Consider the following 55,896-nt stretch of genomic DNA (forward strand, 5'->3'; position numbering starts at 1 on the left):
AGGAGAGCAGCCCGGCCCCGTAGCAGCGGACCTCGCCGCGCTCCCGGAGCACCCCGAACTCCAGCGAGAACCAGAAGACGTCGGCGAGGAACTTCAGCGCGGCATCGGTGCGCAGCCGCCGCGCCGCCGCGCCGACCGCGACGTAGAGCGCGGCCAGCCTGGCGCTGGCCAGCTGGGTGCCGTGCCCGACGATCTCGTGCACCGCGTCCGGCTCCGGGGTGTAGAGCGGCGCGCTGTGGTGCCGCAGGTACTGGGTGGCGTGGAAGACCCGGTCAGCGAACGAGCCGAAGAACTGGCGCAGCGGCACCAGCCCGGCCGCGGGCGCGTAGCGGAACCCGCTCAGCGGCGCCAGCGCGGCGGAGACCTGGTCCAGCTGCGGCACGTGGTCCGCCGGCAGCCCGAATTCCCGGGCCGCGAGCCGGATCTCCGCGCAGGCGTAGCTGCGGTGCTTGCGCGCGAGTTCGGCGGAGACGGTGCGCCAGACGGCGTGCTCGCGCTCGGTGTAGGCCACCCGGGGGGCGGGCTCGCCCGGGGTGTGCGCCAGCGCCAGCGCCGCGATGGCGTCGCGGCGGGCCCGGTACTCCCGGTCCTGCGCGCCCGGGTGCTCCGCGCTCAGCCGGACCCGGACCGCGCCGTCGCCGCCGCGGGTCACCGGCGAGTAGAGCTGCGCTTCGGTGAACATGTCCCGATGCAAGCACCGCGGGCCCGGCGCGGCAACGCGCCCCGCCGCAGCTGTACACACTGCTCAGCTGGGTGAGCTGCGCTGCGTGATTCGGAGCGAAGCCCTCGCGTCGGCGGCGTTCTTGACGCAAGATGGCGAATGTAAGAAGGAGGACGCATGCGTACAGTGCGGATCGATCTGGACCAGCAGCTGCTGGCCGCTGCCGCCGCCATCATGGGCACGTCGAACAGCAATGCCACGGTCAACGAGGCGCTGCGCCGGATCGTCGTGCACGAGCGCCAGCTGCGGCACCTGGAGCGGCTGGCCGCGGATTCGCTCGCCGCGCTGCCCCCGCGCGAACCGGTCGTGCTCGACGGCTGACCGGTCTGTCGGTACCCCCTGGCACCATGGCAACCCTGCACCGTGCACGGAGGGGGTTCGATGTCGGTACCGTTGGCCGGTCTACCCGGTGACCAGCGTCCGAGGGAGCGGCTGCTCGCGCTCGGGGCGCACGCGCTCACCGACGGTGAGCTGCTTGCCCTGCTGTTGCGCGAGGGCAATCGCGGCATCGGCGTCATCGATCTCGCGCACGCCCTGCTCGCCGAGTACGGCGGGCCCGCCGGGCTGGCGGCCGCGCGGCCGGAGGAGCTGGCCGGGCGCACCGGGATGGGCGTCGCCAAGGCATCGACGGTGGTCGCCGCCTTCCACCTGGCCGCGCGGGCCCGCGGCGCCGCACCCGGGCGGCTGGTCGCCGGCGCCGCCGATGTCGCCGCGGTGGCGTCCCCGCTGTTCACCGGCGCGCGGGTGGAGTTGCTGCTGGTCCTGGTCTGCGATGCCAGGCATCGGCTGCGGCACCGGGTCTTCGTCGCGCAGGGCGCGCTGGACCAGGTGGCGGTCCCGGTGCGGGAGATCCTGAACACCGTGCTCAGGCACGACGGCCGCGCCTTCGCCGTCGTGCACAACCACCCCTCCGGCGACCCGTCGCCCAGCTACGACGATCGACGCGCCAGCACGGTGCTCGCTGCCGCGGCGGGTACCGTCGGGCTTCGCTTCCTCGGCCACGTCGTGCTCGCCGGTGAGCGCTGGTCCCGCGCGGATCCGCTGCCGGACGGCTGGTGAGACGGCCACGGCCGCCCTCGCACGGGGCGAGGGCGGCCGTGGCCGCGGAACCGGGGAACTCAGCGGGCGAAGAGTAGGGCCCGCTTGACCTCCTGGATCGCCTTGGTCACCTCGATGCCGCGGGGGCACGCGTCGGTGCAGTTGAAGGTGGTGCGACAGCGCCAGACACCCTCGACGTCGTTCAGGATGTCGAGCCGCTCGCGCGCGCCCTCATCCCTGCTGTCGAAGATGAAGCGGTGCGCGTTCACGATCGCGGCCGGGCCGAAGTAGCTGCCGTCGTGCCAGTACACCGGGCACGAGGTGGTGCAGCACGCGCAGAGGATGCACTTGGTGGTGTCGTCGAACCTGGCACGGTCGGCCTGGCTCTGGATCCGCTCGCGGGTCGGCTCGTTGCCCGAGGTCATCAGGTAGGGCTTCACCGCGCGGAACGCGTCGAAGAACGGCTCCATGTCGACGATGAGGTCCTTCTCCACCGGCAGGCCGCGGATCGGCTCGACGGAGACGGTGATGCTCTTGCCGTCCTTGGGCAGCATGTCCTTCATCAGGACCTTGCAGGCCAGCCGGTTCACCCCGTTGATCCGCATGGCGTCGGAGCCGCAGACCCCGTGCGCGCAGGAGCGGCGGAAGGTGAGTGTGCCGTCCAGGTAGGACTTGATGTAGGTCAGCACGTTCAGGAACCGGTCGGTGGTGAGCACCGGCACCTGGAACGACTCCCAGTGCGCGCCGAGATCGTCCTCCGGGTTGAACCGCGCCACCTTGACGGTGATCATGGTCGAACCCTCCGGCACCGGCGCCGCGGCGGCCGGGGTCGACTTGTCCAGTACGGCAGTCATCAGTACTTACGCTCCATCGGCTCGTAGCGGGTCTGCACGACCGGCTTGAAGTCGAGGCGGATGTCGGAGAGCAGCTCCGCGCCCTCCTTGTACGCCATCGTGTGCCGCATGAAGTTGACGTCGTCCCGATCCGGGTAGTCCTCGCGGGCGTGGCCGCCGCGCGACTCCTTGCGGTTCAGCGCGCCGGCGACGGTGACCTCGGCCAGCTCCAGCAGGAAGCCGAGCTCGACCGCCTCCAGCAGGTCGCTGTTGTACCGCTTGCCCTTGTCCTGCACGGTGATCCGCGCGTAGCGCTCCTTGAGCGCGTGGATGTCGGTGAGCGCCTGCTTCAGCGTGTCCTCGGTGCGGAACACCGACGCGTTGTTGTCCATCGACCGCTGCAGCTCGGTGCGGATGTCGGCCACCCGCTCGTTGCCGTGGTCGGAGAGGATCAGCGCGAGCCAGTCCTGCACCATGGCCGCCGGGTTCTCCGGCAGCTCGACGAACTCGGAGCGCTCCGCGTACTCGGCGGCGGCGATGCCCGCGCGCCTGCCGAAGACGTTGATGTCGAGCAGCGAGTTGGTGCCGAGCCGGTTGGCGCCGTGCACCGAGACGCAGGCGCACTCGCCCGCGGCGTACAGCCCGGGCACCACGTTCTCGTTGTCGCGCAGCACCTCGCCGCGGATCCGGGTCGGGATGCCGCCCATCACGTAGTGACAGGTCGGGAAGACCGGGACCAGCTCCTTCACCGGGTCGACCCCGAGGTAGGTGCGGGAGAACTCGGTGATGTCGGGCAGCTTCTCCTCGAGCACGTCCGCGCCGAGGTGGGTCACGTCGATGTAGACGTAGTCCTTGTTCGGGCCCGCGCCGCGGCCCTCGAGCACCTCGAGCACCATCGAGCGGGCGACGATGTCGCGCGGCGCGAGGTCCTTGATGGTGGGGGCGTAGCGCTCCATGAACCGCTCGCCCTCGGCGTTGCGCAGGATGCCGCCCTCGCCGCGGACCGCCTCGGAGATCAGGATGCCGAGCCCGGCCAGCCCCGTCGGATGGAACTGGTGGAACTCCATGTCCTCCAGCGGCAGCCCCTTGCGGAACACGATGGCCATGCCGTCGCCGGTCAGCGTGTGCGCGTTCGAGGTGGTCTTGTACATCCGGCCGGAGCCGCCGGTGGCGAAGATGATCGACTTCGCGTGGAAGACGTGCAGCTCACCGGTGGCCAGCTCGTAGGCGACGATGCCGGTGGCGACCGGGCCGTGGTCGGTCTCGGTGAGCACCAGGTCGAGCGCGTAGAACTCGTTGAAGAACTCCACGTCGTGCTTGACGCAGTTCTGGTACAGCGTCTGCAGGATCATGTGGCCGGTGCGGTCCGCGGCGTAGCAGGCGCGGCGCACCGGCGCCTTGCCGTGGTCGCGGGTGTGCCCGCCGAAGCGGCGCTGGTCGATCCGGCCCTCGGGCGTCCGGTTGAACGGCAGCCCCATCTTCTCCAGGTCGAGCACCGCGTCGATGGCCTCCTTGGCCATGATCTCGGCGGCGTCCTGGTCGACGATGTAGTCGCCACCCTTGACGGTGTCGAAGGTGTGCCACTCCCAGTTGTCTTCTTCGACGTTGGCCAGCGCCGCGCACATGCCACCCTGGGCCGCGCCGGTGTGGCTGCGGGTCGGGTACAGCTTGGTCAGGACGGCGGTCCTGGCCCGCGGCCCCGCCTCGATCGCCGCGCGCATGCCCGCGCCGCCCGCGCCGACGATCAGGACGTCGTAGCGGTGCTCTTGAACAGGACGAATGTCTGTCATCGAGGGTGCCTGTTCCTAACTGATGTTGGGGTCGAAGGTGAAGATGACGTACGTGCCGACGCTGACGATCAGGATGATCGAGATCGCGAGCAGCGAGTTCAGCCAGAACCGGGTCGAGTCCTTGCGGGAGTAGTCCGCGATCACGGTGCGCAGCCCGTTGCCGCCGTGCAGCTGGGCCAGCCAGAGCATCGACAGGTCCCAGACCTGCCAGAACGGGCTCGACCAGCGGCCGGCCACGAAGGCGAAGTTGAGCCGCTTCACGCCGCCGTCGAGCAGCAGCATGATCGACATGTGGCCGATCACGAGCACGATCAGCAGCAGCCCGGAGAAGCGCATGAACAGCCAGGCGTACTTCTCGAAGTTGCTGCTCGCCCGGCCGCGCGGCGAACGCGGCAGGTCGAGGCTGGCCGGGCGGTCGTAGGACTTTCCGAGGACGGGTGCAGACATCTCAGTGCTCCGTGAAGAGGTAGAAGAACATCCGGCCGATGGCACCGCCGGCCAGCACCGCGGTGATGCCGAGGATGATCCAGAGCATCAGCTTCTGGTGGCGCGGCCCCTCCGACCAGAAGTCGACCAGGATGACCCGCACGCCGTTGAGCGCGTGGAAGAGCACGCAGACGACGAGCCCCATCTCCATGAGCGCGACGAGGGGATTCTTGTACGTCTCGATCGTGTCGTTGTAGGCCTCGGGGCTCACCCGAACCAGGGCCGTGTCCAGCACGTGGACGAAAAGGAAGAAGAACAGCGTGACGCCGGTGATCCGATGCAGCGCCCAGGACCACATTCCGGGGTCGCCTCGGTACAGCGTCTTCCGCTTCGGCTGAGCCGGAGCTTCGATCGTGGTCATAGCGTGCGGTGCCTCCAACGTCGTTGATGGACCCGGTCACAGATCCGACGCCGGCTGCGTGGAGGGGGCGAATGCCCAGGTGGCTGCGCTCCGGCCCGCCGCCGGGAAACTGAACCGTTCTGCGATCGACTCTAATCCTCCGGGTTTGCCGGAACTAATTCGGCGTGCCGTGCGTTGCGCGACACCCGTTCGAGTTAGGCTTACCTTTGTCGCAGCGGAAAGGGTTGTCGTACGGCCTCCGCGTGCCCGTTTCCGGCCCGCCGGAGTGGGTGCTCCCACCCCTGTTTCGGGGGCCAAATCCCCTGTACGGCAGGGGAAAAGCAGAGTAAACCGGGATCGTCCCCCGGGTTCTCCGCATTCCGCTCCGGAAGCGGGGCGGTGATGCGCTGCTCGGTATTGCGGAGCGGCGCAATGTGGAAAATGTCTCACCGCGTTGCCGCCTTCTTCCGAAAGCTACTCGGCGGTAATGAAGAAAACGAAAGTGGATGCCGATGACGATCGACTGGACGGCCCTGCGCGGAAGCGCGCGCGACGCCATGGAGCGAGCCTACGCGCCCTATTCGCGCTTTCCGGTCGGCGCGGCGGCGCTGATCGGCGATCGGGTGGTCACCGGCTGCAATGTGGAGAACGTGTCCTACGGCCTCGGGCTGTGCGCGGAGTGCGTGCTGGTCGGCACTGCCGTTGCCACCGGCGGCGGGCGGCTGCGCGCGGTGTCGGTCTGCGACTCCAGGGGCGCGATCCTGATGCCGTGCGGTCGCTGCAGGCAGGTGCTCTTCGAGCACGGCGGCGCGGAGCTGCTGATCGACCATCCGTCCGGGCCGAAGCCGCTCGGAGAGCTGCTGCCCGACGCGTTCGGGCCGGACGATCTCGCGGCGGTCGAGCGGCAGCGCTGAGTCTCCGCCCCCGCGGCGGCAGCCCGACGCCCGAACGGCGGCTTCACGGCCCGGCACGGGCGGCGCCCCTGTGCCACACTCGGCCGCGTGAGGGCACTCGACGCGGTTTCGATCATCACGGCCAAGCGCGACGGCGGCGAGCTCGCCGACGAGCAGATCGACTGGGTCATCGACGCCTACACCCGCGGCGCGGTGGCCGACGAGCAGATGGCCGCGCTGGCCATGGCGATCGTCTGGCGGGGGCTCGACCGCAGGGAGACGGCGCGCTGGACCGCCGCGATGATCGCCTCCGGGCAGCGGATGGACTTCACCGACCTGCCCCGGCCGACCGTGGACAAGCACTCCACCGGCGGGGTCGGGGACAAGATCACGCTCCCGCTCACGCCGCTGGTCGCGGCCTGCGGCGCGGCGGTGCCCCAGCTCTCCGGGCGCGGGCTCGGGCACACCGGCGGCACGCTGGACAAGCTGGAGGCGATCCCGGGCTGGCAGGCCGACATCTCGGTCGCCCGGATGCGCGAGCTGCTGGCCGACCCGGCGATCGGCGCGGTGATCTGCGCGGCGGGCGCCGGCCTCGTCCCGGCGGACCGCAAGCTGTACGCGCTGCGCGACGTCACCGGGACGGTGGAGTCGGTGCCGCTGCTCGCCAGCTCGATCATGAGCAAGAAGATCGCCGAGGGCACCGCGGCGCTGGTACTCGACGTCAAGGTCGGGGCAGGCGCCTTCCTGCCCGACCTGGCCGACGCGCGGGTACTCGCCCGCACCATGGTCGAGCTCGGCACCGATGCGGGGGTGCGCACCACCGCCCTGCTCACCGACATGGACGCCCCGCTCGGCCACACCGCGGGCAATGCGCTCGAGGTCGCCGAATCGGTCGAGGTGCTCGCCGGCGGCGGGCCGGCGGACGTGGTCGCGCTGACCCTCGCGCTCGCCCGCGAGATGGTCGCCGCCGCCGGGCTGGACGCCGACCCGGCCGAGGTTCTGGCCTCCGGGCGCGCCATGGATCACTGGCGGGCCATGATCGCCGCCCAGGGGGGCGATCCGGACGCCCCGCTGCCGCGCGCGGCGCACACCGAGACCGTCACCGCCGCCGCGGACGGTGTGCTCACCCGGCTCGACGCCCGCGCGGTCGGCGACGCCGCCTGGCGGCTGGGCGCGGGCCGGGCCCGCCAGGGTGACCCGGTGCAGGCGGGCGCGGGCGTGGTCATGCACGCGAAGCCCGGGGAGTGGGTCCGCGCGGGCGCCCCGCTCTTCACCCTGCACACCGACACCCCCGAAGCCTTCGAACGCGCCCGCGCCGCACTGGACGGCGCCACCACCATCGACGCCGACGCGGGCGACACCCCCGCGGGCCCTCTGATCCTCGATCGGATCGGCTGAGGACCGCCGCCGCCTCCCGGGGCCACACACCGATCGGGCGCCGCCTGTCGCGCTCGCGTGGGCGCGGGCGCACCCGTGGGCCGCGAGCGTGGCCGGAGCGCGTCTCTGCGCGGTGACGCCGCGGCGAACCGGAACCGGCCCGGGGGCGAGCGCCCGGTGAACCAGCACTGCCACAGCCGGTAACCAGGGGTACGCGGGCGCCGATGGCGGCTAACGTTGGAGCATGACAGGACCGATGCCGCTCACCCTCGCCTCGATCCGCCGCGCGCCGAAGGCGCTGCTGCACGACCACCTGGACGGTGGCCTGCGCCCCGCCACGGTGCTCGAACTGGCAGGCGAGTGCGGCTACGACGAGCTACCGGCCGCCGACGCGGCGAGCCTCGCCACCTGGTTCCGCGATGCCGCCGACAGCGGTTCGCTGGAGCGCTACCTGGAGACCTTCGCACACACCGTCGCCGTCATGCAGACCCCGGACGGGCTGCGCCGGGTCGCCCGCGAGTGCGTCGAGGATCTCGCCGCGGACGGCGTCGTCTACGCGGAGGTGCGCTTCGCGCCGGAGCAGCACCTGGCCCGCGGCCTCACCCTGGACGAGGTGGTCGAGCACACGCTCGCCGGCTTCCGCGAGGGCGAGGCGCTGGTCGCGGCCGCGGGCGGCCGGATCACCGTGGTCTGCCTGCTCACCGCCATGCGGCACGCGGCCCGCTCACTCGAGATCGCCGAGCTCACCGTGCGCTTCCGGGACCGCGGCGTCGGCGGCTTCGACATCGCGGGCGCCGAGGCGGGATACCCGCCCACCCGGCACCTGGACGCCTTCGAGTACATGCGGGCCAACAGCGCGCACTTCACGATCCACGCAGGCGAGGCCTTCGGGCTGCCATCGATCCACGAGGCGCTGGCCTACTGCGGCTGCGACCGGCTCGGCCACGGGGTGCGGATCACCGACGACATCACCGTGCCGGGCTCGGTCGCCGACGCCGAGCTGGGACTGGTGGCGAAGTACGTGCGGGACACCAGGATCCCGCTGGAGCTCTGTCCCTCGTCCAACGTGCAGACCGGCGCCGTTCCCTCGCTGGACAAGCACCCGTTCGACCTGCTCGCCCGGCTGCGCTTCCGGGTCACGGTGAACACCGACAACCGGCTGATGAGCGACACCACCATGAGCAAGGAGATGCTCAAGCTGGTGCAGACCTTCGGCTACGGCTGGAGCGATCTGGAGCGCTTCACCATCAACGCGATGAAGTCGGCGTTCATCCCGTTCCCGGACCGGCTGAAGATCATCGACGACGTGATCAAGCCGGGCTACGCGGTGATGCTCGGCTAGCGGTTCACTTCCGCTGGTCGAGCTTGGCCTCGAACCAGGTCTCCAGCTCGCGCCACGCGGTGGCCTCGGCCTGGAACGGCGGGCTCGGAGCCAACCGGGTCGGGTCCGGGTTGAGCAGGTAGGAGACGTACCAGCCGAGCGGGGTGGAGGGGGCGAGCGCCTTCTCCACCGCGTCGTCCTCGGCGTAGTCGGCGGCGTCGGTGAAGAGCTCGACGGCGAGGTCGAGCTGGTCGACGTCGACGGTGAGCGGGCCCTCGCCGAGGTCGTCGCCGAGACCGGGAAGCACGTAGACGTTCTCGTCGGTGACCTCGACCTCCAGCGAGCCGTCGATGGCCGCGGTCTGCACCTCGTCGTAGGTGCTCACCCTGGCCAGATCGTGCTCGTGGTCGTCGGCGAGGTGCCTGGCCAGCGCCCGCTCCGAGTCGAAGACCGCGATGGAGCCGCCGCGGCCGAGGAAGATCGGCTCGTCGTCGAGGTAGCAGCGCAGGGTGAACCAGGTCCCGTCGGCGGTGATGATCTTGACCGGGTCGATGCCGACCTCGGCCCAGAACGACTCGTCCTCGTCCTCGTCCTCGGCGTCCTCGTCGTCGGCCTTGGTGAGATCGACGGCTTCGAACTCCTCGCTGTCCGCGGCGTCGTCGGCGTCGACCACGTTCTCCTCGGCGGCGAGCAGTTCGGCCTCGGCCACCGCGACCGCATCGGCATCCACCTCGGGCGACTTCACCACCCCGTCGATGGCATCGAGCACGCTGTCCCAGCCCTTGGCGATGGCGGCGCCGATCTGGTCCCAGAGCTCCTCGCCGTCGCGGCCGGTGAAGGCGTTGGGCCCGCCGGGCAGCGCACCGAGCACCGGGTTCCCGCCGAAGAACTTGGTGACGGTGTCCAGCTCGCAGACCTCGCCGATATTGCGCACCATCTCGAGCGTGTCTTCCAGCTCGGCGACGGTGTCGGAATCCGGGTCGGCCGCGGCCAGCTCGGGAACCCCGACCAGATCGAAGCTGTGCTCCTCCTCCGGCTCCAGCTCCGCGGCGGAGAGCCCGGCCACGACCTTCCAGGCCGGATGGTCGACGAGATCGTTGTCGGAGTCGGTGCGGATGAACGCGGCGAGCTCCGCGACGGACTCGAATCCGTACAGGCTGTCCTCGTGCCCGAGGAACGCCTCCCACTCGTCGTCACCGTCCCGCCAGCGCGGTGCCCAGAGGGTGACGAGATCGCCATCGGTCAGACCGAGCTCGATCGGGACGATGTCTCCAGAAGCCATGGGCGGAAGCCTATCGACCTTCCGGCTCAGGCACTATCCCGCCTGCCCCGGCCCGGCCGCGGCACCGGGAGCCGGCGCCGGGGCGAACGACTCGTTCAGTGTCGCAACGACCTTCGAGCGCTGCCCGCCCGCCTCCTCGGCGGCCTGCCTGCAGGCCCAGACGATGAGCCTGCCCACCTCGGTGGGGGGAAGCGTGGTGACGGCCTCGGAGAGCCGCAGCGCGGTGAGCGCGCCGTCGCTGTCCACCTCGACCTCGACCGCGCCGTCCTCGGTGGCGAACCGGCCGCGCACCTGCTTCAGCCCGTGCAGCGCCGCCTCCAGCGCCTCCAGCTTGCTGGTCGCCCCGGCGACCAGCGCGTCCATCTCCGCGCTCATACCGGCCTCATCCAGCTCGTCGGGCCGGTGTCCGCGTCGTCCATCCGGTCGAGTTCGTCGACCGCCTGGTTGCGGGTGGGCAGGCCGAGCCGGTCCAGGATGTCGGCGGGCATGCCCGCCTCGCTCAGCGTCTCGCGCCGCTTGGCCTTCGCCGCGATGGTGGAGCGCTTGGTGAGCCGCAGGATCTCGTCGGCGAGCGCCTGCGCGCCGTACCGGTACTCGCTGCGCTCGAAGCCGATCTCCACCGGCATGCCCTGGTCGGTGGCGCGCACCGTGATGGTGCCCGCGCGATTGCTGCTGGCCGCCACGGTGACCGGCGGGACGCCGGGCTCCTGCTGCTCGCTCATGTGGTCGGCCTGTAGAAGCCGTAGAAGTCCATCCCCGAATTCTCCGTTCGCACCGAACTGATCTGGACCGGGTCACCGGCCTCGACGAACTGGCCGTTGCCGATCACCATCGCGACGTGCCCGTCCCAGATCGCCAGGTCGCCCGGCATGAGGTCGCCCGCGGAGATCTGGGTGGCGCCGCTGCCCTGCTCGGCCGCGAGCCGGGGCAGCTCGACCCCGGCCTCGCCGTAGGCGTACTTGGTGAGCCCGCTGCAGTCGAGCCCGGCGCCGGGGGAGTTGCCGCCCCAGACGTACGGGGTGCCGACCGTGCCGAGCGCGGCCTGCACCGCGGTGGCGGCCTGCTCGTTCGGCGCCTCCACCTTGCTGCCGTCCGGCAGCGTGATCTCCACGCCGTCGCGGGTCGGCGCCGCGGAGCCGGTGTCCGGCTGCTGAGTGCTCGGCGACGGCGTGGTCGCCGACGGCGTCGCTGCCTTCGAGGCCTCGGTGACCAGCGGATTGTTCATCACGGTGCTCAGCAGTGAACCGGCGCTGCTCGCCACTCCGCTCGCCCCGGAGAGCAGCTGCTGCGGAATCCCGGACGAGGCGAGGGTGGAGGCGAGCGAGGTGGACGGCGGCGGCGTCAGCCCGTTCATGCTCGCGGTGTGCGTGTCCAGCTCGCCCTGCACCCGCCCGACCACGCCGACCGCCTGGTTGATGTGGTCGATGGCGGAGCCGATCACGGCGGTGATCCCGGGCGGGGTGGCGATGGCCGGGCCCAGCGCGGTCGCGGTGGAGACGAAGGACTGCAGGATGCCGTTGAGATCCTTCTGCCCGCCCTCCACCTCGGCGGCGGCCTGGTTCACCACGGTCGCCATCTCGGTGTTGGTGTCGGAGATCGTCGCGGCCGAGGTCTGCACCCGGAGCGCCTTCGCGGTGGTGGCGTCGGCGGCGGTGCCGTCCCACGCGGTGTTCACCTGATTGATGCTGGTGCGGCCGAACTCGTGGATCCGGTCGACCGCGGCGGAGGTGGCGCGCAGCGCGTCGGCCGGGCCGCCGGCGGGCAGCACGCCGGAGCCGAACGAATTCAGCAGGTCGACCAGCGGTTTCGCCAGTGCGTCGATGTCGATCACGCGCTCACCCGTTCGGATCGACGGGCGCGATGGCGGCCGCGCTGCCGAGCTCGGTGTCCGCGATGGCGCCGGCCGCGGCCGTCACCGATCCGCCCATGCTGGTCAGTACCGCGGAGAGCTGACCGATGGCGGCGACCTGGCCCGCGTGCGCCGTGGCGTACGCGGCCATGAAATCACCGCCGATCAACCCCATGATCGGGCCGAGCAGCGCGGGCCCCGCCCCCGCCGCCGACGTGCCCGCCGCGGCCATCTCCCCGGCCATGATTTGCGCGGACGCACCGTAGGCGACGATGCCGTCGGTATCCGCCGATGTCTTGTCCATGACAGCCCCCCATCCGTTTCCCACGCAGAGTACGTCATTCACTCTCTTCGACGCGCCCGCTCGGCCGCCGGTTCCCCGGCTCGGCGCCGAATTTCCCCGGCGCGACCTTATCGTTCCATCATGCGCACCCACACCGTGGACCATCCGCTGGCCGCCGCCCTGCTCACCACGTTGCGCGACGCGCGCACCGGGAACGCCGAGTTCCGCTCCGCGCTGCGTGATCTCACCGGGATCCTCGTCTACGAGGCGCTGCGCGACGCCCCGGTCACCCGGTTCGACGTCACCACCCCGGTCTCGGTCGCCGACGGCACCCGGCTCGCCGCGCCGCCGCTGCTGGTCCCGGTGCTGCGGGCCGGGCTCGGCATGGTGCACGCCGCCGCGGCGTTCGTGCCGGACGCCAGGATCGGCTTCGTGGGCGTGGCGCGCGACGAGGCGACGCACGAGCCGGTGCCCTACATGGAGTCGCTGCCGGCGGACCTCTCCGACGTGCCGGTCTTCGTGCTCGACCCGATGCTCGCGACCGGCGGCTCCATGCGGCACACGCTGGAGTTGCTGGTGGCGCGGAAGGCCAGGGACATCACCGCGCTCTGCGTGGTCGCCGCGCCGGAGGGCATCGCCACGCTCGGTGACTCGGGATTGCCGGTGCGCCTCGTGACCGCCGCCATCGACACCGGCCTGAACGCCGACGCCTTCATCGTCCCCGGCCTCGGTGACGCGGGCGACCGCCAGTTCGGGCCGCGTTGAATTGTCGCGCCTTCGGCGCGACGGGGTTCGCGCCCTTCGGGCCGGGCGCGAACCCGGTGCGGGGTGCGTTCAAGTGGGTTGCAGGGTGGTGCAGAAGTCGCGGAGGGCGGCCAGGCGCTCGGCGGCGGCTTTCCTGACGTCGGGGAGGGCGGTGGCGTCGGGGACCGGGCGGACGACCTCGAGGTAGCACTTGAGCTTGGGCTCGGTGCCGGAGGGGCGCACCACGATCCGGTCGCCGTCGCCCTCGAGGACGAGGGCGTCGGTGCGCAGCGGGCCGCGGGTGGCGGCCAGGTCGGTGTAGCGCACCGGCGCCCCCGCGATCCGTTCCGGCGGGGCGGCGCGGAGCGCGGCGACGACGGCCGCCGCGGCGTCCCGGTCGGTGAGCCGGAGCGAGACCTGGTCGCCCGCGTGCACGCCGAACTCGACGGCGTAGCGGTCCAGGTCGGCGAGCAGGGTGGTGCCCGCGGCGCGGCGCCTGGCCACCAGGTCGGCGGCGAGCACGGCGGCGGAGATGCCGTCCTTGTCCCGGACGGCCGCCGGGTCGACGCAGTGCCCGATGGCCTCCTCGTAGGCGTAGACCAGCCCGTCCCCGGCTCTGGCCAGCCACTTGAAGCCGGTGAGCGTCTCGGCGTAGCGGGCGCCGCGCGCGGCGGCCACCCGGCCGAGCAGCCGGGAGGAGACGAGGGTGGTCGCCACCAGGGCCCCGGCCGGTGCGGTGCGCAGCACGTCGCCGCCGAGCAGCACGCCGGTCTCGTCGCCGCGCAGCATGCGCCAGCCGTCCGGGCCGGGCACGCCGACGGCGCAGCGGTCGGCGTCCGGGTCCAGCGCGATCGCCAGGTCCGCCCCGACCCGCTCGGCCAGCGCCAGCAGCAGGTCGGCCGCGCCCGGCTCCTCCGGGTTGGGGAAGGCGACGGTGGGGAAATCCGGGTCCGGCTCGAACTGCTCGGGCACCACGTGCACGTCGTCGAAGCCCGCCGCGGCCAGCGCGCGCAGCGCCACCGCGCCGCCGACGCCGTGCAGCGGGGTCAGCGCGATCCGCACCGGTGCACGCTCGCCGGGCCCGCCGATCCGCCGCGGAATCCCGATCACTCGATCCAGGTACGCGGCGAGCGCACCGCCGTCGGCGGGGGCCACCGCGGTCCGCGGGATCGGCTCGGTGACGGCCCGGATGGCGCGCTCGATCTCGGTGTCCGCCGGGGCGACCAGCTGCGCGCCGCCCTCCAGGTAGACCTTGTAGCCGTTGTCCGCAGGCGGGTTGTGCGAGGCGGTGATCTGCACCCCGGCCACCGCGCCGGTCGCGCGCACCGCGTGCGCGAGCACGGGGGTCGGCAGCGGCTCCGGCAGCAGCGTCACCCCGAATCCGGCCGCGGCGAGGATCTCCGCGGTCACGGTGGCGAACTCTGCCGACCCGTGCCGCGCGTCCCGGCCGACGACGACGCGCCCGCCGCCGAGACAGCGCGCACGCAGCCAGGCGGCGAGCCCGGCGGTGGCGCGCGCGACGGTGACCGCGTTCATACCGTCCGGCCCGTCCCGCAGCGGGCCGCGCAGCCCGGCGGTGCCGAAGCGCAGCATCTAGAGCCGCTCCAGGATGCCGCGCAGCAGCTTGCCGAGCCGCGGCGCAGCGGCATTGCCCTCGGCCAGCACCTCGGCGTGCGAGAGGTTGGCCCCGGTCACCCCGGCGGCCAGGTTGGTGACCAGCGAGATCCCGAGCAGCCGGACGCCGAGCGCGCGCGCCGCGATGGCCTCCAGCACGGTCGACATGCCGACCAGGTCGGCGCCGATGGTGCGCAGCATCCTGATCTCGGCGGGCGTCTCGTACTGCGGGCCGATCAGCCCGGCGTACACCCCGTCGGCGAGGCTCGGGTCGATCTCGCGGGCCAGCGCGCGCAGCTCCGGATCCCAGGCGTCCACCAGGTCGACGAAGGTGGGGCCGGTGAGCGGGGTGCGGGCGGTGAGGTTGAGGTGGTCGGCGATGAGCACCGGCTCGCCGACGGCCATGCCGTCCCTGATCCCGCCCGCGGCATTGGTGAGCAGCACGGTCTCCGCGCCTGCCGCGACGGCGGCGGTCAGCGGGACGACCACCTCGGCGGGGGAGTACCCCTCGTAGAGGTGCTGGCGGCCCATGAGCAGCAGCACGTCGGTGCCGCCGACCCGCACCGAGTGCACGGTGCCGACGTGGCCCTGCGCGGTCGGCATGCCGAAGCCGGGTAGCTCCGGCATCGGCACCGACGCGGTCGGCGTTCCGATCTCCGCGGCCGCGTCCTGCCAGCCCGACCCGAGCACCACCGCGACGCGGTGGCGCGCTACCCCTGTCCGCTCGGCGATCGCCGCGGCGGCCTCTTCGGCAAGCATGGGGTCACGATAGTCGGGGGCGGTGCGCGCTTCGGCGCTGGTGTGGCCCCGGTCACCGCCCGGCCTCGGCTACCCGCCGGTAGGGTGGCCCGGTTACGCTGCCCGCATGCCGTATCTGGAGCGCCGGGGTGACGTGTTCGTGCTGTACCTGGGATCGGAGGAGCAGCACGGGGCGGACGAGGAGAACCGCTTCCACCCCGACGTGCTCGCCCGGTTGAACGCGCTGCTCGACGAGGTCGAGGGCGCCGAGGGGCCCGCGGCGCTGGTCACCACCGCCACCGGCAAGTTCTTCAGCAACGGTCTGCACACCGACTGGCTCTTCGCCAACCCCGGGGAGATGCACGGCTACCTGGACAGCGTGCACGCGCTCTACGCGCGGCTGCTCACCTTCCCGCTGCCCACCGTCGCCGCCGTGAACGGCCACGCCTTCGGTGCCGGCGCCATGCTCGCCACGTCGCACGACTTCCGGGTCATGCGCGCCGACCGCGGTTACTGGTCGCTGCCAGAGATCCACCTCGGCATGCCCTTCACCGTCGCGATGAACGCCCTGCTCACGCACCGGCTCACCAACCAGGTCGCGGTCAAGGCGATGACCACCGGGCACCGTTTCGGCGCCGACGAGGCGATCTCGGCGGGGATCGTGGACACCAAGGCGGGGGCGGACAGCGTGCTCGACATCGCGGTCGAGCAGGCCGCGGGGCTCGCGGCCAACCGCAAGCCGAACCTGGCCGTCATCAAACGCGCCCTGCACGGCGCCGTCCTGGCGGACCTCGCCACTCCGACCACGCCGGAGAATCTCGCGTTCGGTGTCTGATCGTCGCGCCTGCGGCGCGACGGGTTGCGTGCCCTTCGGGACGCGAGCCGGGCGCGCAACCGTTCTGCTCACACCGGGTTGAACGGGCGGTAACCACCGGGGTAGTGCCAGACTGGTCGGCATGCCCGGGATCGACGCACCGACCGACGGTGCCGTCGCGCGGGTGCACGCGTCGGTCGAGGCCGCGAAGGATCGGCTGATCGGGCTTTCGCATGCTCTGCACGCCGATCCGGAGCTCGCCTTCGACGAGGTGCGCAGCACCGCGCGGACGATCGAACCGCTGCGCGAGCGCGGCTTCGCGGTGCGCACCGGGGTCGCCGGGCTGCCCACCGCCTTCCGCGCGGTCTACGGCAGCGGCGAGCTGACCGTCGGGCTGTGCGCGGAGTACGACGCGCTGCCGGAGATCGGCCACGCCTGCGGGCACAACATCATCGCCGCCGCCTCGGTCGGCGCCGGGCTCGCGCTCGCCGACGCCGCCGACGAACTCGGGCTCACCGTCGTCGTGCTCGGCACCCCGGCCGAGGAGAGCGGCGGCGGCAAGGTGATCATGCTCGACCACGGCATCTTCGACGACCTGGCACTGGCCATGATGGTGCACCCCGGCCCGTTCGACGTGGTGGGCGCGCGCTCACTGGCGCTCAGCGACCTCTCGGTGCTCTTCCACGGCCGCACGGCGCACGCCAGCGCGGCGCCGGAGCGCGGCCGCAATGCCGGCGACGCCGCCACCATCGCCCAGGTGGCGCTCGGCCTGCTGCGCCAGCACCTCGGCCCCGGCCAGCAACTGCACGGTATAGTCAACGACGGTGGCGTGGCCCCCAACATCGTGCCCGGACGTGCGGAATTGCTGTATTACCTACGCGCAGCCGATTCCGCATCCCTCGATGATCTGACGCGCCGAGCGTCGGATTGCTTCGCGGCGGGCGCCCTAGCGACCGGCTGCACCCACGAGATCCGGACGCTCGCGCCGACCTACACCGAGCTCACGCCCGATCCGGCCCTGCTCGCCGTGTACCGCGAGCAGATCACCGGCCTCGGCCGTACGCCGCTTCCGCCGGAATTCGAGGCGCAGCGGCCGCTCGGCAGCACCGACATGGGCAACGTCACCAACATCGTCCCCGGCATCCACCCGGTGATCGGCATCGAGGCGGATGGCGCCGTGACGCACCAGCCGGAGTTCGCCGCGGCGAGCGTCACCGCCTCCGCCGACCGCGCCGTGCTGGACGGCGCGGTCGCGCTGGCGTGTACCGCGGTGTCCGTTGCCCGCGATGAGCAACACAGGAGCAGTCTGTTGCAACGACTCGTTCGACGACAGGAGGATATTCGGTGAGCACGAGCGGTCATCTGGTGCGATCGGGCCGGAACGTGGTTGACACGTGGCTGGCCGAGCACCAGGTGGACCTGGTCCAGTGGCGCAGGCACATCCACGCGAACCCGGAGCTGTCCAGGACCGAGTTCGCGACGACGGAGTTCGTCGCCACCTGGCTGACCAAGGCGGGGCTGGCGCCGCGCGTCCTACCCGGCGGCACCGGCCTGCTCTGCGACATCGGCCCGGACGGCCCGCGGATCGGGCTGCGCGCCGACATGGACGCGCTGCCGCTGCAGGAGTTCACCGGGCTGCCGTTCTCCTCCACCGTGCCCGGCGTCTCGCACGCCTGCGGGCACGATGCGCACACCAGCATCCTGCTCGGCACCGCGCTGGCGCTGGCCGATGCCGACCTGCCGGTCGGCGTGCGGTTCGTCTTCCAGCCTGCCGAGGAGGTCATGCCCGGCGGCGCGATCGACGTGGTCGCCACCGGGGCCATGCGGGGCGTCGAGCGGATCTTCGCGCTGCACTGCGACCCGCGGCTGGAGGCGGGCCGGGTCGGGGTCAGGGTCGGGGCGATCACCTCGGCGGCCGACACCATCGAGCTGGTGCTCGACTCGCCCGGCGGGCACACCTCGCGCCCGCATCTCACCAGCGACCTGGTCTACGCCATCGGCACCGTCATCACCGGGCTGCCCGGCCTGCTCAGCCGCCGGATCGACCCGCGCACCAGCACCGTCATGGTCTGGGGCGCGGTGAGCGCGGGCAAGGCGCCGAACGCCATCCCGCAGACCGGCATGCTCACCGGCACCGTGCGCACCGGCGACCACGCCACCTGGGAGCTGCTGGAGCCGCTGGTCCGCGAGATCGTCGACGCGCTGCTCGCCCCCACCGGGGTGCGCTACCAGCTGAACTACCGGCGCGGCGTACCGCCGGTGGTGAACGACGAGCGCTCGACCCGGATGTTCGAGGCCGCGATCAACGACCTCGGCCCCGGCGCGCTCGCCGACACCCCGCAGTCCGGCGGCGGCGAGGACTTCTCCTGGTACCTGGAGGAGGTACCGGGCGCGATGGCGCGGCTCGGCGTCTGGTCCGGCCGGGGCGACCCGCTCGACCTGCACCAGCCCACCTTCGACATCGACGAGCGCGCGCTCGCCGTCGGCGTGCGCGTGCTCAGCAACATCGTGCTGCAGGCCGGGAGCTAGACCGAGAAGTTGCCCGGCCCGACGTTGCGGCTGTTCCTGGTCCGCAGCGCGTGCACGTAGTCGGCGGGGGCGCCTGCCTTCTCCGCCGCGTCGGCCATCACGCCGATGTAGCGCGCGGATGGCAGGCCGCCCTCGTACGCGTCCAGTACGTAGAGCCAGGCCAGCACCGGCTCGGAGCCGCTGCCCGTGCTCGGGGTGACGCGCAGCCGGATCTTCCGGTGGATGCCGAAGTCCGAGCCCTCCCAGCGGTCCAGCCGCTCCTCGTCCTCCGGGGAGACGTCGTAGAGCACGACGAAGACCCGCGAACCCGGCTCCTCGACGACGGTTGCCAGCGGGCCCTCCCAGCCGATGTCGTCACCGGCGAAGGTCAGCCGCCACCCCTCCAACCAGCCCGTTCCCGACATCGGGGAGTGCGGACAGCGCTCTTGCATCTGTGTGGAGTCCATGTTGGATCCGTAGGCGGCGTATATCGGCACCCGGAGAGCGTATCCAATGTCGCCGCCGGGGCCACCCGGTCCCGGCGGACCGGCTCGACTTCCGGCGCGGCGGGTTCGCCGCGCGGGCTGGCGAGCCGGTCCGAGCTCGGCCGATTACGGTTGTCGGCGGAGCTCCGGAGATCCCGGGACCAGCACGAGCGAGAGGTGACCCATGACCCGCATCGCGATCATCGGCGGCGGCCCGGCCGGCTACGAGGCCGCGCTGGTGGCGGCGCAGCACGGCGCGGCGGTGACGCTGATCGACTCCGACGGCATCGGCGGCGCCTGCGTGCTCTGGGACTGCGTTCCGTCGAAGACCTTCATCGCCTCCACCGGCATCCGCACCGATCTGCGCCGGGCCCGCGATCTCGGCATCACGCTCGACCCGAAGCAGGCCGGGGTGCGGTTGCCCGAGGTGAACCAGCGCGTCAAGGCGCTGGCGCTGGCGCAGTCGTCGGACATCCGCTCCAAGCTGCGCGCCGCCGGGGTCACCCTGCTGCCCGGATACGGCTCGCTGCAGGAGCCGGTCGGCCGGGCCGAGCACCGGGTGCTCGTGCGCGACGGCGACGGCGCCGAGCAGACCGTGGAAGCCGAGGTGGTGCTGATCGCCACCGGCGCGAGCCCGCGGGTGCTGGCAGGCGCGGAGCCGGACGGCGAGCGCATCCTGACCTGGCGGCAGCTCTACGACCTGGCCGAGCTGCCGGAGACCCTGGTCGTGGTCGGCTCCGGCGTCACCGGCGCCGAATTCGTCTCCGCCTACACCGAACTCGGCGTCCAGGTGAAACTGGTCTCCAGCCGCGACCGGGTGCTGCCCGGCGAGGACGCGGACGCCGCGCTCGTCCTGGAGGACGCGCTCGCCGAGCGCGGCGTCGAGCTGGTCAAGCACGCGCGGGCGGACGCCGTCGAGCGCACCGCCGACGGCATCGTGGTGACGCTCTCGGACGGGCGAACGGTCACCGGGTCGCACGCGCTGATGACCGTCGGCTCCACCCCGAACACCGGCGGGCTCGGGCTGGAGAAGGTCGGCATCGAGCTGGACCGCGGCGGCTACCTGCGGGTGGACCGGGTCTCCCGCACCCCGGTCACCGGGATCTACGCGGCTGGCGACTGCACCGGGCTGCTGCCGCTGGCCTCGGTCGCCGCCATGCAGGGGCGGATCGCGATGTACCACGCGCTGGGCGAGGGCGTCAGCCCGATCCGGTTGAAGACGGTCTCCTCGGCGGTCTTCACCCGGCCGGAGATCGCCACCGTCGGCGTCAGCCAGACCGCGATCGACAACGGCGAGACGCCCGCGCGCACCGTCATGCTCCCGCTGAACACCAACCCGCGCGCCAAGATGTCCGGGCTGCGCCGCGGTTTCGTGAAGATCTTCTGCCGTCCGGCCACCGGCGTGGTGATCGGCGGCGTCGTGGTGGCGCCCATCGCCTCCGAGCTGATCCTGCCGATCGCGCTCGCGGTGCAGAACAACCTGACCGTGAACGACCTGGCCCAGACCTTCTCGGTCTATCCCTCGCTCACCGGCTCGGTCATCGAGGCCGCGCGACAGCTCATGCGGCACGACGATCTGGGCTGAGCGTCCCACGAAAAGCAGGTGTCACCTGCGTGAACACTGTTGTGCGGCAGCGCGGTTGACCTGGCGCGGACGGTACTCTCCACATTGCCAGTGTCGGACAACTGTGGTTCACTCCGTTGCGGAGACGTGATCGGCGGGTTGGTCGCGGCGTTTCGGGGTTTGGGGGGTTTCCTCCGGGAACGGCCGTGTGCCTCCCGCACGGAAAGGGATAAGCGAAAAGTGAAACATCGTAAGCCGAGCCGGGCGCAGCGAGCGATGGCGAGCACCTCGCTGCCGTTGGCGACAGCGGCAGCCGTGGCCACCTTCTTCGCGGCGCCGGCGGGGGCAGTGCCGAACGATCAGCCGACCACGCCGGCGACGCCGGCGCCGGTCCAGCCGGGCACCAACGCGACGCCCGAGCAGCAGCAGCCACAGACGCAGCAGCAGGGCCCCACCCAGCCGGGCACCGGCCCGCAGAGCCAGCAGCCGCAGACGCCGGAGAGCAAGCCGACGCCGAGCCAGCCGGGCGTGACCACGCCCGAGCAGGATCAGGCGCTGCCGGAGAAGAAGGATCCGAAGCTCAACCGGCCGACCCAGCCCGGCGTGACGACGCCGCGCGTGGCGCCGCTGCCGGTGCCGGGCCAGGAGGGCCAGCCCGCGCCGGGGCAGGCCGCACCCGGCGCCGTCGCACCGGATCAGGCGCCCGATGCGCCCGGCGTCCAGGATCAGCCCGCAGGCACCCCGTCCGCGCCCGGGGCGGCGCCGCAGGCGAGCCCGGGCACCGCCCCGCAGAGCCAGGCCCCGCAGAGCGACACCCAGGCCGACTCCGCGCCCTCGCAGACCCTGGTGCAGCCGCGCTGGGAGGCGCCGCGGGTGGACGCTGCCCCGGCCGCGCCGGTGGTCGAGATGACCGGACCGCACGCCGAGATCGGCGCCGCGCTGGACGGCGGCGCGCTGCTCCCCGGCTACGTGGCCAACACCCACCACTTCAGCAACCAGGCCGGCTACGTCGGCACCGTCGGCTACAACACCCCGACCGGTTCCGGTGAGGCCGGCGTGTCGGTGGAGTTCGTCGACAGCAACACGATCCACGTCTCCAGCTTCACCGGTGGGGAGGGTCTCGCGGACGCGAAATCCAGCGTCGTCCTCGACACCACGCAGGTGAACCTGGCCAAGGCGGCGGTCGAGGACTGGATCAAGGCCCAGCCGGGCGGCGCCGCCGCGCTGGATGCGGCCGCGCAGGTTAAGCTTCCGCCGATCGTGCCGCCGGGCGACACCGCGCCGACGACGGTCAACGTGGGTGGCGTCACCACGCAGTGGGGTGGTTCACTCCAGTACTGACACGTACCGATTGACGGGGTGGGGCGGTCGTTCGCGGCCGCCCCATTTCGTGCGTTCGAGAGGATTGGTGTGGGCTCCGAGGGTGATGCCAGAGGCAACGAGTCCGGCCGTGTGCCGGGCTTCGGCCCGCCGGTGCACGGGAGCGACGGTGCCGACGAGAACGGCTCCGGCGCTTCCGGTTTCGGGCCTCCGGTGGACGGCGGCGACGAGCCGACCACGAGGTCGGGCAGCGCCTTCGGCGCGCCGATCGGGCCGGGGCACATCCCGGGCTGGCAGCCGCCCGTCGGTTCGCGGCCGGAGGTCGGCTGGCGCCCGGCGGGCGGGTTGCTGCCCGCGGGCGGGAGCGCCGCGCGGCCCGCGGCCCCGTCCGCGCCGTTCGGCGAGGGCGTCACCGGCGCCGGGGACAGGCCCGCCGGCCCGCCCGCCCCGTTCGGCCCCGGCGTCGACGGGGACGATCCGGCGGCCCCGACCGTGCGGCACCAGGTGGCACCAGCACCCGCGGCGCAGCCGGACGCCGAGCCGCCGCAGTGGTGGAGCCAGTCGGACGAGGCCGGCGGCGTGCCCAAGCCGCCGCCGGTCGCCGCGGACGGCCTGGCCTGGTCCGACGACCCCATCGCGCGCAGGCTCGCGCCCGGCGGCTCGACCGTGGTCGAGCGGGCGCCGGCCGCGAACCGCGGCACCCTGTACGGCGCGCTCGCGGCCGCGCTGGCGCTGCTGGTCGCGGTGGTCGTGATCGTGGTGACGGTGCGCGGCGGCGGCGACTCCGATCCGGTGGCGGCGGCCCCGGTGCCGAGCACCGCCGCGCTGAGCTGCCCGGCCGCCGAGGACGGCACGGTGACGGTCGGCAACGGCACCGGAACCACCGAGTCCGGCGCGGGCGCCGTGCTCGGCTTCCAGTACGCCTTCTACGTGGAGCGCAACGGCGAGCAGGCCCGCAGGTACGTCGACCCGGACGCGGCCAACATCTCCTCCGCGCAGGTCATCCAGAGCGCCATCGACGAGCAGATCCCGGTCGGCACCACGCACTGCCTGCGCGTCACCGAACTCGCCACCGACACCTTCGAGGTCGACCTCACCGAGCACCGCCCGGACGGCGCGACCACCGTCTACCAGCAGACCGTCACCACCGTCGTCAAGGAGGGCAAACACCTGGTGCACTCCATCGACAACCGTCCTTGATTCTCGCTATGTGAGACGCGGTTTCATATCCTGGTAATCCGTGCGACAGTGGAAAGCACATCGCACGGAGGTATTCGCCATGTCGCCAACCGCTCCGCCGCTGGCCGGGAAGCTCGCCGGGCTGCGCAGCTCCGCCATTCGTGACCTGCTGGAACTCGCCGAGCGGCCGGATGTGCTCAGCCTGGCGGGCGGGCTGCCGGACGCCGCGCTGATGCCGAGGGAGCGGATCGCGGCCGCGACCGAGTCGGCGCTCACCGACGCGCGCAGCCTGCAGTACACCGGCTCGCCGGGCTGGGGCCCGCTGCGTGAGGTGCTCGCCGCGCGCGAGTCGGTGAAGCTGGGGCGCACGGTGCCGACGGCCGAGGTCTTCGTGACGCACGGCTCGCAGCAGGCGCTCGCGCTGCTGGCCGAGGTGCTGCTCGACCCCGGCGCGCTGGTCGTGGTCGAGGACCCGGCCTACGTCGGGGCGCTGCAGGTGTTCCGCGCGGCCGGCGCCAGGATCGCGGCGATCCCGCTGGACGACGACGGCATGCGGCTGGATCTGCTCGCCGAGCTGCTCGCCCGCGGCGAGCGCCCGGCCCTGGTGCACACGGTGAGCACCTTCCACAACCCCGGCGGGGTCACCATGAGCGCCGCGCGCCGCGCCGAGCTCGCGGAACTGGCCGCCGCGCACGGCTTCTGGGTGATCGAGGACGACCCGTACGGGGAGCTCTGGTTCGACGGCCCCCCGCCGGCGCCGGTGGCCGCGCACGGGGCGAACGTCATCCGGCTCTCCAGCGCCTCCAAGATCCTGGCGCCCGCGCTGCGGGTCGGTTGGATGGTCGCTCCGGTCCGGGTCGCCCGCGCGGTGGAGCTGCTCAAGCAGGGCGCCGACCTCTGCGGCTCGGCGCTCACCCAGCAGGTGGCGGCCGAGCTGCTCGCCGACGAGCTCTGGCTGGCCGGGCACGTGGATCGGGTGCGCGACGCCTACGGGCAGCGAGCGAAGGCGCTGGTCGGGGCGGTGCGGGAGGAGTTCGGCGCCCGGCTGCGCTGCACCGACGCGGCGGGCGGGATGTTCGTCTGGGGCGAGTTCACCGACGGCACCGACACCGCTGCGCTGCTTCCTGTCGCGGTGGAAGCGGGCGTGGCCTTCGTGCCGGGCGCGGCCTTCGCGGTCGAGGCGGGGTATCGCTCCGCGCTGCGGATGTGCTTCACCACCTCGGACGCCGCGTCGCTCACCGAGGCCGTCGCCCGGCTCGGCCGCGCGGCTCAGTCGACCCAGCCGTAGGTGCGCTCGACCGCCTTGTTCCAGGCGGTCAGGTGCCCGGCCCGCTCGTCCTCGCCCATCTCCGGGTGCCAGGTGGTGTCGGCGGACCAGTTCGCCCTGATCTCGTCGGTGCCGGACCAGTACCCGACCGCGAGCCCGGCCGCGTAGGCGGCGCCGAGCGCGGTGGTCTCGTTCACCACCGGGCGCACCACCGGCACGCCGAGAATGTCGGACTGGAACTGCATGAGCAGGTCGTTGCACACCATGCCGCCGTCCACCTTGAGCGTGGTGAGCTCCAGCCCGAGCCGCTGCGATGCGGCGTCGGCGCGCATGGCGTCGACCACCTCCCTGGTCTGGAAGGCGGTGGATTCCAGCACCGCCCGCGCCAGGTGCGCCCGGTTCACGAAGCGGGTGAGCCCGGCGATCACGCCGCGCGCGTCCGGCCGCCAGCGCGGCGCGAAGAGCCCGGAGAACGCGGGCACGATGTAGGCGCCGCCGTTGTCGGCGACGCTGCGCGCCAGCGGCTCGATCTCGTCGGCGGAGGCGATGATGCCGAGGTTGTCCCGGAACCACTGCACCAGCGAGCCGGTGACCGCGATCGACCCCTCCAGCGCGTACACCGCGTCCTGCTCGCCGAGCCGATAGCAGACCGTGGTGAGCAGCCCGTGCTTGCTCACCACCGGCGTCGTTCCGGTGTTCAGCAGCATGAAATTGCCGGTGCCGTAGGTGTTCTTGGCCTCACCCGGCTCCAGGCAGGCCTGGCCGAAGGTGGCCGCCTGCTGGTCGCCGAGGATGCCCGCGACCGGCACCCCGGCCAGCGGCCCCGACTCCGGCACCGCGTACACCTCGGACGAACTGCGGATCGCGGGCAGCACGGCGGTGGGAATGCCGAAGTCGGCGCAGATCTCCGGATCCCAAGCCAGCGTGCGCAGGTCCATGAGCATGGTGCGCGAGGCATTGGTGACGTCGGTGACGTGCTCGCCGGTCAGGTTCCACAGCACCCAGCTGTCGATGGTGCCGAAGCAGAGCTCGCCCGCCTCGGCGCGGGCCATGGCGCCGTCGACGTGGTCGAGGATCCAGCGCAGCTTGGGCCCGGCGAAGTAGGTGGAGAGCGGCAGCCCGGTGCGCTCCTGGTAGCGGTTCGGCCCTTCCGCGCCGCCGAGCTCGACGCAGAGCTTGTCGGTGCGGGTGTCCTGCCAGACGATGGCGTTGTGGATCGGCTTCCCGGTGGCGCGCTCCCAGACGACGGTGGTCTCGCGCTGGTTGGTGATGCCGACGGCGGCCAGGTCGCCCGGGCCGAGCTCCAGGTCGCGCAGCACCTCGGTGACCACGGCTTCGGTGTTGCGCCACAGGGTTTCGGCGTCGTGCTCGACCCAGCCGGGGCGCGGGAAGATCTGCTCGTGCTCGCGCTGGGCCACGCCGATCACCGCGCCGCCGCGGTCGAAGACGATGCACCGGCTCGACGTCGTTCCCTGATCGATGGCGGCCACGTAGCGACGCATCCCCGCAGGCTACTGGATGCCGCGCGCGCCGCGCATCACATCGCGGGGGGCGGCGGGGATGGCTAGGGTGGGTCTTGTTACCGGCGGGTAGCGCCCAGAACTCCGGGCGGCGTCCGCGAACGCCGTTCGCGGGCGCCGCGGCAGCAGGGCCGGGGCGAACCGCGCGGCGCGACACCGCCGGGGCGCCGCGAAGGATTCGCGGCGCTCGCATAGCCTGAACCCGCAGGCAGCGGGTAACACGCCCGCAGGACGACGCCGGCCGAAGGAGTCGAGCATGACCATCACCCCGGATTCGCAGTTCCTCGGCCCGGACCAGCGCCGGGACGCCTGGGAGCGGCTGGGCAAGGACCACTTCGACATCGTCGTGATCGGCGGCGGCATCGTCGGCGCCGGCATCGCCCTCGACGCCGCCACCCGCGGGTTGCGGGTGGCGCTGGTGGAGGCGCGCGACCTGGCCTCCGGCACCTCCAGCCGTTCCTCCAAGATGTTCCACGGCGGGCTGCGCTACCTGGAGCAGCTGGAGTTCGGGCTGGTGCGCGAGGCGCTGCGGGAGCGCGAGCTCTCGCTCGCCACCCTGGCCCCGCACCTGGTCAAGCCGCTGCGCTTCCTCTACCCGCTGACCAATCGCGGCTGGGAGCGGCCGTACGTGGCCGCCGGGCTCATGCTCTACGACTCCATGGGCGGCGCGAAATCCGTTCCCGGGCAGCGGCACCTGACCCGCGCCGGAGCGCTGCGGCTGGCGCCGGGGCTGCGCCGCTCCGCGCTGATCGGCGGGGTCAGCTACTACGACACCGTGGTCGACGACGCCAGGCACACCATGACCGTCGCCCGCACCGCCGCGCACTACGGCGCGGTGCTCCGCACCTCCACCCAGGTGGTCGGCTTCCTGCGCGAGGCGGACCGGGTGGTCGGGGTGCGGGTGCGCGACACCGAGGACGGCCGCACCGCCGAGATCCACGCGCACGTGGTGATCAACGCGACCGGGGTGTGGACCGACGAGGTGCAGGCGCTCTCCCGCAACCGCGGCCGGTTCCACGTACGGGCCTCGAAGGGCGTGCACATCGTGGTGCCGCGGGACCGGATCGTCAGCGACGCCGCGATCATCCTGCGCACCGCCACCTCGGTGCTCTTCGTCATCCCGTGGGGCGCGCACTGGATCGTCGGCACCACCGACTCCGACTGGAACCTCGACCTCGCGCACCCGTCGGCGACCAAGGCCGACATCGACTACCTGCTGGAGCGGGTGAACGAGGTGCTCGTCACCGAGCTCACGCACGCCGACATCGACGGCGTCTACGCCGGGCTGCGCCCGCTGCTGGCAGGCGAGAGCGACGAGACCTCCAAGCTCTCCCGCGAGCACGCGGTGGCCCGCACCGCGCCCGGGCTGGTCGGCATCGCGGGCGGCAAGTACACCACCTACCGGGTGATGGCCGCCGACGCCGTCGACGAGGCGGCCGCGGACATCCCGGCCCGGGTCTCGCCCTCGATCACCGAGAAGGTGCCGCTGCTCGGCGCCGACGGCTACTTCGCGCTGGTCAACCAGACCGTGCAGCTGGCAGAGGCGTACGGCGTGCACCCCTACCGGGTCAAGCACCTGCTCGACCGCTACGGCTCGCTCATCGACGAGGTGCTCGCGCTCGCCGACGGCAAACCCGAGCTGCTGGCGCCGATCACCGACGCCCCCGCCTACCTCCAGGTCGAGGCGGTCTACGCGGTCGCTGCCGAGGGCGCCCTGCACCTCGACGACATCCTGGCCCGCCGCACCCGCATCTCCATCGAGTACCCGCACCGCGGCGCCGCCTGCGCCGAGCAGGTCGCCCGCCTGGTCGCCCCGATCCTCGGCTGGGACGCAGCCGACATCGATCGGGAGATCAGCACCTACCAGGCCCGCGTCGACGCCGAGATCCGCTCGCAGACCCAGCCCGACGACGGCTCCGCCGACGCCCTGCGCGCCGCCGCACCCGAGCCCCGCGGGGAGATCTTGGAGCCGGTGCCCAGCGAGGGGTGAGTGCTCGGTCGCGGGGCACCGGGCGGGTCGTCACGGAACCGGCGAAGGTCCGCTCGCCGGCATCACGCCTCCGGCGCGCTCCGCCGCGGTGACCGGCCGCCCGCTTCGGTCCAGCGGGGACGCCTCCCGGAGGTGTCACACGCCCAGGTCCGGGCCACGTCGTCGAATTCGGCGATATCGGTGAGCCGGTAGGTGGCGTCGGGTGCCCATCCGGCGATGACGATCGCCGTCCCCGCCGTGCCAAGGGTCGCGGTGCCCGCGGCGGCCAGGTATCCGGTCACGGTGAGGTGCACGCCCGCGTACTCGGCGGCGACCCGCGTCCAGTCCGGAACGACCCACCGTCCGGCCCGCCCGGTGGTCCGGTACCAGTCGTGTCGCGTCCGGGCGGTGACCTCGAGCGGAAACCGGGCGCACAGTGCCGCTCAGGCCCGCGCGCTGTCGAGTTCGCACCCGTCGGCGGCCTCGTGCAGCCCCGCCTTCCAGCGCGAACGCCAGCAACAGCCGACGGCCACGCGGACCGCCAGCAGGACGTCCGCTGTACTCACCCCGCGGTCGTATGCCGGACGGGCCTACCGCGAACGGTCCCGCGCCAGCAGCAGATCGACCGCTACGGCGGCGCTCTGGACGGCGCTCTCCATGGTGGCCGACCAGTCGGTGGCGGTCCAGTCGCCGGCGAGGACCAGGCCGGGGACGGAGGTGCGCTGGGCGGGGCGGAGGTCGTGGGTGCCGAGCACCTGGGAGAAGGTGGCCTTCGGCATGCGGACGACGTGGCCCTGGACTACCTTCGCGGCGCGGGCGGCGGGGTAGTAGCGGCGCAGCAGCTCCAGCTGCTCGGCGACGATCTCCTCGTTGGTCTTGTGGATCTGCTCGTAGGCGCCGCTGGTGGTGAGGCAGTAGAGCCAGGCTTTGTCGGTGCTGCGGCCGGTCATGAGCTGGCGGTCGAAGACCTGGTCGATCACGCCCGTGCCACCGATCAGCGCCTCGAATTCGGAGCGGGTGCCGAGCGGGCGGTCCAGGTACAGGTTGGTGCTGACGATCGGGGTGTAGCCGAGTTTGTCCGCGCGGGCGTAGATGTCGGCGTGCTCGGGCAGGTCGTCGAGGAGGCCGCCGATATTGCCGTTCGGCACCGCGCAGACCACGGCGTCGGCGGGGATCACGCTGCCGTCGGCCATGGCGACGCCGGTGACCGTGCCGTCCTCGATGACGATTCGCCGCGCGACCGCCCGGTGCCGCACCTCGACCCCGTGCTCGCGGAAGTACTTCTCCGCCCCGGTGATGTAGAGCGTGTCCAGGTCGGTGGTCGGGTAGCCGATGGTGACGGCGCGGCGGTGCGCGATGCCGTGCCTGATGCCGGTCGCGAGCACCCGGGCGAAGACCGCCGCCGATTCCTGGTGCACCGGCTCGGCGGCGATGCCGAGCGCCAGCCAGTCCCAGATGGCCTCGCGCGCCTTGGCGGGCATGCCGACCCGGTCGAACCACTGCGCGGTGGTGAGGTCGGCGAGGTCGGCGGGCTGGTGCAGCGCCTGCCGGCCGAGCCGTGCGGTGGCGACCGCCGCGCGCGCCCGCTCCAGCGGGCTCGCGTCGGGGTGGCCGCCGAAGAGGGTGCCGAGCGCGCGGACGCCGCGGGTGTACATGTCGACGCTGCGCCCGTCCGGCCAGCGCAGCGTGCCGCGCTTCGGGAAGGCGACGTAGTCGCGGGTGCCGATGGTGCGCAGGTACCGGAAGAGGTGCTCGTAGCCGCTGGCGATCACGTGCTGGCCGTTGTCGGGCAGGTCGTCGACGGCGTCGACCTTCATGGCGTGCGTGCGGCCGCCGAGCCTGCCGCGGCGCTCCAGCAGCGTGACCTGCTTGCCCGCCTCGGCCAGCCAGACCGCGCCGGCGAGGCCGGCCAGGCCGCCTCCGATGACCACGTACTTCCGGGGATCGCCCTGCTGTCCGGCCACCATCGCCCGCCCTCCACGCTTATTGACAGGCTGCCAGTAAAGGTGGGGCGACGGAATTCGTCAAGGCTCGGGCTGGCAGCGCGGGCAGAACCAGACACCACGCTCACGCTGGGTGATTCGATCGTTCTCCGGGCCGGTGTCGCCGAGCACCCGGCGCACGATGCGGGTGCCGCAGCGGCGGCAGCCCCAGTTGTGCCGCATGTAGGCGAGCGGCACGTAGCGGTCGTGCGCGGCCTTGCTCAGGATGCGCTGGGCCTCGTTCACCAGGGCGAGCAGATCGCCCGCCGCGCGCACCGGGGTCGCCGGGTGCACCTTGCGCAGGTAGCAGACCTCGCTGCGGTAGATGTTGCCGATGCCTGCCAGATTGCGCTGGTCGAGCAGGGCGACGCCGATGGTCTGCTCGGGGTACCGCTCCAGCCTGCGCACCGCCTCGGCCGGGTCCCAGTTCGGGCCGAGCAGGTCGGGGCCGAGGTGGTCGATCACGGTGTGCTCGTCGGCGAGCGGGAACACCTCGACCTTGCCCAGCGAGAAGCCGACGGCCTCGACGTCCTCGGTGCCGAGGACCAGCCTGGCGGTGGCGCGCGGCTGGGTCCAGCGCTGGCCGCAGCGGTAGGTGCGCCACAGCCCCTCCATCTTGAGGTGGGTGTGGATCGAGGCGGTGGGGGTGCGCACGAACAGGTGCTTGCCGTAGGAGCCGACGCTCTCGACCCGCTGGCCGCGCAGGTCGACGGTGGCGTACCGCGGGACGCGGAAATCGCTGCGGGTCAGGATCTTTCCCGCGAGCGCCGTGCGCAGCCGTGCGGCCGCGCGGTAGACGGTGTCACCTTCCGGCACAGCAGCGCTCCTTCCACGAGACCCGAAGTACCCGCGTTGCGGCGAGCGAAGCGGAACCGGTGCGCGCCCGGGCCGCCGCGGTGTGGCCGCGACGCGATGCCGGTGCCGGGATCGCGTAGCCGTCGTCGAGCGCGCGTGTCTCGCCCGCGCGGGCCGCCGGCTTCCGGTTCCGGCGGCTCGGCGCCGCCCTCACCGGCCGAACTCGGGGCGGCGCACGGCGCGCTGGGGGCGCTCCTGCGTGCGTACCGCCCCGCGGCGCAGCCGCACCCCGCGCGGGGTGGCGGAGAAGCCGGCGGCGGTGAGGAAGCCGGCGAAGGTGTGGCCGTGCACGGTCTCGCCGTCGACCCGGTCGATGACCAGCGCCTCGACTCCGCCCTCGTGCACCAGCTCGGCCAGCGCGTTCGCGGCCGCCTGCCTGGCGTCGGGGTCCTCGGTGAAGGTGAGCAGCGTCTTCCCGCCGCGCTCCAGGTAGGCCACCAGCTCGCCGTCGAGCAGCACCACCATGGCGCCCGCCTTGCGGCCGGGCCGGTGCCCGCCGTCCACCTCGCCCTTGGGCCAGGGCAGCGCCGCGCCGTACGGATTGGCCGGGTCGGTGGCGGCGAGCGCGAGCGCGGTGGCGGTGCTCGGCTGCCCGTCGTGCGGTTCGTGCGCGCGCAGCCGGTCGACCACGTCGGTGGTGGAGAACTGCGCGCCGCCCAGTGAGTCCACGAAGTAGCCGCGGCGGCACCGCCCGCGGTCCTCGAACTCGGTGAGCACCCGGTACATGAGCGCGAAACCGCCGGGAACGCCCTCGTTCTGCACCGAGCCGCGGGTCAGCACGCCGTACCGCTCCAGCAGCTGATCGGCGGTGGCGTGCGCGCGCACGGTGTTGTCGGCGGCGCGCTCGGGCAGCAGTGACCAGCGCCCGGCCACCGTCGGCGGGCCGCTGCGGGTCGGCAGCGCGGGCCGCGGCAGGTAGGCGCGTGCCCGCGGCGCCCGGCGCGGGCTGCGGTGCGCGGTGGTGGCCCTGGTGGTGCCGCCGAGCAGCGCGCGGACCGGGGCGAAGGTGTCGCCGGAGACCAGCCCGGCCCAGACCAGGTCCCAGAGCGCGGCGGAGACGGCGGTGTCGTCCAGCAGCCCGGTGGCGTCGGAGAGCTGCCGGAAGAAGTAGGCGCCGCCGCTCTGCGGCATCGCCCCGTCCACCGCGCCGAGCGCGGTGAGCAGCCGCAGGTGCGTCTCGGTGAACTCCGGTTCGTCGGCGGGCGGGAGGGTGAGCGGCGCCTGCTCGGCCAGGTGCAGCGCGACCCAGCCGTCCTTGCCCGTGATCGAGCCGTGCCCGGACCAGAGCACCTCGCCGGTGGCGGTGAGCTCGTCCAGCATGGCGGGCGAGTAGTCGCGCACCCGCGCGGGCAGGATCAGCGATTCCCAGGCGGAGGCCGGAATCGGCACCCCCGCGAGCTGCTCCACCACGGTGGCGACGCCGTCGACGCCGCGCAGTGTCCGGGTGCGCACGTGCTGCCAGGCGGGCAGGAAGCGGCCGAAGGCGGCGGTCGGCACCGGCTCCACCTCGTGCCGCGCGGCTGCCAGCGAGCGCCGCCGGATGCGCCGCAGCACCTGGGTGTCGCACCACTCCGAGCCGGACGCCGCCGGCGTGAATTCGCCCTCCACCACCCGCTTCTCGGTGCCGAGGCGGTGCAGCGCGGCCGCGGCCACCGCGGTGCCGAGGCCGAACCTGGCCGCCACCGCGGCGGTGTCGAAGGGACCGTGCGTGCGGGCGAAGCGGCCGACCAGATCGCCCAGCGGGTCCGGCACCGGCTCCACGAAGGCGGCGGGGGTGCCGATCGGCAGCGGCACGCCGAGCGCGTCGCGCAGCCGCGCCGCGTCCTCCACCGCGACCCACCAGGAGCGCCCGGCGAAGCTGACCTCCAGCGCCCGCCTCGCCACCCGCAGCTCGGCGAACCAGTCGACGGGGTCGGCGGTACAGCGCGCGGCCGCCTCCTCGGCGGTGAGCGGCCCGAGCAGCCGCAGCAGATCGGCGAGCCCCTCCAGGTCCCGCGCGTGCCGTTCGGGGGTGAGCCGCTGCAGCTCCAGCTCGGTCTGTTCCAGCACCGCGGCGTCGAGCAGCTCGCGCAGCTCGACTCGGCCGAGCAGCTCGGCGAGCAACCCGGAGTCCAGCGAGAGCGCGGCGGCCCTGCGCTCGGCCAGCGGGTTGTCGCCCTCGTACATGAACTGGCCGATGTAGTCGAAGAGCAGCGCGTTGGCGAAGGGCGACGGGGTCGGCGTCTCCACCTCGACCAGCCGGACCTGCCTGCGCGCCACCCGCCCGAGCAGCTCGGTGAGCGCGGGCAGGTCGTAGACGTCGCGCAGGCACTCCCGGGCGGTCTCCAGCAGGATCGGGAAGTCCGGGAACTTCCGCGCCACGTCCAGCAGCTGCGCCGAGCGCTGGCGCTGCTGCCAGAGCGGCGCGCGCTTGCCCGGATCGCGGCGCGGAAGCAGCAGCGCGCGGGCCGCGCACTCGCGGAAGCGGGAGGCGAAGAGCGCCGAGGTGCCGACCTGCTCGGTGACGATCTCGTCGATCTCGTCCGGCTCGAAGACGAAGAGCTCGCTGCCGGGCGGCTCGTCGGTGGTGTCCGGCAGCCGGACCACGATGCCGTCGTCCGAGGCGGTCGGCGCGGCGTCCACCTCGAACCGCTCGCGCAACCGCGCCCCGATGGCCAGCGCCCAGGCCGCGTGCACCGGCGTGCCGTACGGCGAGTGCAGTACCAGCCGCCAGTCACCCAGCTCGTCCCGGAAGCGCTCCACCACCAGCGTCTTGTCGGTGGGGAGGCGGCCGGTCGCGGTGCGCTGCTCGGTGAGCAGCGCGGCCAGGTTGTCCCTGGCGAAGTCGTCCAGCCCGGCCGCGGCGGTGAGCTTCTCGATCCCGCCGTCGTCCAGGTGCCTGCCCGCGTCGCGCACGAACTCGCCGACCGCCTCGCCCAGCTCGGCCGGGCGGCCGAGCCCGTCGCCGTGCCAGAACGGCAACCGGCCCGGCTGGCCGAAGGCGGGCGTGACCAGCACCCGGTCGTAGGTGATCTCCTCGATCCGCCAGCTGGTGGCGCCGAGCGCGAAGACATCGCCGACCCGGGACTCGTAGACCATCTCCTCGTCCAGCTCGCCGACCCGGGATGCCTTCTCACCGACCATATACACCGCGAACATGCCGCGGTCCGGGATGGCGCCGCCGGAGGTGACCGCGAGCCGCTGCGCGCCGGGGCGGCCGGTGAGCGTGCCCGCGTCCCGATCCCAGACCAGCCGCGGCCGCAGCTCGGCGAACTCGTCCGAGGGGTAGCGCCCGGCCAGCAGGTCGAGCACCGCCTCGTAGGCGGAGCGCGGCAGCCCGCTGTAGCTGCCGGTGCCGCGCACCAGCTCGAACCAGCCGTCCACGTCGATGGGCTCCAGCGCGCAGGCGGCGACGGTCTGCTGGGCCAGGATGTCGAGCGGGTGCGCCGGCATGCGCAGTGCCTCGATCTGTCCGGAGAGCATGCGGTGCGCGGTGACCGCGGTGTGCACCACGTCGGTGCGGTGCTTGGGGAAGAGCACGCCGCGCGAGATCTCGCCCACCTGGTGCCCGGCCCGCCCGACCCGCTGCAGCCCGCTCGCCACCGACGGCGGCGCCTCCACCTGGACCACGAGATCCACCGCGCCCATGTCGATGCCGAGCTCCAGGCTGCTGGTGGCGACCACGCAGCGCAGCCTGCCGCTCTTGAGATCGTCCTCGATGAGCGCGCGCTGCTCCTTGCTCACCGAACCGTGGTGCGCCCTGGCCAGCAGCTGCCCGGCACCGTGCACCACGTCGGTGGAGGCGCCGATCTGCGCGGGCGGGCCGTGCGCGGTGTCGACGGGCTCGCCCATCCGCTCGGCGTAGGTCTCGTTCAGCCGGGCGGTGAGCCGCTCGGCCAGCCGCCGCGAATTGGCGAAGACGATTGAGCTGCGGTGCTCCAGCACCAGGTCGACGATGGCCGCGTCGACGTGCGGCCAGATCGAGCCCGGCTGGTCGGACTCGCCGCCGGAATCCGGCTCGGTCATATCGGCCACCGGGACCCGCACCGAGAGGTCGAAGGTCTTCGCCGCGGGCGGCGCGACGATGGTGATCGGCGCCGGGCCGACCAGGAAGCGCCCCACCTCCTCCGGCGGGCGCACGGTGGCGGAGAGCCCGATCCGCTGGGCCGGCCGCTCGGCCAGCGCGTCCAGCCTGGCCAGCGAGAGCGCGAGGTGCGCGCCGCGCTTGCCGCCCGCGATGGCGTGCACCTCGTCGACGATCACGGTGTGCACCTCGCGCAGCGTCTCCCGCGCCGCCGAGGTGAGCATGAGGAACAGCGACTCCGGGGTGGTGATCAGGATGTCGGGCGGGGTGCGCGCCATGGTCCGGCGCTCGCCGGCCGGGGTGTCGCCGGAGCGCACGCCGACGGTGATCTCCGGCGGCTCCAGCCCCAGCTTCGCGGCGGTGCGCGCGACGCCGGCGAGCGGGGCGCGCAGGTTGCGCTCGACATCCACCGCCAGCGCCTTGAGCGGGGAGACGTAGAGCACCGAGGTGCCCGCCGGCGGCTCGCCGCGCTCGCGGACCTTCGTCGCCGGGTCGCGGGTGGCCAGCCGGTCGATGGCCCACAGGAACGCGGAGAGCGTCTTGCCCGAGCCGGTCGGCGCGATGACCAGGGTGTGCGCGCCGGCGGCGATCGCCTCCCAGGCACCGAGCTGCGCGGCCGTCGGCGCCGGGAAGGCGCCGTCGAACCACTGCCTGGTCGCTGGGGAGAACCGGTCCATGGCCCCAGTGTGCACCGGGGCACCGACAGCGCGGCTAACCTGCCGGTATGGCGGGGATGGTGCGGCTCGATCTGGTGAGCCACGGGATCACCGGTGCGTTGCGGGCCGCGCGCTTCCCGGACGACGAACCGCTGCTCGACACCTGGGCCGCTGCGCCGGTCGCGCGGCCGCCCGCGGTGGTGCTGACCGGGCCGGAGCAGCGGGCGCTGCGGACGGCCGGGCTGCTCGGCGTGCACGCCGAGGTCGATCCGGCGCTGCGGGATCTGGACGCCGGGCGGTGGCGTGGCCTCGACATGGGCGAGCTGCCGACGGAACAGCTGCACGCGTGGCTGACCGACCCGGCCTTCGACGGGCACGGGGGCGAGTCGGTGGCCGCCGTGGTGGCGCGGGTCGAGGCGTGGATGCGGCGGGTCGCCGCGGCGGGGGAACCGGTCCTCGCCGTGACGCACCCCGCGGTGGTGCGGGCCGCGGTGGTCGTCGCGCTCGGCGCGCCATCGAGCGCTTTCTGGCGGGTGGACGTCTCGCCGGGCTCCCGCACCCGCCTCCACTTCCGCGGCGCCTGGACCCTGCGCCTCCCGACCTGAACCCCTACTCGAACCGAATCCCCTGCGCCAGCGGCAACTCCGTCGAGTAGTTCACCGTGTTGGTGGCCCGCCGCATGTACGCCTTCCAGGAGTCCGACCCCGACTCCCGCCCGCCTCCGGTCTGCTTCTCCCCGCCGAACGCCCCGCCGATCTCGGCACCCGATGTCCCGATGTTGACATTGGCGATCCCGCAGTCCGACCCGTCGGCGGCGAGGAACCGCTCCGCCTCGCGCTGCTCCCCGGTGAAGATCGCCGACGACAACCCCTGCGGCACGGCATTGTGCAGCTCGATGGCGGTGTCCAGCTCGTCGTAGGTGAGCACGTAGAGGATCGGCGCGAAGGTCTCCTCCCGGACGATCGCGGTCTGCGCGGGCATCCGCACCAGCGCGGGCCGCACGTAGTAGGCGTCCGGCCCGAAGCCGTCCACCCTGGTGCCACCGGAGACGATCTCGCCCCCGTCGGCCACCGCACGCTCCAGCGCCGCCGTCATGGCGCGGTACCCGCGTTCGTGGATCAGCGGCCCGACCAGCACGCCCGGGTCGGTGGGGTCGCCCACCCGCAGCTGCCCGTAGGCGCCTGCCAGCCGGCCGACCAGCTCGTCCGCGATCGAACGGTGCACGATGAGCCTGCGCAGCGTGGTGCAGCGCTGCCCGGCGGTGCCTGCCGCCGCGAAGACGATGCCGCGCACCGCGAGCTCCAGATCGGCCGACGGGGTGACGACGGCGGCATTGTTACCACCCAGCTCCAGCAGGCAGCGGCCGAACCGCGCGGCCACCCGCGGCGCCACCGCCCGCCCCATCGGCACCGACCCGGTGGCGCTGAGCAGCGCGACCCGCGGATCGTCCACCAGCACCGCGCCGTTCTCCGCGCCGCCGAGCACCAGCTGGTGCACCTCGGGATCGGCGCCCACATCGCGCGCCGCCCGGCGCAGCAGGGTGTGGCAGGCCAGCGCCGTGAGCGGGGTCAGCTCGGACGGCTTCCAGACCACGGTGTCACCGCAGACCAGCGCGATCGCGGTGTTCCACGCCCACACCGCGACCGGGAAGTTGAACGCCGAGATCACCCCGACGACCCCGAGCGGATGCCAGGTCTCCAGCAGCCGGTGCCCGGGCCGCTCGGACGGCATGGTGCGCCCGTACAGCTGCCGGGAGAGCCCGACCGCGAACTCGCAGACGTCGACCATCTCCTGCACCTCACCGACCGCCTCCGCCGGAATCTTCCCCGCCTCCAGCGTGACCAGCCCGCCCAGCTCCTCCCGGTGGGTCACCAGGAGTTCGCCGAGCCGGCGCACCACGGCCGCGCGCACCGGCGCGGGCACCGTGCGCCAGCCGCGGAAGGCGTGCGCGGCGCGCTCGATCGCGGACTCGGCGTCGGCGGGCGAGTCGGTGCGAACGGGGAAGAGCACGGCGCCGGTGATCGGGGTACGGGCGCCGAGCTCGCCGGGCTCCGGCGCCGGGACGCCGAGCGCGTCGAGCAGGCCGAGCGCGCGGGCGGCGATCGGATCGGTGGTGACGGTATCGGTCACGGGGTCCTCCCTGGAGAGCGCGGAAACGCGAACATCGTTGGGTCCGAACGCAGCACGATCGGTGAAGCGGATGTGGACCGGCCGAACTTCCCACACCTGCGCGGTTCCGCTGAGTTAGCCTTCGGTGATGGCGGATTCACCTGCACGACCCGTTCTCGACGACATCGATCGTCTGCTGATCCGGGAGCTGATGGCCGACGGACGGGCGACGCTGTCGAATCTCGCGGAGAAGGCGAGCCTCTCGGTGTCGGCGGTGCAGTCGCGGGTGCGCAGGCTGGAGGCGCGCGGCGTGATCCGCGGGTACACCGCCAAGGTCGATCCGGAGGCACTCGGGCAGCTGCTCTCCGCATTCGTCGCTATCACCCCTCTCGATCCGTCGCAGCCCGACGATGCGCCCGCGCTGCTGCAGAGCATCCCCGGAATCGAGGCATGCCACTCGGTTGCCGGCGACGAGAGCTACGTCCTCACCGTCCGGGTGGCCTCGCCGCGGCACCTGGAGCAGCTGCTGCAGGAGATCCGGGCGACCGCCAACGTCCGCACCCGGAGCACCATCATTCTGCAGACATTCTACGACAAGTAGCCTTGCGCAGTAATTAGTACTGATATCTGTAGAGATTCCGCAAATTTTCCTTACGATTGGAGTTGTGACCCTCGAACTCGAACGTCCCGGCCCAGCTCCGGCCGATGTCCGCGAGCTCCTCGCGGCCAGCATCCTCGCCGACGGCTTCGACCTCGTGCTCGACCTGCGGCGTTCCGCGGGCAGGCGGCTCGTCGACGAACGGGACGGCACCGCCTACCTCGACATGTTCGGCTTCTTCGCCTCCAACGCACTCGGCATGAACCACCCCGCGCTCGCCGCCGACCCGGCCTTCCGCGCCGAGCTGCTGGAGGCGGCGCTGCACAAGCCGAGCAACTCCGACATCTACACCGTCGCCATGGCCCGGTTCGTCCGGACCTTCGTCCGCGTGCTGGGTGACCCGCGGCTCCCGCACCTGTTCTTCGTCGACGGCGGGGCGCTGGCGGTGGAGAACGCGCTGAAGACCGCCTTCGACTGGAAGAGCAGGCACAACCAGGCGCGCGGGCGTCCGGCGGACGGGTCCCGGGTGCTGCACCTGACCGGCGCGTTCCACGGTCGCTCCGGCTACACGCTCTCGCTCACCAATACCGATCCGGTGAAGACCGACCGCTTCCCCAAGTTCGACTGGCCGCGCATCGAGGCGCCGTACCTGCGCGCGGGCCGCGACGTGCGTGCCGCCGAGGAGCGGGCGCTCGCCGCCGCGCGCCGCGCCTTCGCCGAGTATCCGCACGACATCGCCTGCTTCCTCGCCGAGCCCATCCAGGGTGAGGGCGGGGACCGGCACCTCCGCCCCGAATTCCTGCTCGCCGTGCAGGAAATGTGTGTCGAGCACGATGCCTTGTTCGTGCTCGACGAGGTGCAGACCGGGGTGGGGATCACCGGAACGACCTGGGCCTACCAGCAATTGGGGTTGGCGCCGGATGTGGTGGCGTTCGGGAAGAAGACGCAGGTCTGCGGGATCATGGCCGGTGGGCGGGTGGCCGAGGTGCCGGACAATGTGTTCCATGTCGGCTCGCGGCTGAACTCCACGTGGGGCGGGAATCTCGGCGACATGGTGCGGGCGCGGCGGATTCTCGAGGTGATCGAGGCCGACGGGCTGGTCGAGCGGGCCGGGGAGCTGGGGGCGCACCTGCTCGAGCGGCTGCGCGGGCTCGTCCCGCTGGTGCGTGATCCGCGCGGGCGCGGGCTGTTCTGCGCCGTCGACCTGCGCTCCGGTGATTTTCGGGACGAGGTGGTGCGGGTGCTGCGCGAGCGGGAGCACGTGCTCGTGCTCGGAACCGGGGAGCGCGGGATTCGGTTCCGTGCGCCGCTCACGGTGACCGTGCAGGAGCTGGACGAGGCGGTCGACGCGCTGGGGCGGGTGCTGGTGGAGCTGGGCTGAGGCGCCTGGTTCGGCGCAGGCCCGAACCTGACCCGAGTGCGGCGGCCGCCGGTGCCCCGCAGCCGCGGCGCCGGCCCGCTGGACACCCGTGCGGGCTCGTCAGCCGACCCGGAGGCCGAGCGCACCCTCGCTGAAGCGGACCACCGCGCCGCGGGCGGCGTCGAGCGCCGCCTCGAAACCGTCTCGCGCCCAGCCGGTGACGGTGGCCGTCCCGTCCGCGCCCGGCGTCACCCCGATCTCGGCGACCAGCTCGGCGGTCGTCGGCTCGCACACCGCCCAGGAGAGGTGCGTGCCGTCGGCCCACCGCGCGGCGCGGTCGCGCACGTGGTCGGGGTCGGTGATGCCGCCCGCGCGCAGGGCGGGGCGGTCGTCGATCCGCTCGTCGGCGCGGAGCGCGCGCAGGTACCAGGAGCCCGCGTTGATCTCGACTGGTTCCATCAGCGCGCGGCCGTCCGCGGCGGGGTTCGCATGGGGCAAGGGTAGGGGGTCGGCCGGGTCACAGGAATCGGCACTGGGCGGCGCGACGGTCCGGGGTTACGCTGCGTTCGGGGGTGGGGATCGGAATCCCGAGCTCCGATGCCGGCCACTCGACGGCGACGGGAGGTACGTGATGGGGTCCGTTCGAGCGGGCTTGGACCGGCTGCCCGGCGGTAACCGCTGATGGCGGCCGCGCGCTTCGGCCGCTACCGGCTGGACCGGCTGCTCGGCAGCGGCGGGATGGGCCAGGTCTGGCTCGCGCACGACACCGAGGCGGGCAGGCGGGTCGCGCTCAAGCTGCTCTCCGCCGCGCTCACCGCCGACGAGACCTACCGCCGCCGCTTCGAGCGCGAGGCGCAGGTGGTCGCCGGGCTGGACAGCCCGCACATCGTGCCGATCCACTCGCACGGCGCCGTCGACGGGCGGCTCTACATCGAGATGGCGTACGTCGACGGTACCGATCTCGGCGCCCGGCTCGCGTCCGGCGGGCCGCTGCCCGCCGGGGTCGCCGTCGCGGTGATCACACAGGTGGCGCGGGCGCTGGATTGCGCGCACGCCGCCGGGCTGGTGCACCGCGACGTCAAGCCGTCCAACATCGTGGTGCGGCCGGACGGGTTCGCCGTGCTCATCGACTTCGGGATCGCGCACGGGGTCGGGCACACGCAGATGACCACCGCCGGAATGGCGATCGGCACCTGGGCGTACATGGCGCCCGAGCGATTCTCCGGCAGCGCCGACGCCCGCGCGGACGTGTACTCGCTGGCCTGCGTCTTCTACGAATGCCTCACCGGGAAGCGGCCGTTCGGCGACACCGATCCGGCGCGGCAGATGCACGGGCACCTCATGACCGTGCCGCCGAGCGTCGCCGGTGTGCCCGGTGTGCCCGCCGGATTCGACGCGGTGATCGCGCGCGGGCTCGCCAAGGAGCCGGGGGATCGCTACCCCTCCGCCGGGGAGTTCGCCGCCGACGCCGTGCGGCTGCTGCCCGGATCGGGCGGGCCGATGCCGACGCTGTCCATGCCTGTTCCGGGGCCGACGCCGACCCTGGTCGCCACGCGGTACGAACCGCCGCGGGTGGGGGCAGCCGGGGCCGCACGGAGCGCGGCCGGGCCGCCTGCCGGTGCCGGGCAGGTCGGCGCGGCGGGGGTGGCGGCCGGTGTGGCCGCGTGGATCGGGGCGGCTGTCGGCCGGGCCGGGCACGGTGCCGAATCGGGCACTCCCGGGCAGCCGGGCTCGGTGGCAGGTCCCGGCCCGTCGAGCCGCGGTGCCGCGAATGCGGCGCCGCGGGGTGCGGGCCGGGCGGTGGTCGGCGCGCCGAGGCCCGTTCCGGCGATCGCGCCCCGGCCTGCCGCATCCGGGTATCCGGTGCCCGGCCGTGCGGTGGCGCCCGGCGGCAACGGGGGCGCGGGGAACCTCGCGTCCGAGCGCAAGTGGTACCTGCGCCGCCCGGCGGCCGGTCCGGCGCAACCCCCGGCGAACTGGGCCCGTCCGATTCAGGACTACGCCCGCTCGTTCCGCCCGGCGGGCTGGAACGCGGTGCAGCCGCGCCGCCCAGCACACGGCCCGTCCTGGCCGTCTCGCGGCGGCAGCGCCCCGGCGTACCCGGTGCGCCCGGCCCGGGCGCCGCGGCGCAGGCGCAAACGCGGGGGCCTGCTGCGCCGGTTGGTCCTGGCGACCATCGTGATCGTCATCGCCCCCTTCGCGGTCGCCGCGGGCTGCCTGGCGCTGATCGCGGCGGGGACACCGGACGATGCCGAGGGCACCCCGCCGACGGTGCAGGAATCGCTGGGCCCGGCCCGGGACGGCAAGTTCGAATTCCTGGTCACGAAGGTGGAGTCCGGGGTGGCGCGGATCGGGCTGGAGACGGCGTCCGGCGCGTACACCGTTGTCCGCATGGACGTGCGCAACATCTCGGACGAGCCGAAGTGGTACACGCCGTTCGGGCAGAAGCTGATCGACAGCACCGGGCAGGCGCACGACCAGGACACCACCGCCACCGCCTGGCACAACGCCCAGCAGGGCTACGGCCACTCCTTCGAACTGGCCCCCGCCACCTCGGGCTCGACCATCATGGTGTTCGACCTGCCGAGCGGCACCGCCCCCGCCTACCTGGAGCTGCACGACTTCGCCTTCTCGGACGGCGTCACCGTCGGGCTCTGATCAGGCGTCGACGCTCGCGAAGGCGGTGTGCACCGCGCGCCGTCCGATCTCCAGCGCCGCGGCGAGCAGGTCGGTGTCCCGCGCGCTGCTCCCGACCTCCGGCGCCCCCGCGGGCGGGTACAGCTGCACGGCGGCGCCGCCCAGCTCGGTGGGCAGCGGGTCCTCGGTCTCCCGCTGTGCCTCGCGGGCGAGCCAGGCGCGGTAGGCGCCAGGGGCGCGCAGCCGCAGGTAGTTGCCGCCGATCACGCGGTGGCTGCGCGAGGTGGGCGGGCGGAGTTCGTCGGCGCGGCGGGTGCGCAGGACCAGCAGGTGCGTCGGGTTCGAGCGCAGCGCGGTGCGGATCGGGACCGGCTCGGCGATGCCGCCGTCGAAGTACGGGACGCCGTCCAGGATCACCGGGCCGCCGGCCAGGATCGGCAGGTTGGCGCTGGCGCGCAGCGCGAGCAGCAGGCTCGGCTTGTCCACGATGTGCGGGCGCAGGTCGATGGCGTTGCCGGTGCGGGCGTCGGTGGCGATGGGGTGGAAGGTGGTGCTGTTGTTCAGGATGGCGGGGAAGTCCATCGGCTCCAGGCCGTCGTAGACGCGGTGCACCAGGTAGTGCACGTCGAATGCGGCGCCGCCGCGGAACAGGCGCCGGGGGTCGATGACGCGGTTCATGATCGTGCGGTCGGTCCAGGAGCGCATGCCGGGGATCGCGCGGCCGCACAGCAGCCAGGCGCCGTTCACCGCGCCCGCCGAGGTGCCGTACACCGCGTCGAAGACGCCGGCCAGCCCCAGCTCCTCCAGACCCTTGACCATGCCGCTGGAGTACACCCCGCGGCTGCCCCCGCCCTCGATCGCCAGCACCAGCCGGTGCCCGTCCGCGCGCGACCCCGTCGCACGCCTGGCCCGGATCACCTCGGCGAGGGTGGGGATTTTGGTCATCCGACCGAGATTACGCCCGCGGAGGGTGGAGAAGGGATATGGGGGCTGCGCCCCCAAACCCCACAGCGCCCGACGGGCGGTAAGCGCGCACGCGCCCCTGGAACCTCCACAGCGCGCGAAGGGCGGTGAGCGCGTACGCGCCCATGAACCTCGCAATGCCCGACGGGCGGTGAGCGCGTATGCGCCTCCGAACCCCCACAGCGCCCGACGGGCGGTAGGCGCGTATACGCCCACCGCCCGTCGGGAGGTCGGGGACGAAGCCCCGCGAAACTTCTACTTGATCTCCGCCAGGACAGTGCCCTGGGTGATGGCAGCCCCCGCCTCGACGGCGAGCCCGGTGACAACCCCCGCCTTGTGCGCGTTGACCGGATTCTCCATCTTCATCGCCTCGAGCACGGCGATCAGATCCCCGGCCTCGACCGACTGCCCCTCCTCGACCGCGACCTTGACCACGGTGCCCTGCATGGGCGCGGTCACCGCGTCACCGGAGGCTGCGCCGCCGGCGGCCCCGCCGCGCTTGCGCGGCTTGGGCTTCTTCCGGACGACGTTGTTGCCCGCGGGCGCCGCGCCGCCGCCGATGGAGAAGCTCCCGGGCAGCGAGACCTCGACCCGGCGCCCGCCGACCTCGACGACCACCTTCTGCCGCGGCTCTTCCTCGTCCTCGTCGGCCGGGGCACCGGGGGTGTAGGGCTCGATGGTGTTGTTCCACTCGTTCTCGATCCACTTGGTGTAGACGTCGAACTTCGTGCCGTCGCCGATGAAGGCGGGGTCGTCGATGACCGCGCGGTGGAACGGGATGACCGTGGCCAGGCCGTCGACCTGGTACTCGGCCAGCGCCCGGCGGGCCCGCTCCAGCGCCTGGGTGCGGTTCTCGCCGGTGACGATGAGCTTGGCCAGCATGGAGTCGAACTGGCCGCCGATCACGCTGCCCTGCACCACGCCGGAGTCGACGCGCACGCCGGGGCCGGTGGGCTCGCGGTACACCGCGACCGGGCCGGGGGCGGGCAGGAAGCCGCGGCCCGCGTCCTCGCCGTTGATCCGGAACTCGATGGAGTGCCCGCGCGGGGTCGGGTCCTCGGTGATCTCCAGCGCGTCGCCGTTGGCGATGCGGAACTGCTGGCGCACCAGGTCGATGCCCGCGGTCTCCTCGGTGACCGGGTGCTCGACCTGCAGGCGGGTGTTCACCTCGAGGAAGGAGACGGTCTCGCCCTGCACCAGGTACTCGACGGTGCCCGCGCCGTAGTAGCCGGCCTCCTTGCAGATCCGCTTGGCGGACTCGTGGATCTGGGCGCGCACGGCATCGGAGAGGAACGGCGCGGGGGCCTCCTCGACCAGCTTCTGGAAGCGGCGCTGCAGCGAGCAGTCGCGGGTGCCGGCGACCACGACGTTGCCGTGCGTGTCCGCGATGACCTGCGCCTCGACATGCCGCGCCTTGTCCAGGTACTGCTCGACGAAGCACTCGCCGCGGCCGAAGGCGGCGATCGCCTCGCGGGTCGCCGACTCGAACAGCTCCGGGATCTCCTCGATGGTGTGCGCGACCTTCATGCCGCGCCCGCCGCCGCCGTACGCGGCCTTGATGGCCACCGGGACGCCGTACTGCTTCGCGAACTCGACGACCTCCTCGGCGTTCTGCACCGGGTCCTTGGTGCCAGCGGCCATCGGCGCCTTCGCGCGCTCGGCGATGTGCCGCGCGGTGACCTTGTCGCCGAGATCGCGGATGGACTGCGGCGAGGGGCCGATCCAGATCAGCCCGGCGTCGAGGACGGCCTGGGCGAAGTCGGCGTTCTCGGAGAGGAAGCCGTAGCCGGGGTGGATGGCGTCAGCGCCGGAGCGGGCGGCCGCGTCCAGGATCTTGTCGAACACCAGGTACGACTCGGCCGAGGTCTGGCCACCGAGGGCGAACGCCTCGTCGGCGAGCTTCACGAAGGGCGCGTCGGCGTCGGGTTCCGCGTAGACAGCGACGCTGCCGAGGCCGGCATCCTTGGCTGCCCGGATAACGCGCACCGCGATCTCGCCTCGATTGGCGACGAGTACCTTCGAGATCCGCGCGCTGGCATGGCTGGGCACTGAGCCTCCTGTGTGCATTCTTCCGGTCGCTTCGCCGGGTAGGGTTCCGCTTCGCTCCCGTGGGTCGCAACCTACGTTCTCGGCGAGTGTAGGCAGTCTGCCAACACGGGCGGAACACCGGCCAGCCCTACTGGGGAGTAGGCCGCAGATCACAATTCCCGCGTTTTCCCCGCCGTGGCGCGCCGTTCGTGCACGCGGCGAGGTTCCGAGTGCCATCGCCCGGCGGCGCCCCGGTGTCCGGATCGCCCCTGATCGATGGCTGGAAGGGTGTGCGTCAGCGTCGATTTCGGCGGGTACCGGCAAGGGGAGCCCGCCCCGGCTCGGCACCGCGTGCCACCGGCATCCGGACCGCGTTGCCCCACTCCAGCCAGGAGCCGTCGTAGTTGCGCACCGCCGCGATGCCGAGCAGGTGCGCCAGCACGAACCAGGTGTGCCCGGCGCGCTCCCCGACCCGGCTGTAGACGACGACGTCGTCGGCGCCCGCCACCGCGGCGTAGGCGCGGTCCAGGTCGGCGCGCGGCCGGAAGCGGCCGTCCAGCCCGATCGCCTCGGTCCACGGGATGTTGACCGCCGTGGGGATGTGCCCGCCGCGCAGCGCGGTCTCCCTCGAGCGATCCGGCTCGTGCGTCTCCTCGCCCGCGTACTCGGCGGGGGAGCGCACGTCGACCAGCGGGAGGCCGAGGTGGCGCAGCACGTCGTCGCGGAAGGCGCGGGCGGTGCCGTCGTCGCGCTCCACCGCCGGGTAGCCGACCGCTGGGATGATCGGCGCGTCGAAGGTGGTGTCCCGCGCCTCGGAGATCCAGGCGTCCCTGCCGCCGTCGAGCAGCCGGACGTCCGGGTGGCCGAAGAGCCCGAAGATCCAGGCGGCGTGCGCGGCCAGCGAGTTGCCGCGGTCGCCGTAGAGCACGACGGTGTCGTCGCGCGCGATGCCCTTGGCGCGCATGAGTTCGGTGAAGCGGGCGCCGTCGAGGTAGTCGCGGCTGAGTTCGTCGCCGAGCTCGGCGCGGCCGTCGATCTTGACCGCGCCCGGGATGTGCCCGATGTCGTAGAGCCGGGGGTCCTCGTTCGCCTCGACGATGCGCAGGCCGCAGGCCCCGAGGTTTGCCGACAGCCATTCGGTGGTTACCAAGCGGTTCGGGTGTGCGTAGGAACCGAAAGCCGGGTTCGGATCCGGGGGGAGTGGCACGATCTGTTTCCTCCACACTCGATCGAGAAGTGGTAACGGTGGTGTGGTCGCGCGCGGTGAAATCCGTGTGGGCGGTGAACGCGTTTCAGATCACGATCGGATGAATGGTGATTTCGCCGCACCCCCATCCGATAAAGTCTCCCGGGAGGAGGGGTCAGCTATGTCCGATTCTTGGCCGCGGCGGCGACTGCTCGCGATCCTACGTGGCGCGGCGGAGCCCCTCGACGCCCAGGAGCTGGCTCGGATCACGGGCCAGCACGTGACCACGGTTCGTTTCCACCTGGATGTGCTCACCCGGGAATCCCTGGTCCGCCAGTTCCAGCAGCCGCCGCGCGGCCGCGGCAGGCCGCGGATCGGCTACTCCGCGGTGCAGCGATCCGTGGGTTACCAGGATCTCGCGCAGGCGCTCGCCGATCAGCTCGGCCCGGATCGCCGGGCCCGCACCGAGGCCGGGATCGCCGCCGGGCGCGCCTGGGGCGCCAAGCTGGACGCCGGCGAGGAGCGGGTGGAGACGCTGGACGGCGCCAAGGACCTCTCCATGACGCTCTCGTCGGAGCTGGGCTTCGCGCCGGAGCGCGACCCGGGCGCCGACACCGCGGAGCAGGTGCAGATCCGGCTCACCGCCTGCCCGCTGCGCGAACTCGCGCGCACCCACTCCGATGTCGTCTGCGGCGTGCACGTCGGGCTGCTGCAGGAGGTGCTGGACCGCAGCGGCGCGCGCGACCGGGTGAAGGTGCGGATGCGGCCGTTCGTCGAGCCGGAGCTCTGCCTGGCCCGGCTGGAGCTGGTGCGCGGCCGCCCGGAGCCGAGCGCGCGCTCGGAGGAGCCGCGCGAGGTGCCGACGCTGCCCATCGTGGACAGCCCGGTGGCGGCCGAGCCGCGGATCGCCCCGCCCTCAGCCGGGCGGATCCCCCCACAGCTGCGCAATGGAGAGACCGACGTCGTGAAGGAGTCGGCGAAGCAGTGGTAGCCCGATCCCGATGACGCTGGAGGGGTCGCCCTCCAGCCGCTCGACGAACCAGCCGCCGCGGCCGTCCAGGGTGAAGGCCCCCGCGACCTGCAGCGGCTCGCCGGTGGCGATGTAGGCCTCCAGATCGGCCGGGTCGGGGTCGGCGAAGTACACCGTCGTCGTGCTGGTGTCGACCGCCGACGCGGTCACCGCGCCGTCGGTCAGCCGCAGCACGCAGTGCCCGGTGAGCAGATCGGCGCTGCGCCCGGCGACCGCCTTCCAGCGCTCGCGGGCCACCTCGGGGGTGTACGGCTTGCCCTGGAGTTCGCCGTCGACGAGCAGCATGGAGTCGCAGCCGACGACGACGCAGTCGGCGGGCAGCTCACCCGTGGCCGCGACCGCGCGGGCCTTGGCCTTCGCCAGCTCCTCGACCACCGTGCGCGGCGCGGAGTCCGGCGGCAGCGCGGCGGCCACCGCGTCCTCGTCGACATCGGAGATGCGGACGACGGGCTCGATGCCCGCCGCGCGCAACACCGCCCGGCGGGCGGGCGAGGCCGAGGCCAGGACCAGAACGGGCACGGTCAGTCGCGGCCGTACGCCAGCGCGGGGAAGGCGTAGGGCGAGAACGGCGCGGCGCCGCGGTGCAGCAGGGCGGGCCTGCCCCACAGATCCACCGGCCCCCGCTCGCCCGGCGCGGCCGAACCGGCCGCCGCGGTGAACACGCAGACCAGCGCGGCGATCTCCTCGTCCGACGGGTTGCCCCGCTCGACCCGGAGCAGCGGGGCAATGCTCGCCCCGGCCGCCGCGGGCTCCGCGCTCGCCGACTCGGCCTGCTCCGTGCCCGGATCGGCCGTGAGGTCCAGTTCGACGGCGGACAACACCTCGTCTTCTGCCACGGTCGTCACAGTGCAGATCCTCTCTCTACCTCGGGCGGGTGCACCCTCATCGGGCATACCCGCTCCGAGCGCCTGCGGCACCGGCGGATGTGAAGGCAGCCGCCTCCGCATCCACCAGTGTGCGGTCTCATCGTTACCAGTGTGCGCGGCCTACAGAGGGTATCGCGCGATCAGAGCGGGATGTTGCCGTGCTTCTTCGGCGGCAGGCTGACCATCTTGCGCTCCAGCAGCCGCAGCGCGGAGACGATCTGGCCGCGGGTGTGCGAGGGCGGGATGACCGCGTCCACGTAGCCGCGCTCGGCCGCCACGTACGGGTTCACGAGCGTGTCCTCGTACTCGTTCTGCAGCTCGAGCCGCAGCGCATCGACGTCGGAGCCCGCCGCGGCGGCGTCCTGCAGCTTCTTCCGGTAGACGAAGCCGATGGCGCCGGAGGCACCCATGACGGCGATCTGCGCGGTCGGCCAGGCCAGGTTCACATCGGCGCCGAGGTGCTTGGAGCCCATGACGTCGTAGGCGCCGCCGTAGGCCTTGCGGGTGATGACCGTGATCTTCCCCACAGTGGCCTCGCCGTAGGCGTAGAGCAGCTTGGCGCCGCGCCGGATGATGCCGTTGTACTCCTGGCCGGTACCGGGCAGGAAGCCGGGCACGTCCACCAGGGTGACGATCGGGACGTTGAAGGCGTCACAGGTGCGGACGAAGCGGGCGGCCTTCTCCGAGGCGTCGATGTCGAGGCAGCCGGCGAACTGGGTGGGCTGGTTCGCCACGATGCCGACGCTGCGGCCGTCGATCCGGCCGAAGCCGACGACGATGTTCATCGCGCGCTCGGCCTGCACCTCGAGGAACTCGTCGTCGTCCAGCAGCCGGCGGATGACCTCGTGCATGTCGTACGGCTGGTTCGGCGAGTCCGGGATCAGCGAGTCGAGCTCCAGATCCTCCTCGGTGAGCGACTCCTCGATGGCGCCGGTGATCGGGTCGGTCGCCGGGAAGCGCGGCGCCTCGGCGCGGTTGTTGCTCGGCAGGTAGGAGAGCAGGTCCTTGACGTAATCCAGCGCGTCCTGCTCGCCGGAGGCGACGTAGTGCGCGACGCCGGACTTCACCATGTGCGTGTGCGCGCCGCCCAGATCCTCCATGGTGACGTCCTCGCCGGTGACCGTCTTGATGACGTCGGGGCCGGTGACGAACATCTGGCTGGTCTGGTCGACCATCACCACGAAGTCGGTGAGCGCGGGGGAGTAGACGTGCCCGCCCGCGGCCGGGCCCATGATCAGCGAGATCTGCGGGATCACGCCGGAGGCCTGGATGTTGCGGTGGAAGATCTCGCCGTAGAGGCCGAGCGAGACGACGCCCTCCTGGATGCGCGCGCCCGCGCCCTCGTTGATGCCGACCAGCGGGCGGCCGGTCTTCAGCGCGAGATCCATGACCTTGACGATCTTCTCGCCGTACACCTCGCCGAGGCTGCCGCCGAAGACGGTGACGTCCTGGCTGAAGATGCAGACGTCGCGGCCGTCGACGGTGCCGTAGCCGGTGACGACGCCGTCGCCGAGCGGGCGGTTCTTGTCCAGCCCGAAGTTCACGCTCCGGTGCCTGGCCAGCGCGTCGAGCTCGACGAAGGAGCCCTCGTCCAGCAGGGCCAGGATGCGCTCGCGCGCCGTCATCTTGCCCTTGGCGTGCACCTTGTCGACGGCGGCCTCACCCATCGGGTGCTTGGCCTCGTCCAGCCGATTGCGCAGGTCAGCGAGCTTCCCGGCGGTGGTGTGGATATCGGGTTCGCCCGCCGATCCGGATGCGGGTTGCTGCTGGACACTCGTCATGGGTTCGGAGTGTAGCCAGTGCCGCTGGTACCGGGTAACACCTCCTCTGCTACTCATCGGTAGAAAAGCCCTGGTCGCCGTCGGATTTCCGGAGTTGTGCACAGCTGGCGCAAGGGGTCTGCCGACCCCGGAATCGCAGGTCGCGGGGGGCTGCCGAGTAGCCTTCCGATGTGCAGCGGACACCCCTTGACGCCGAGCGGCTGCGCCGCGAGCGCGTGCCCTTCTTCACTCGGCTCGATGTGGTCGAGACCACCGGCTCCACCAACGCCGACCTGATCGCGCGGGCCGTCGCCGACCCCGCCGCCGACCGTGAGGTGCTGCTCGCCGAGCTGCAGGAGAGCGGGCGCGGCAGGCACGCGCGGGCCTGGGGCAGCCCGCCGCGCACCCAGATCTCGGTCTCGGTCCTGGTCCGGCTCGCCGGGGTCGATCCGGCGGTGCTCGGCTGGCTGCCGTTGCTCACCGGGGTCGCCGTGGTGGACGCCGTGCGCGCGGCGGCCTGCGTGCCCGCTGAGCTCAAGTGGCCGAACGACGTGCTGGTCGGCGGGCGCAAGCTGGCAGGCATCCTGGCCGAGGTCGCGGTCGCGGGGCCGGACCCGGCTGTGGTGGTCGGCGTCGGGCTGAACGCCGAGCTCACCGCCGCGGAGCTGCCGGTGCCGCACGCGACCTCGCTGGTACTCGAGGGCGCCACCGTCGACCGCACCACCATGGCCGGAGCCCTGCTCGCCGCCTTCGCCGAGCGCTTCGCCGCCTGGCGGGACACGGGCTGGGACACCGCCGACCTCGCGGCGGCCTACCGCGCGCGCTGCGGCACCATCGGCGCCAGGGTGCGCGCCGAGCTGCCCGGCGGCCGGGAGCTGATCGGGATCGCCACCGACGTCGACGTGGCGGGCCGGTTGCTGGTCGGCGCCGAGGCGGTCTCGGCGGGCGACGTCACCCATCTGCGCCCGGCGGGCTGACCGCCCGATCGGCGAATCGCGCTGCGGCCGTTGTCGTCCCCGGTGGGCGGTAGGGTGCGGCCATGGGTTATCCGGAGGACGTGCTGGCCCCCGACGAGCACCTGCTGCTGCATCGCCATCCGCACTGGAAGATGCTGTTCTGGCCGATCGTCATCCTGGTGGTCGGCACCGCGCTGGCCGGCTTCGCCGGCGGCGTGATCTCGCGCAACGTCACCGACGAGACGCTCGCCATCGGGCTCCTCGTCGCGGTGCTCGTGGTCTGGCTCGCGCTGCTCGCCTGGCGCGTGATCGGGCCGGTGGTCAGCTGGAAGTCGACGCACTTCATCGTCACCGACCGGCGGGTGCTGGTCAGGCAGGGCGTACTCACGCACTCCGGCATCGATATCCCGATGAGCCGGATCTCCAGCGTGCAGTTCCGGCACGGGCTCTTCGACCGGCTGCTCGGCACCGGAACCCTGATCATCGGCTCCTCCTCGGACGAGCCGCTGGAGTACGACGACATCCCGGCGGTGCAGCGGGTGCACTCGCTCCTCTACCACCAGGTTTTCGAGGTGGAGCACCGGCACGAGCGCTGGGACGACTGAGCCGCGCCTCCGCCCGTAATCTGGGCGCATGACGGCGGTACTGCTCGGTGAGGACGACGAGGCGATCGCGGCACCGCTCTCGCGCGCGCTCGGCCGCGAGGGCTACACGGTGACGGTGGAGAGCTTCGGCCCCGCGGTGCTGCGCCGCGCCCTCGAGGGCGGCCACGACCTGCTCATCCTCGACCTCGGGCTGCCGGGGATGGACGGGCTGGAGGTGTGCAGGCAGGTCCGGGCCAGCGGCGCCGAGCTGGCCGTGCTGATGCTCACCGCGCGCACCGACGAGGTGGACTTCGTCGTCGGGCTGGACGCGGGCGCCGACGACTACGTCGGCAAGCCGTTCCGGCTGGCCGAGCTGCTGGCCAGGGTGCGCGCGCTGCTGCGCCGCAGCGGCCTCGGCGACGACACCGTCGAGGTCGGCGGCATCCGGCTGGAGCCCGCCGCGCGCCGGGTGCTGGTGAACGGCGTCGAGGTCGGGCTGGCGAACAAGGAGTACGAGCTGCTCAAGGTGCTGATCGACCGGGCCGGGCAGGTGGTGCCGCGGGAGACCATCCTGCGCGAGGTCTGGGGCGATGCCGAGCTGCGCGGCTCCAAGACGCTCGACATGCACATGTCCTGGCTGCGCAGGAAGATCGGCGACGAGGGGCCGATGGCCGAGCGCCGGATCGTCACCGTCCGCGGTGTCGGGTTCCGGCTGAACACCGACTGACGTGCGCCGCCGCATCCTGCGCTCGATGCTCACCGTGCTGACGCTCACCACGGTGGTGCTCGGGTTGCCGCTGGTCTACACGGCCTGGCTCTGGGTGGAGGACATCACCCGCAACGACCTGCGCGACCGGCTGGACCGGATGGCCGTCGAGATCATCGCCCAGGAGCAGGACACCGGGACCGTCCCCGGCGAGCTGGACACCAGGGCGGTCGGCACGCTCGTCCCGGACGGCGGCAAGCTCACCATCGTCTACCCGGCGCCGCTGGACAGCGCCGTGCGGATGGACATCGGGGTGGACCGGGTGAGCGATCCGCTGGTCGAGTCGCTCTCCATGGGCGAGCGCGGCTCGCTGCGGCTGGAGGTGCCGTCCGGGCCGATGCACTCCATGCAGCGGCAGGCGGTCGGCGCGGTGGCGCTGGCCGTGCTCGCCTCGCTGACCGCGGCGGTGACCGTCGCCGTCGTCACCGCGCGCCGGGTCGCCGACCCGCTCAGCGATGTCGCCGCGCGCGCCGCCCGGCTCGCCGAGGGCGACTTCCGGGCGGACAACCGGCGGCACGGCATCGCCGAGCTGGACCGGGTCTCCGACGTGCTGGACGCCGCCACCGTGGAGATCGCGGGCCGGTTGCAGCGCGAGCACGCGCTGGTCGCCGACGTCTCGCACCAGCTGCGCAGCAGGCTCACCGCGGTCCGGCTGCGGCTGGACGAGCTCTCCGTGCACGCCGACCCGGACGTGGTGCAGGAGGCCGAGGCGGCGATGGCCCAGGTGGACCGGCTCACCGGTGCCATCGACGACCTCGTCCGCGCCGCCAGGGACGACGACGCCGCCGACCGCGACCCGGTGCCGGTGATGGACGAGCTGCGCGGCGTCATTGCCGAGTGGGCGCACCCGTTCCGGGATGCCGGGCGGGTGCTCACCCTGCTCGGCGACGAATCGCTGCGCGCCCCGATCACCGGCTCCCGGCTGCGCGAGGCGCTCGCCGTGCTGCTGGACAACGCGCTGCACCACGGCGACGGCACCTGCACCGTCTCGGTGCGGCTGGTGCACGGCGGCAGGGCACGGGTGCCGCTGGTCTGCGTCGAGGTGGCCGATCAGGGCGACGGGGTCAGCGACGAGCTGGCGCCGCACATCTTCGACCGCGGCTTCTCCGGGGCCGGCTCGACCGGGGTCGGGCTGGCGCTGGCGCGGGCGCTGGTCGAGGCCGACGGCGGCCGGCTGGAATTGCAGCGCAGGCGCCCCGCGCTCTTCGCGCTGTTTCTCGGCGCGCCGACGCCGAATCGCGTGGCCGCCGGAGTCGGCGCCGAACCGCGCTGAGTAAAAAGGTCAGGGACGCACGGTCGGCGGCTCGGTGCCGAGATTCTCGACCTCGATGAGCTCCTCCAGCTCCTCGATGATCACGTCCATCTCGTCCGGGAAAACCCAGCGCCGCATCGCCCAGAATCGGAACGCCATCTGCAGCAGATTGCCGATCACGAACGCGCTCACGAAGTCGGCGATGTTCTCGGTGGCGAAGCTCACGGCGGGTTGGCGCAGGTCGAAGACGTAACTGGAAATCCACAGCGGGATATTGCTCAGCGCCACGCCGACGCCGCTGACCACGAAGAACAGCAGCGCCTCGTGGTGCTTCTCCCGGCCGCCGCGGTTCTTGAACGACCACTCCCGGTTCAGAATGTAGGAGGCGATCACCGCGATCACGCCGGAAATGATCTTGGCCGTCACCGGCTTGTCCGCGAGGACCGTCCACTTCAGCAGGTAGAAAATGCCGCTGTCGATCACGAAGGTGGTAGCGCCGACGATCGCGAACTTGATCAGTTCACGATTACGGAGCGCCAGCTCCCGTGCTGTGGGCGGGAGTGCGCGGACCACCTCGTCGACGATTGACACAAGGCCCGAGTGTAGCGCCGGGTCGCGCGCACCGATTCTGCGCTCCATGACAACATTGACCGACGTGAGCGCACGTTCCTTCGATCCAGCGGCGATGCCGACCGTCACCATGGTCGGTGGCGGGCAACTCGCGCGGATGACGCACCAGGCCGCGATCGCCCTCGGGCAGCGGCTCCGGGTACTGGCCGAGCGGCCCGACGACCCGGCCGCTCAGGTCAGCCCGGACGTGGTCTTCGGCAGCCATACCGACCCGGTGGCGCTGCGCAGAGCCGCCGTCGGGTCGCACGCCCTGACCTTCGACCACGAGCACGTGCCGACCGAGCACCTGGAGGCGCTGGTCGCCGAGGGCGTCAACGTGCAGCCGCCGCCGTCGGCGCTGCGCTACGCCCAGGACAAGCTGGCCATGCGGACCAGGCTGAGCGAGCTCGGCCTCCCCGTGCCCGCCTTCACCGCGGTGGAGACGGCGGCGGACGCCGAGCGGTTCGGCGCCGAGCACGGCTGGCCGGTGGTGCTCAAGGCGATCCGCGGCGGCTACGACGGCCGCGGGGTCTGGATGCCCGCCGACGCCGCCGAGGCGCGCGCCATCGTCGGCGAGCAGCGTGCCCGCGGGGTTCCGCTGCTGGCCGAGGCCAGGGTGGCGTGGGTGCGCGAGCTCTCCGCCATGGTGGCGCGCTCACCGTTCGGGCAGGCCGCGACCTGGCCGGTGGTCGAGACGGTGCAGCGCAACGGGCAGTGCGCGGTGGTGCTCGCCCCCGCGCCCGGGCTCTCCGAGGAGCTCGCCGCCGAAGCCGAGACGCTGGCGCTGCACCTGGCCGCCGAGCTCGGCGTGGTCGGCGTGATGGCGGTCGAGCTGTTCGAGACCGCGGACGGCGAGCTGCTGGTCAACGAGCTCGCCATGCGTCCGCACAACAGCGGCCACTGGGGGATGGACGGCGCCCGCACCGGCCAGTTCGAGCAGCACCTGCGCGCCGTGCTCGACTACCCGCTCGGCGACACCACCCCGCTGGCCCCGGTCACCGTGATGGCGAACATCCTCGGCGCGCCCGAGGCGCCCGCGATGGCGATGGACGAGCGGCTGCACCACCTCTTCGCCCGGGTGCCGGAGGCCAAGGTGCACCTCTACGGCAAGGGCGAGCGGCCGGATCGCAAGATCGGCCACGTGAACATCCTCGGCGACGACGTCGCCGCGGTGCGGGAGAAGGCGGAGCGGGCGGCGCACTGGATGTCGCACGCGGTATGGACCGACGGATGGGATCCGCATGAGTGAACCGCAGGTCGGCCTGATCATGGGCAGCGACTCGGACTGGCCGACCATGGAGGCCGCTGCCGAGGCGCTCGCCGAGTTCGGCATCCGCTTCGAGGTGGGCGTGGTCTCCGCGCACCGCACCCCGCAGCGCATGCTCGACTACGCGAAGGCCGCCGCCGAGCGCGGTCTGAAGGTGATCATCGCCGGTGCGGGCGGTGCCGCGCACCTGCCCGGGATGGTCGCCTCGGCCACCCCGCTCCCGGTGATCGGCGTCCCGGTGCCGCTGAAGTACCTGGACGGCATGGACTCGCTGCTCTCCATCGTGCAGATGCCCGCGGGCGTTCCGGTCGCCACCGTCTCCATCGGCGGCGCCCGCAACGCCGGGCTGCTCGCCGCCCGGATCCTCGGCACCGCCGACCCGGCTCTGCGCACCCGCATGCAGACCTTCCAGGCGAATCTCGAGCAACTCGTCC

Annotated in this window: 53 protein-coding genes (2 of these 53 only partly in view); 25 read left to right on the forward strand and 28 right to left on the reverse strand. The window is 72.7% G+C overall.

What is annotated here, in order from left to right:
- Positions 1-682, reverse strand: partial view of a phenylalanine 4-monooxygenase gene (locus tag ACFO0B_RS22085; protein WP_378614435.1) — the 5' portion only. The gene continues 215 nt to the left of window position 1, outside the view; the window shows 682 of its 897 coding nt (coding positions 1-682); it begins with the start codon at positions 680-682; its stop codon lies off the left edge, out of view.
- Positions 683-838: 156 nt separating this feature from the next.
- Here ACFO0B_RS22085 and ACFO0B_RS22090 point away from each other — a divergent pair, with 156 nt between their 5' ends.
- Positions 839-1,042 (forward strand): type II toxin-antitoxin system VapB family antitoxin, encoded by a 204-nt coding sequence (locus ACFO0B_RS22090; RefSeq protein WP_378614437.1) that lies wholly within the window; start codon positions 839-841, stop codon positions 1,040-1,042.
- A gap of 60 nt (positions 1,043-1,102) precedes the next feature.
- A complete protein-coding gene (locus ACFO0B_RS22095) occupies positions 1,103-1,780 on the forward strand; it encodes a JAB domain-containing protein (protein ID WP_378614438.1) in 678 nt (225 codons plus the stop codon).
- 59 nt (positions 1,781-1,839) lie between these two features.
- On the opposite strand, the gene ACFO0B_RS22100 is transcribed toward ACFO0B_RS22095, so the two are convergent.
- Genes ACFO0B_RS22100 through sdhC form a run of 4 tightly spaced genes read right to left on the reverse strand, consistent with a single transcriptional unit; the run spans position 1,840 to position 5,229 of the window.
- Positions 1,840-2,613 (reverse strand): succinate dehydrogenase iron-sulfur subunit, encoded by a 774-nt coding sequence (locus tag ACFO0B_RS22100; protein WP_378614439.1) that lies wholly within the window; start codon positions 2,611-2,613, stop codon positions 1,840-1,842.
- A complete protein-coding gene (gene sdhA / locus ACFO0B_RS22105; RefSeq protein WP_378614440.1) occupies positions 2,613-4,382 on the reverse strand; it encodes a succinate dehydrogenase flavoprotein subunit in 1,770 nt (589 codons plus the stop codon). The genes ACFO0B_RS22100 and sdhA overlap by 1 nt, the downstream gene beginning before the upstream one ends.
- 15 nt (positions 4,383-4,397) lie before the next feature.
- Positions 4,398-4,829, reverse strand: a complete 432-nt coding sequence (locus ACFO0B_RS22110) for a succinate dehydrogenase hydrophobic membrane anchor subunit (RefSeq protein ID WP_233016181.1) — start codon at positions 4,827-4,829, stop codon at positions 4,398-4,400.
- 1 nt (position 4,830) lies between these two features.
- Complete coding sequence (gene sdhC, locus ACFO0B_RS22115; protein ID WP_378614441.1) at positions 4,831-5,229, reverse strand: succinate dehydrogenase, cytochrome b556 subunit; 399 nt, start codon at positions 5,227-5,229, stop codon at positions 4,831-4,833.
- A gap of 485 nt (positions 5,230-5,714) precedes the next feature.
- On the opposite strand from sdhC, the gene ACFO0B_RS22120 reads away from it, so the two are divergent.
- The 3 genes from ACFO0B_RS22120 to ACFO0B_RS22130 all read left to right on the forward strand — a co-directional run bounded on the left by ACFO0B_RS22120 (position 5,715) and on the right by ACFO0B_RS22130 (position 8,820).
- Positions 5,715-6,122 carry a cytidine deaminase gene (locus ACFO0B_RS22120; protein ID WP_378614442.1) on the forward strand — a complete coding sequence of 136 codons (408 nt, stop codon included), beginning with the start codon at positions 5,715-5,717 and terminating at the stop codon, positions 6,120-6,122.
- A gap of 87 nt (positions 6,123-6,209) precedes the next feature.
- On the forward strand, positions 6,210-7,499 hold the full coding sequence (locus ACFO0B_RS22125) for a thymidine phosphorylase (protein WP_378614443.1): 1,290 nt from the start codon (positions 6,210-6,212) through the stop codon (positions 7,497-7,499).
- 223 nt (positions 7,500-7,722) lie between these two features.
- Positions 7,723-8,820: an adenosine deaminase gene (locus ACFO0B_RS22130; RefSeq protein WP_378614444.1), complete on the forward strand. Its 1,098-nt coding sequence runs from the start codon at positions 7,723-7,725 to the stop codon at positions 8,818-8,820.
- A 4-nt stretch (positions 8,821-8,824) separates the two neighbouring features.
- Here the strand turns inward: ACFO0B_RS22130 and ACFO0B_RS22135 are convergent, their stop codons facing one another.
- The 5 genes from ACFO0B_RS22135 to ACFO0B_RS22155 are packed head-to-tail and all read right to left on the reverse strand — an operon-like array spanning position 8,825 to position 12,234.
- Positions 8,825-10,081, reverse strand: a complete 1,257-nt coding sequence (locus ACFO0B_RS22135) for a primosomal protein (protein ID WP_378614445.1) — start codon at positions 10,079-10,081, stop codon at positions 8,825-8,827.
- 33 nt (positions 10,082-10,114) lie between these two features.
- On the reverse strand, positions 10,115-10,456 hold the full coding sequence (locus tag ACFO0B_RS22140; protein WP_378614446.1) for a YbaB/EbfC family nucleoid-associated protein: 342 nt from the start codon (positions 10,454-10,456) through the stop codon (positions 10,115-10,117).
- Positions 10,453-10,803 carry a hypothetical protein gene (locus ACFO0B_RS22145; protein ID WP_378614447.1) on the reverse strand — a complete coding sequence of 117 codons (351 nt, stop codon included), beginning with the start codon at positions 10,801-10,803 and terminating at the stop codon, positions 10,453-10,455. Before ACFO0B_RS22145 ends, ACFO0B_RS22140 begins: the two co-directional genes overlap by 4 nt.
- Positions 10,800-11,912: a C40 family peptidase gene (locus ACFO0B_RS22150; protein ID WP_378614449.1), complete on the reverse strand. Its 1,113-nt coding sequence runs from the start codon at positions 11,910-11,912 to the stop codon at positions 10,800-10,802. The genes ACFO0B_RS22145 and ACFO0B_RS22150 overlap by 4 nt, the downstream gene beginning before the upstream one ends.
- A 4-nt stretch (positions 11,913-11,916) precedes the next feature.
- A complete protein-coding gene (locus tag ACFO0B_RS22155; RefSeq protein WP_378614450.1) occupies positions 11,917-12,234 on the reverse strand; it encodes a hypothetical protein in 318 nt (105 codons plus the stop codon).
- 120 nt (positions 12,235-12,354) lie between these two features.
- Between ACFO0B_RS22155 and upp the strand changes: the two genes are divergently transcribed.
- Positions 12,355-12,978, forward strand: coding sequence for a uracil phosphoribosyltransferase (gene upp / locus ACFO0B_RS22160; RefSeq protein ID WP_378614451.1), 624 nt, complete (start codon positions 12,355-12,357; stop codon positions 12,976-12,978).
- Positions 12,979-13,047: 69 nt separating this feature from the next.
- Here the strand turns inward: upp and ACFO0B_RS22165 are convergent, their stop codons facing one another.
- Entirely contained in the window at positions 13,048-14,550 is a 1,503-nt protein-coding gene (locus ACFO0B_RS22165) for a phospho-sugar mutase (RefSeq protein ID WP_378614452.1), read from the reverse strand.
- On the reverse strand, positions 14,551-15,330 hold the full coding sequence (locus ACFO0B_RS22170; protein WP_378614453.1) for a purine-nucleoside phosphorylase: 780 nt from the start codon (positions 15,328-15,330) through the stop codon (positions 14,551-14,553). It abuts the gene before it with no gap.
- A gap of 106 nt (positions 15,331-15,436) precedes the next feature.
- Here ACFO0B_RS22170 and ACFO0B_RS22175 point away from each other — a divergent pair, with 106 nt between their 5' ends.
- The 3 genes from ACFO0B_RS22175 (at position 15,437) to ACFO0B_RS22185 (ending at position 18,652) form a co-directional block, all read left to right on the forward strand.
- Positions 15,437-16,144 (forward strand): enoyl-CoA hydratase-related protein, encoded by a 708-nt coding sequence (locus tag ACFO0B_RS22175; RefSeq protein ID WP_378614454.1) that lies wholly within the window; start codon positions 15,437-15,439, stop codon positions 16,142-16,144.
- A gap of 121 nt (positions 16,145-16,265) precedes the next feature.
- Positions 16,266-17,471: a M20 family metallopeptidase gene (locus ACFO0B_RS22180; RefSeq protein ID WP_378614455.1), complete on the forward strand. Its 1,206-nt coding sequence runs from the start codon at positions 16,266-16,268 to the stop codon at positions 17,469-17,471.
- 35 nt (positions 17,472-17,506) lie between these two features.
- Positions 17,507-18,652, forward strand: a complete 1,146-nt coding sequence (locus tag ACFO0B_RS22185) for a M20 family metallopeptidase (RefSeq protein ID WP_378614456.1) — start codon at positions 17,507-17,509, stop codon at positions 18,650-18,652.
- Here ACFO0B_RS22185 and ACFO0B_RS22190 read toward each other — a convergent pair.
- A complete protein-coding gene (locus ACFO0B_RS22190; RefSeq protein ID WP_378614457.1) occupies positions 18,649-19,128 on the reverse strand; it encodes a gamma-glutamylcyclotransferase in 480 nt (159 codons plus the stop codon). The two genes, ACFO0B_RS22185 and ACFO0B_RS22190, sit on opposite strands and share 4 nt — an antisense overlap.
- Positions 19,129-19,300: 172 nt before the next feature.
- Here ACFO0B_RS22190 and ACFO0B_RS22195 point away from each other — a divergent pair, with 172 nt between their 5' ends.
- From ACFO0B_RS22195 to ACFO0B_RS22210, 4 genes are all read left to right on the forward strand, one after another.
- Positions 19,301-20,701 carry an NAD(P)H-quinone dehydrogenase gene (locus ACFO0B_RS22195; RefSeq protein WP_378614458.1) on the forward strand — a complete coding sequence of 467 codons (1,401 nt, stop codon included), beginning with the start codon at positions 19,301-19,303 and terminating at the stop codon, positions 20,699-20,701.
- 255 nt (positions 20,702-20,956) lie between these two features.
- On the forward strand, positions 20,957-22,021 hold the full coding sequence (locus tag ACFO0B_RS22200) for a hypothetical protein (protein WP_378614459.1): 1,065 nt from the start codon (positions 20,957-20,959) through the stop codon (positions 22,019-22,021).
- A 69-nt stretch (positions 22,022-22,090) separates the two neighbouring features.
- Positions 22,091-23,200: a hypothetical protein gene (locus tag ACFO0B_RS22205; protein WP_378614460.1), complete on the forward strand. Its 1,110-nt coding sequence runs from the start codon at positions 22,091-22,093 to the stop codon at positions 23,198-23,200.
- A gap of 79 nt (positions 23,201-23,279) precedes the next feature.
- Positions 23,280-24,467 carry an aminotransferase-like domain-containing protein gene (locus ACFO0B_RS22210; protein ID WP_378614462.1) on the forward strand — a complete coding sequence of 396 codons (1,188 nt, stop codon included), beginning with the start codon at positions 23,280-23,282 and terminating at the stop codon, positions 24,465-24,467.
- Here the strand turns inward: ACFO0B_RS22210 and glpK are convergent.
- Positions 24,449-25,948 (reverse strand): glycerol kinase GlpK, encoded by a 1,500-nt coding sequence (gene glpK / locus ACFO0B_RS22215; protein ID WP_378614463.1) that lies wholly within the window; start codon positions 25,946-25,948, stop codon positions 24,449-24,451. The two genes, ACFO0B_RS22210 and glpK, sit on opposite strands and share 19 nt — an antisense overlap.
- Before the next feature lie 274 nt (positions 25,949-26,222).
- Between glpK and ACFO0B_RS22220 the strand changes: the two genes are divergently transcribed.
- On the forward strand, positions 26,223-27,956 hold the full coding sequence (locus ACFO0B_RS22220) for a glycerol-3-phosphate dehydrogenase/oxidase (RefSeq protein WP_378614464.1): 1,734 nt from the start codon (positions 26,223-26,225) through the stop codon (positions 27,954-27,956).
- A 62-nt stretch (positions 27,957-28,018) separates the two neighbouring features.
- On the opposite strand, the gene ACFO0B_RS22225 is transcribed toward ACFO0B_RS22220, so the two are convergent.
- From ACFO0B_RS22225 to ACFO0B_RS22245, 5 genes are all read right to left on the reverse strand, one after another.
- Entirely contained in the window at positions 28,019-28,249 is a 231-nt protein-coding gene (locus ACFO0B_RS22225) for a hypothetical protein (protein WP_378614466.1), read from the reverse strand.
- Between the two features lie 129 nt (positions 28,250-28,378).
- Positions 28,379-28,501 carry a hypothetical protein gene (locus tag ACFO0B_RS22230; protein ID WP_378614467.1) on the reverse strand — a complete coding sequence of 41 codons (123 nt, stop codon included), beginning with the start codon at positions 28,499-28,501 and terminating at the stop codon, positions 28,379-28,381.
- Between the two features lie 24 nt (positions 28,502-28,525).
- The gene (gene hpnE, locus ACFO0B_RS22235) at positions 28,526-29,902 is read right to left on the reverse strand and encodes a hydroxysqualene dehydroxylase HpnE (RefSeq protein WP_378614468.1); all 1,377 of its coding nucleotides are present in this window, start codon (positions 29,900-29,902) and stop codon (positions 28,526-28,528) included.
- 57 nt (positions 29,903-29,959) lie between these two features.
- Positions 29,960-30,733, reverse strand: coding sequence for a DNA-formamidopyrimidine glycosylase family protein (locus ACFO0B_RS22240; protein ID WP_378614469.1), 774 nt, complete (start codon positions 30,731-30,733; stop codon positions 29,960-29,962).
- A gap of 189 nt (positions 30,734-30,922) precedes the next feature.
- Entirely contained in the window at positions 30,923-35,512 is a 4,590-nt protein-coding gene (locus tag ACFO0B_RS22245; RefSeq protein ID WP_378614470.1) for an ATP-dependent helicase, read from the reverse strand.
- Positions 35,513-35,559: 47 nt separating this feature from the next.
- Here ACFO0B_RS22245 and ACFO0B_RS22250 point away from each other — a divergent pair, with 47 nt between their 5' ends.
- Positions 35,560-36,096 (forward strand): histidine phosphatase family protein, encoded by a 537-nt coding sequence (locus ACFO0B_RS22250; protein WP_378614471.1) that lies wholly within the window; start codon positions 35,560-35,562, stop codon positions 36,094-36,096.
- A gap of 4 nt (positions 36,097-36,100) precedes the next feature.
- Here ACFO0B_RS22250 and amaB read toward each other — a convergent pair whose 3' ends face one another.
- On the reverse strand, positions 36,101-37,621 hold the full coding sequence (amaB, locus tag ACFO0B_RS22255) for an L-piperidine-6-carboxylate dehydrogenase (protein ID WP_378614472.1): 1,521 nt from the start codon (positions 37,619-37,621) through the stop codon (positions 36,101-36,103).
- 127 nt (positions 37,622-37,748) lie between these two features.
- On the opposite strand from amaB, the gene ACFO0B_RS22260 reads away from it, so the two are divergent.
- Both ACFO0B_RS22260 and lat read left to right on the forward strand, forming a co-directional pair.
- Entirely contained in the window at positions 37,749-38,201 is a 453-nt protein-coding gene (locus ACFO0B_RS22260) for an Lrp/AsnC family transcriptional regulator (protein WP_067646402.1), read from the forward strand.
- Between the two features lie 64 nt (positions 38,202-38,265).
- A complete protein-coding gene (gene lat / locus ACFO0B_RS22265; RefSeq protein ID WP_378614473.1) occupies positions 38,266-39,579 on the forward strand; it encodes an L-lysine 6-transaminase in 1,314 nt (437 codons plus the stop codon).
- A gap of 99 nt (positions 39,580-39,678) precedes the next feature.
- On the opposite strand, the gene ACFO0B_RS22270 is transcribed toward lat, so the two are convergent.
- The gene (locus ACFO0B_RS22270) at positions 39,679-40,017 is read right to left on the reverse strand and encodes a hypothetical protein (protein WP_378614474.1); all 339 of its coding nucleotides are present in this window, start codon (positions 40,015-40,017) and stop codon (positions 39,679-39,681) included.
- Positions 40,018-40,239: 222 nt separating this feature from the next.
- Here ACFO0B_RS22270 and ACFO0B_RS22275 point away from each other — a divergent pair, with 222 nt between their 5' ends.
- Positions 40,240-42,216, forward strand: a complete 1,977-nt coding sequence (locus ACFO0B_RS22275; protein ID WP_378614475.1) for a protein kinase domain-containing protein — start codon at positions 40,240-40,242, stop codon at positions 42,214-42,216.
- Here ACFO0B_RS22275 and ACFO0B_RS22280 read toward each other — a convergent pair whose 3' ends face one another.
- From ACFO0B_RS22280 to ACFO0B_RS22290, 3 genes are all read right to left on the reverse strand, one after another.
- Positions 42,217-43,140: a patatin-like phospholipase family protein gene (locus tag ACFO0B_RS22280; RefSeq protein ID WP_378614476.1), complete on the reverse strand. Its 924-nt coding sequence runs from the start codon at positions 43,138-43,140 to the stop codon at positions 42,217-42,219. It lies immediately after the preceding gene.
- Between the two features lie 273 nt (positions 43,141-43,413).
- Positions 43,414-45,207, reverse strand: coding sequence for an acetyl/propionyl/methylcrotonyl-CoA carboxylase subunit alpha (locus tag ACFO0B_RS22285; RefSeq protein WP_378614477.1), 1,794 nt, complete (start codon positions 45,205-45,207; stop codon positions 43,414-43,416).
- A gap of 274 nt (positions 45,208-45,481) precedes the next feature.
- On the reverse strand, positions 45,482-46,393 hold the full coding sequence (locus ACFO0B_RS22290; protein ID WP_378614478.1) for a sulfurtransferase: 912 nt from the start codon (positions 46,391-46,393) through the stop codon (positions 45,482-45,484).
- 160 nt (positions 46,394-46,553) lie between these two features.
- Here ACFO0B_RS22290 and ACFO0B_RS22295 point away from each other — a divergent pair, with 160 nt between their 5' ends.
- Positions 46,554-47,363: a helix-turn-helix transcriptional regulator gene (locus ACFO0B_RS22295; protein ID WP_378614480.1), complete on the forward strand. Its 810-nt coding sequence runs from the start codon at positions 46,554-46,556 to the stop codon at positions 47,361-47,363.
- Here ACFO0B_RS22295 and ACFO0B_RS22300 read toward each other — a convergent pair.
- The 3 genes from ACFO0B_RS22300 to ACFO0B_RS22310 all read right to left on the reverse strand — a co-directional run bounded on the left by ACFO0B_RS22300 (position 47,289) and on the right by ACFO0B_RS22310 (position 50,049).
- Complete coding sequence (locus ACFO0B_RS22300) at positions 47,289-47,921, reverse strand: nucleoside triphosphate pyrophosphatase (protein WP_378614481.1); 633 nt, start codon at positions 47,919-47,921, stop codon at positions 47,289-47,291. The two genes, ACFO0B_RS22295 and ACFO0B_RS22300, sit on opposite strands and share 75 nt — an antisense overlap.
- Positions 47,922-47,923: 2 nt before the next feature.
- Complete coding sequence (locus tag ACFO0B_RS22305) at positions 47,924-48,247, reverse strand: acyl-CoA carboxylase subunit epsilon (protein ID WP_378614482.1); 324 nt, start codon at positions 48,245-48,247, stop codon at positions 47,924-47,926.
- A gap of 161 nt (positions 48,248-48,408) precedes the next feature.
- Positions 48,409-50,049, reverse strand: coding sequence for an acyl-CoA carboxylase subunit beta (locus ACFO0B_RS22310; protein WP_378614483.1), 1,641 nt, complete (start codon positions 50,047-50,049; stop codon positions 48,409-48,411).
- Between the two features lie 170 nt (positions 50,050-50,219).
- Here ACFO0B_RS22310 and ACFO0B_RS22315 point away from each other — a divergent pair, with 170 nt between their 5' ends.
- The 4 genes from ACFO0B_RS22315 to ACFO0B_RS22330 all read left to right on the forward strand — a co-directional run bounded on the left by ACFO0B_RS22315 (position 50,220) and on the right by ACFO0B_RS22330 (position 53,607).
- The gene (locus ACFO0B_RS22315) at positions 50,220-51,005 is read left to right on the forward strand and encodes a biotin--[acetyl-CoA-carboxylase] ligase (RefSeq protein ID WP_378614484.1); all 786 of its coding nucleotides are present in this window, start codon (positions 50,220-50,222) and stop codon (positions 51,003-51,005) included.
- A gap of 62 nt (positions 51,006-51,067) precedes the next feature.
- Entirely contained in the window at positions 51,068-51,589 is a 522-nt protein-coding gene (locus ACFO0B_RS22320; RefSeq protein ID WP_378614485.1) for a PH domain-containing protein, read from the forward strand.
- Between the two features lie 28 nt (positions 51,590-51,617).
- Entirely contained in the window at positions 51,618-52,295 is a 678-nt protein-coding gene (locus ACFO0B_RS22325) for a response regulator transcription factor (RefSeq protein WP_357027721.1), read from the forward strand.
- Position 52,296: 1 nt separating this feature from the next.
- Positions 52,297-53,607 (forward strand): sensor histidine kinase, encoded by a 1,311-nt coding sequence (locus ACFO0B_RS22330; RefSeq protein WP_378614486.1) that lies wholly within the window; start codon positions 52,297-52,299, stop codon positions 53,605-53,607.
- 9 nt (positions 53,608-53,616) lie between these two features.
- Here the strand turns inward: ACFO0B_RS22330 and ACFO0B_RS22335 are convergent, their stop codons facing one another.
- Entirely contained in the window at positions 53,617-54,177 is a 561-nt protein-coding gene (locus tag ACFO0B_RS22335; RefSeq protein ID WP_378614487.1) for a GtrA family protein, read from the reverse strand.
- A 46-nt stretch (positions 54,178-54,223) separates the two neighbouring features.
- Between ACFO0B_RS22335 and ACFO0B_RS22340 the strand changes: the two genes are divergently transcribed.
- Positions 54,224-55,444, forward strand: a complete 1,221-nt coding sequence (locus tag ACFO0B_RS22340; protein ID WP_378614488.1) for a 5-(carboxyamino)imidazole ribonucleotide synthase — start codon at positions 54,224-54,226, stop codon at positions 55,442-55,444.
- Positions 55,437-55,896: the 5' portion of a 5-(carboxyamino)imidazole ribonucleotide mutase gene (purE, locus tag ACFO0B_RS22345; protein ID WP_378614489.1), read on the forward strand. The gene runs 41 nt beyond the window's last position; the window shows 460 of its 501 coding nt (coding positions 1-460); its start codon is at positions 55,437-55,439; its stop codon lies off the right edge, out of view. The genes ACFO0B_RS22340 and purE overlap by 8 nt, the downstream gene beginning before the upstream one ends.

It is taken from the genome of Nocardia jiangsuensis (genome assembly GCF_042650385.1).
GTDB classification, from domain to species: Bacteria; Actinomycetota; Actinomycetes; order Mycobacteriales; family Mycobacteriaceae; genus Nocardia; species Nocardia jiangsuensis.

Bases quoted from the DNA above. Each gene is read 5' to 3' on its own strand.
- ACFO0B_RS22320 (WP_378614485.1), top strand. From the start codon at position 51,068: ATGGGTTATCCGGAGGACGTGCTGGCCCCCGACGAGCACCTGCTGCTG.
- ACFO0B_RS22245 (WP_378614470.1), bottom strand. From the start codon at position 35,512: ATGGACCGGTTCTCCCCAGCGACCAGGCAGTGGTTCGACGGCGCCTTC.
- ACFO0B_RS22090 (WP_378614437.1), top strand. From the start codon at position 839: ATGCGTACAGTGCGGATCGATCTGGACCAGCAGCTGCTGGCCGCTGCC.
- ACFO0B_RS22130 (WP_378614444.1), top strand. From the start codon at position 7,723: ATGACAGGACCGATGCCGCTCACCCTCGCCTCGATCCGCCGCGCGCCG.
- ACFO0B_RS22145 (WP_378614447.1), bottom strand. From the start codon at position 10,803: ATGAGCGAGCAGCAGGAGCCCGGCGTCCCGCCGGTCACCGTGGCGGCC.
- ACFO0B_RS22175 (WP_378614454.1), top strand. From the start codon at position 15,437: ATGCCGTATCTGGAGCGCCGGGGTGACGTGTTCGTGCTGTACCTGGGA.
- ACFO0B_RS22140 (WP_378614446.1), bottom strand. From the start codon at position 10,456: ATGAGCGCGGAGATGGACGCGCTGGTCGCCGGGGCGACCAGCAAGCTG.
- glpK (WP_378614463.1), bottom strand. From the start codon at position 25,948: ATGCGTCGCTACGTGGCCGCCATCGATCAGGGAACGACGTCGAGCCGG.
- upp (WP_378614451.1), top strand. From the start codon at position 12,355: ATGCGCACCCACACCGTGGACCATCCGCTGGCCGCCGCCCTGCTCACC.
- ACFO0B_RS22195 (WP_378614458.1), top strand. From the start codon at position 19,301: ATGACCCGCATCGCGATCATCGGCGGCGGCCCGGCCGGCTACGAGGCC.
- ACFO0B_RS22280 (WP_378614476.1), bottom strand. From the start codon at position 43,140: ATGACCAAAATCCCCACCCTCGCCGAGGTGATCCGGGCCAGGCGTGCG.
- ACFO0B_RS22100 (WP_378614439.1), bottom strand. From the start codon at position 2,613: ATGACTGCCGTACTGGACAAGTCGACCCCGGCCGCCGCGGCGCCGGTG.
- ACFO0B_RS22165 (WP_378614452.1), bottom strand. From the start codon at position 14,550: ATGCTGCGCTTCGGCACCGCCGGGCTGCGCGGCCCGCTGCGGGACGGG.
- sdhA (WP_378614440.1), bottom strand. From the start codon at position 4,382: ATGACAGACATTCGTCCTGTTCAAGAGCACCGCTACGACGTCCTGATC.
- ACFO0B_RS22155 (WP_378614450.1), bottom strand. From the start codon at position 12,234: ATGGACAAGACATCGGCGGATACCGACGGCATCGTCGCCTACGGTGCG.
- ACFO0B_RS22325 (WP_357027721.1), top strand. From the start codon at position 51,618: ATGACGGCGGTACTGCTCGGTGAGGACGACGAGGCGATCGCGGCACCG.
- ACFO0B_RS22110 (WP_233016181.1), bottom strand. From the start codon at position 4,829: ATGTCTGCACCCGTCCTCGGAAAGTCCTACGACCGCCCGGCCAGCCTC.
- ACFO0B_RS22210 (WP_378614462.1), top strand. From the start codon at position 23,280: ATGTCGCCAACCGCTCCGCCGCTGGCCGGGAAGCTCGCCGGGCTGCGC.
- ACFO0B_RS22180 (WP_378614455.1), top strand. From the start codon at position 16,266: ATGCCCGGGATCGACGCACCGACCGACGGTGCCGTCGCGCGGGTGCAC.
- ACFO0B_RS22120 (WP_378614442.1), top strand. From the start codon at position 5,715: ATGCCGATGACGATCGACTGGACGGCCCTGCGCGGAAGCGCGCGCGAC.
- ACFO0B_RS22270 (WP_378614474.1), bottom strand. From the start codon at position 40,017: ATGGAACCAGTCGAGATCAACGCGGGCTCCTGGTACCTGCGCGCGCTC.
- sdhC (WP_378614441.1), bottom strand. From the start codon at position 5,229: ATGACCACGATCGAAGCTCCGGCTCAGCCGAAGCGGAAGACGCTGTAC.
- ACFO0B_RS22135 (WP_378614445.1), bottom strand. From the start codon at position 10,081: ATGGCTTCTGGAGACATCGTCCCGATCGAGCTCGGTCTGACCGATGGC.
- ACFO0B_RS22095 (WP_378614438.1), top strand. From the start codon at position 1,103: ATGTCGGTACCGTTGGCCGGTCTACCCGGTGACCAGCGTCCGAGGGAG.
- ACFO0B_RS22340 (WP_378614488.1), top strand. From the start codon at position 54,224: ATGACAACATTGACCGACGTGAGCGCACGTTCCTTCGATCCAGCGGCG.
- ACFO0B_RS22295 (WP_378614480.1), top strand. From the start codon at position 46,554: ATGTCCGATTCTTGGCCGCGGCGGCGACTGCTCGCGATCCTACGTGGC.
- hpnE (WP_378614468.1), bottom strand. From the start codon at position 29,902: ATGGTGGCCGGACAGCAGGGCGATCCCCGGAAGTACGTGGTCATCGGA.
- ACFO0B_RS22260 (WP_067646402.1), top strand. From the start codon at position 37,749: ATGGCGGATTCACCTGCACGACCCGTTCTCGACGACATCGATCGTCTG.
- ACFO0B_RS22170 (WP_378614453.1), bottom strand. From the start codon at position 15,330: ATGCTTGCCGAAGAGGCCGCCGCGGCGATCGCCGAGCGGACAGGGGTA.
- ACFO0B_RS22275 (WP_378614475.1), top strand. From the start codon at position 40,240: ATGGCGGCCGCGCGCTTCGGCCGCTACCGGCTGGACCGGCTGCTCGGC.
- ACFO0B_RS22310 (WP_378614483.1), bottom strand. From the start codon at position 50,049: ATGACGAGTGTCCAGCAGCAACCCGCATCCGGATCGGCGGGCGAACCC.
- ACFO0B_RS22220 (WP_378614464.1), top strand. From the start codon at position 26,223: ATGACCATCACCCCGGATTCGCAGTTCCTCGGCCCGGACCAGCGCCGG.
- ACFO0B_RS22200 (WP_378614459.1), top strand. From the start codon at position 20,957: ATGGCGAGCACCTCGCTGCCGTTGGCGACAGCGGCAGCCGTGGCCACC.
- ACFO0B_RS22250 (WP_378614471.1), top strand. From the start codon at position 35,560: ATGGCGGGGATGGTGCGGCTCGATCTGGTGAGCCACGGGATCACCGGT.